The organism is Glaciecola sp. 33A (genome assembly GCF_002836745.1).
Classification (GTDB): domain Bacteria; phylum Pseudomonadota; class Gammaproteobacteria; order Enterobacterales; family Alteromonadaceae; genus Glaciecola.
On sequence record NZ_PJAR01000035.1, the window covers coordinates 173,015 to 219,022 of the forward strand.

Consider the following 46,008-nt stretch of genomic DNA (forward strand, 5'->3'; position numbering starts at 1 on the left):
GGTGAACCGTAATAAATCGGTATCGCCGGTTTCTAAAGATGCGAATGTGTTCGGCTCAAATTCTTTATCCGCTTGGCGCTGCACACCGTGAATAAGCCAATCTAATTGGGCGACTTCGCTCAAAAACGGATATGTGTCAAGCGCTTCTTGGCCTTCAATAAAAGTTGGCAATGCAATGCCATATTCAGCCCAGTCGAAACTCGCCTTTGCGTCTTGTCTTAAAAACTTGCGCGATAAGGTTCTAAAGCTATCCTCGCCTATCAAGCCCTCAACTGTTGGAAACGTAATTGAAAGTGCTCGAATTCCGTTTTCAATAAAGTTATTGGTGTAGACATTGAGACCGCTCTGGATATTAACTTGGATGCTCGTATCTAATCGAATTCGCTCAGCGCTTTCAATCGGTTCCTTTTGCGAAGACGGTGGCTGCATATTAAAAATCTTAGCTATCAATTGACGCTGATAATCCTGATTAGCAATAGCCTGATTATTCTCCTCATCACCACTTGACTGGATAGCTGCTTTATCACTTTTATTCATGAATGCGATGCCAAAGAAGAATCATCTGCAGTCGCGGCAACTGCTTCAGCTATCGACCGCGCTTTGTTAGCTTCATTAACCAACACAGGCCATGCAGGAATTTTGGTATCCCATTCTATTAAGGTGGGTGTGCCCGGAAATTGCTGCAACGCATATTGATATAATTGCCAACATTGTTTGGATACTGGTGCGCCATGATCATCAATAATGAAATTAGTTTGGTTTATATCCTCATCTGAAGCGGGCATTTGCTCGGTGTACCCGGCCAAATGTATTTCACCAACCATATGCGCAGGTAACGCCTGCAAACGTTGCTGAATAATTGCCAAAGGATTAGGCGTTTTTCGATTCAGTTCGTTAATAATAAGGTTATTTAAATCAAGTAATATGCCGCATCCTGCGCTTTCGCACATGCTGACCAAAAATTCAAACTCGGTCATGTCATCTTTAGTATGCGCCACCAATTCACTTGGCGTGATGTAGGCTGACAAGTTTTCAATTAACAGTGGGCGTTGAATGCTGTCTTGAACTTGCTGAATATGCGTAACAATAGTGCGCAATGATTGCGTATTGTAAGGAATGGGAAGTAAGTCACCACTGTGCAATATGTCGCCGTTAACTTGCGCGCGATTAAAGCAAAGGTGCTCAGAGACTAATAGCGGTTGAGTCCTTTTTACCAACTTAGTAAATTGCTGCAAGATATCGACTGGCACCGATAATGTAGAACCTAGCCCTAAAGACGTGCCGTGTAAACTCAGTGAATAAGCTTGTGCAATATCGTAAAGTAGAGATTGAGTGACACCACCTGCAGCAAAGAAATTTTCTGCGTGCACTTCCACAAAATCTATATTGTGCTTTTTGCCATTCTCATTTATCGAGTTCAGTGCCTCGTCCGCTAAGGGCTGCTCAGATAAAGCGGCAGCGTAATGAGAATGGCGAAGCCCAACGCCAATAAGGCTGTTGGGCTTTGTATTTGACTTGTTATTCATTCATAACTGCCATTTGTAACACCGAGTATCTGTGTAACATAAGCTGATGCCCCGTTAAATAGCTAGTCATGAGTAAAATACATAGGCGAAAAGGGTCGTATTTATGTACTAACCGTTTTTCTTGGCTTTCATTGCTGTCATCATTTCTTTGGCCTTGCTTCTATCAAAACCGCCGAGTTCAGTGCAACTACCGCCGGGTACTAAACGCCATTCACCAATATCATTATCGGCGGTTGATTGACCAGCACAACTGTGTGTTCCGGCTAAGTTTGCACAGTCATTTTGACCCGCCGCTGAGATACCGTAGCATTTCTCTTTTTTTGCTTTATCTGACGCTTCTGCAGCATCAATAACGCCTGCTGTCATAATAGTGGCTAGTGCTGCTGCAATTGCTAAATTAGTTTTCATGGGTGGATCCTTATTTTATTAAATTAATGTTCAAATTAGTTGTCGTAATAGCGTCCAAACTTGCCTGCGTTAACAGGATGATTTTATAAACCGTGAAACAGTCCATACAATTTCATTCGTTTATAACATTGACTTCATTATGTTGCTTACCGCAGCCATAATATTGAATTAATACCTTATAAAAATTTATAGCTCTGTGATCGGTTTGTCAACAATTTGCGTCCATATTGTATTTGCTTCTGCAATAAGTGCTTGTTTATTTGGTACCCAGCGATCTTGTACTTTTTTATTCAAATTTAAATACAGCTTATCGTCTACCACTGCCCATGCTTCTGGGTCGATATCAAACTTATATTCTTTAGACACACCAAACGCGCAGTAACCACCATATTGTGGTGCGTATTTGTTCGGGTCACCTTTGAATAACGATTGATGAGGCGCAGAACTAAAATAATAAGTCGCGCCCAAATGTTCAGCCGTAAATTGAGAACTGCCTAGAACAGGTTTTGCGTCGGTAAAATAAGCAACGGGATCATAGCCCTTTATGGCAAGGCGACTTTCGTCGACATTAACCGCGTTAATTGACGACTCGGCCTGACTCGGAATTAAACCACAAGACGACACAATGAATGCAATGACTAATGCCGCTGCAATTAATAATTTTGAATCTGACGGTTTGTAAAACATAGCTTGTTCCTCATGTATATTTTTATCTCAGTCATAAGACCTACGCAAGTTTGAAATTCTTTCAAGTATGCTGCAAAAAAATACAATAAAGGACACGTTTGTGAATAAAATGCCTTATTTAGTGCTGCCCTTAGGTCACTGCTTGTTTACGATTAAATTCAGGCAGCTTGTATTGTTCACTGTCAATAATCGCTTTTAACTTTTCTACACTATCAAATAATTGCTCAAAGCTTAAAAAGCTTGGCGAGAAACCAAAGCGCAGAATATCGGGTGCTCTAAAATCAGCGATAACACCATGAGATATTAGTGCCTGACACAAGGCATAAGCCTGAGGATGCCTATAGGCGAGTTGCGATCCTCTGTTATCAGACGTAATAGGTGAAGCCATAACGAGATCTGATAAGGTTTGTGACTGTTCAACTAAGCATTGATAAAAATGCGTCATTGCGACCGATTTTTCTCGAATTTGTGACATAGTGACTTGCTCAAAAAGATCAAGAGCAGCACTCAGTACTGCCATAGCAATAACACTGGGCGTGCCACTTAAAAACTTTTTAATACCGACATCGGGCGCATAATGAGGATCGAATGTGAACGGATCCGCATGTCCCATCCATCCTGTTAAAGGCTGTTTTAAATTCGGAATATGCCGTTTGGCGGCATAAATAAATGCAGGAGCACCAGGCCCTCCGTTCAGGTATTTGTAACCACATCCAAGCGCAAAATCAACCTTACAATTATCCAGTTCGACAGGCACCACACCGACACTATGAGCTAAATCCCAAATCACCAATACACCTTGTGCATGGGCTAATTGTGTTAGCTTTTGCATGTCGTGAATTTTACCCGAACGAAAATTAACATGCGTCAGCATGAGCACTGATATTTCGTGTCCCCTTGCTTGCAACATCATCTCTAGTTCATCAGCATTACAAGTAAGCAACGCGCATCGTTGGCTGCCCAGCATTTGTTGAAGCCCTTCAACCATATACAAATCGGTAGGGAAATTGTCTTGTTGTGAAAGCACAATAGTGCGTTCCGGAGTAGACAGTTGAAATGCGCTAGCTAAGAGCTTAAATAAATTAACCGAAATTGAATCACAGCAGATAACTTGGCCTTTTCCGGCGCCAATTAAGGGGGCTATTTTGTCCCCTACTGTGGTGGGTAAATCAATCCATGCATGCTTATTCCAACTGGTAATTAAGTCTTGACCCCATTGTTTTTCAACCACATCAATCGCCGCTTTTTTCGCATTAATTGGCAAAGGCCCAAGTGAATTGCCATCTAAATAGATAGTCTTAGCGGGTATTTCAAAGTGTGCTATTAGGTGAGCAATGGGGTCATGCTTATCTAGTTCCAGCGCATGCGATCGCAATAGCTCATTAGAATTTGAGAATAAGGCGTTTGAAGACACCGCAGTTGAAGACACAGCATCTGGGAATAAATAGTTTGGTGTGTGAACATCCGCTGCCTGTTGATCCATTGCTGCTTGCCTGCGTTGCGATTGAGCTGTAGATGAAGACATTTTATTTACCACTTTTATTCACCATTTGTATTCACCACTTGTATTTGTTGACTTGCTTTTGTATCGAATGCTTTTTTATTTGTCGCGTTAACGTTTCATTGTATAAGCCGTCCTTTAAACGCATCGCTGCCAAGATGGATCCAATCAAAGTGGCCAAGCGCCGTCCAGTTCCTTATTTTCGCGTTATGGTGTGACATTATAAGTAACGTTATTAGCTTACTGTAAAATTTACCTTCACAGTGTACTATCTAATTGCCGACTGACCAATTGCCTAGTTTTAGACGCATTGATACGGCTAGTTAATAAAAACTGTTTAATAAGAGCGGTTTAATAAAAGCTGTTTAATAAAAGCTAGTTAATAAAAGCTAGTTAATAAAAGCTAGTTAAATCAGAGCGACTAAAGCACTAAAAAGCAACACGGTGTAATGCGTTCAGCATGGTCAAAGCAAGGACATAACCAGCTCATGAATGAGGAACTTATATTGGAAGAGCAACTCAAACGACTTAATCTGCTAAAGGAAGAGTTGACGGTATTGCGTGATCAATTTACGTTAAAAACAATGCTACTTTCGCGCAAAATCGATGCTTTGGAAAAAGAGTTTGTCGCCTCAAAGGCTCATATTGCCTCTGAAAGCAGAATAAGTGCAACGGCTGACGCAGTAAATTACAATCAGGTAAATACTGCAAAGGTAGAAACCGTCGCTCAGGTTCCTCGCAAGCAAGCACGCAAACTCGGTGTCATTGAGGTATTATTTACACAAATAATGTCGTTTGTTTTTGAATGGTTCAGCCCACTCACTAAAATCTATGAGAGCTATAAAGCAAGGGGCATGCTCGGTATATTTTTTCTCACCATTGCCGGCGCTGGACTTGTTTTAGCTGGTTTCGGTTACCTTATGCAATTGCTTATTGATGAAATAGGCGCTGGTAGTAAATCGTTACTCATGAGCATAACTGCTATTGCTGTTATCGGTGGCGGCATTGCGTTAAAAGTTAAAACAACGTTCAGCGAATTTGCCAGTGCCATTGTTGCTTTAGGGCTGTTACTTTGCTTTAGCACTATTTACTTTGTCGGCAGCGTGTACCAACTTATTCCTGGCTTACCTATATTGCTGTTGTATGCGCTAACCGCAGTGGCTTGTCATTATTTAGCGTTGTGGCTGGACACCAAAGTTATCGCCGTATTTGGCATCATAGGCATTACGATAATGCCATTATTGACAAGCTCAACCATTATCGAGCCTACTTATTATGTGTTTGCATTATTGTTGGTTAGCGCCAGCAGCCTATATCTTGCCTACAAATTCATTGGCCATTGGCTGGCCGACTTAACCTTTGCATTCACTTTCCTAGCATTAGGATGGATTGATGCAGCCAATGCAATTTTCATGTCTGCGTGGATGATTAACGCGTTTTATTTAGTATTTTCTGCGTATTTATGTATGAGTCTGTTTCAGCATAAGCCATTGACCAAACGCTACCTTATATTGCAGGCCGCAGTGATAGGCGGTACCTTACTATTATTGCTTCAAGGCAGTGACTACGCTGAATTTGGTTCGGGCTACACAAAGGGCGATATCAATATTCAGTTAGTTATAAATGCGATTATTGGCGTTTTGCTTGCGCTGCTATTTTACCGAGTCAAACACCAACATATTGCTGTTATGGTGCTAATAGCAGCAACGTGGATTATGCTCAGTATTGTCGCTTTGCTTGATGCTACTTATTGGGGGATCGCATGGGCGGTCGAAGCCTTACTCTTACTGTTTATGAGCCGTCACTACAATCTGCCTAGTCTGGTTCATCAAGGCCAAGGCTTAGCGGCAGTGGCTCTTGTTTACTGCCTAACGGCGGTTATGCCTTACTTTCCAATACCCGCGCTACAAAGTCAAGATGGCTGGGTTATCGTGATCATGGTGCTTATACTCATCTCTGTATGGCAGCGCCTTATTAAACCAAGTAGGCTTTTAAACACACTCAACATTGCAGGTACAGACGAGTTTATTAAGCAAAAAAATCCACACCACCACAGCCAAAGTCAAGCTCAGTATGGTCAATATGTGTATGCGCAAGTTTATCCCTTACTGGTTATTGCGGAATCGGTTTGGCTAAGCGTTATTGCCCTCTCCTGTGCCTACATCTGGCTGGGCGAATGGGCCGGTTTAAGTGCAATACTGGTGCAAGTCGTGCTGCTATTTAGAGCCAAACTAGTGCATTCAGCACAAGCAAGTAAAACCAGTTTAGAAGTGCTCGCTGTTATCTTCATTTTATTCCCATTAGCCTATGCTGCTGCGGGTAGCGTTGAGGTTAATTCAATGCATTTTTCTATGCTGCCTGGCTACGCCAAAGCGTCTTTAGTTATTGCCTTGGTGCAATTGTGGTTATGGTCGGCATTTTACAGAAAGTTCAATCCACAGAGCACGCTGAGAGAAATAGCTGAGCGTGTCAGAATTTTATTTTATTTGATACTTCCGGTTTGCTGGCTGCCCGCATCCTATCGACGTTTTGATGAAGATATTCTGATGCTTGTGTGGCTATCGCCGACCATCGCAATACTATTGGCATATTTCACCAAAGCAAAGCCTTTACTCCTGCAAGGCAAAGCGTTGTTTATTGGACTTACGATTATCACCTTATTGTTATTGGCAGACACTCAGTTAGGCATTTCAGCCATCGGCTTAAGCGGTTATTTATTGGTTGTTGCCCTTGCCTATTTACTCGCTAAAAGAGCCACAGCCGACCTCGACATAGCAGCCAAAAACGAGATTGATTTTGGCTTCGTCAATAATTGGGCAATCAACACCGTGGGCATCATGTTAGCCATTATTGTTGAGTTTCGCTTCAATAGCTTTCTACTGCCGCTGTTGGTCATCAGTGTCTATTCTATTGCGGTTATTGCTGCGCGCCGACGCTTTGCATTATGCCGTGAAAATAAATCTTTTCACTTACTTTACTTGGCCCTTATGTCGATTACTGCATGGCTCGCGCTCATTGTCGAATTTGTTTTTAATAAGGCCAACTCCATATTATTTACGAGCGTCCCGGCACTCATTCTACTCAGCATTTTTGTTTTGAAGAGACGTAATAATCAGATGCTAGACCTAGGTATGCATAGCTATCTGTTGATAACGTATGTGTTAAGTTGTTTGGCTCTTGATGATTACGGTATCTCACTCGCTATCGCTCCACTGTTAGCGGTACATGGCGCGACTATTTTATTTTTGAAACGTAGAACAAAAGTGACTGTACGCTATAGCTTTAGCCTTATTTTGCTGGGTATAGCCAAACTGGCATTAATCGACACAGCCAGTGTCATATTGTGGCAAAAAGTCATGCTATTCATCGGCATTGGTGTATTTATTTTATTCGCCAGTTTCTGGTATCAGAAGCTAGTGTCAAAAGATGCGGAGTTAGTTGCATTATCAGGAAACTAGGCCACCAAACTGACGTAAGTGGTGAATGCGTCGGCTGCACTTAATAACGCGGCTAGCGCATAAAGACCGAGTTTTTTACGCTACATACTTAATAGTGTCACAGTCATCACGGTTACGGGGCGCTTTGATCGCAAACTTGGTAGCTTTAACTGCAAAAACGCATGTCAGTTTTCTTTACATTTTATAAATTAGCGACACTTAAAGATAATTTTATAAATATTATTTTTTTACAGTCCATTGTTTATTATAGTTAAATATATAAATTTTAATATATGGTGTATTTTATGCACATTAAATTTAGGTTCTTTTTTGCAGTAATATGAGGGACAACTAATGAAAAAAGTTAATATTAGAAATTTATTTGGCGCTTTAATGTTCACAATGTTATTCGTTAGTAACGCGAATGCCTTACCGATTGTTTGTGATGATGTAGCTCGCAACTATATGCAAATTGATGATTCTTTGGTGAATAGCTGTTTAGGCTCTGGTACTGGTAATATAAGTGGTAATTCAGCGAATGATGCATGGCTTATCACAGCAAGTGGAACTGGGTATACCTTAGTAAGTAAAGATGATGGGGGCACTTACCCTTTCATTATTTCGACCACCGGTGTTAGTTCAGGAACATGGACCATAGATGCCTCCTACTGGAATAGCTATAACGCTGCGGCTTTAGGATTTAAATTTGGCACCGGCAATACTGCAGATGAGTGGTTTATTTTTGATTTGAGGGTTGGTGAAACTACCGGCGGTTGGGACTTCTTCGCCACCCTTGCACCTGGTGCTGGTGGTTTGTCGCACATCAACCTTTACGCTACTACTCCTACTACAGACTTGGCTGAGCCATTAATTGTCACCTTATTTGGCTTGACCTTGCTAGGATTAGTATTCGCACGCCGCAGCATGCGTAGCTAATAGTTGGGCATCACGTATATGGTAAAGTATATCGACTGTTTGCGCCGCTACCCTGCAGAATCCAGCCAACAACGTTTGCTGAACAGGAGACGTAAAATCAGTTCGAGTAATAGCCAGATCGTCAGGATTCTTTACACACCGGAAATTCATTCTGCACAGTCGGGAAGCTAAGTACTAGACAATCAACGTGGTTCTATATTGCTTTTGCCATGCATAAAGTCCAATAACGGCCATAATTAAAAAGCATCCATACAAGATTGCCGTTGGATATAGTCCTTTTTGAAAATATACGGCGATGGCAACAACATCAACCACAATCCAAAATAGCCAATTGACGATATAACGACGTGTCATTAATACAAAGGCGACCAAACTGGCACAAGTGGTGAATGCGTCGGCGTAAGCGAAACTAGCATCAGTATATTTATGCATTAGGGTTCCTAAGGCGGCTGCACTTAATAATGCGGCTAGCGCATACAGACCTAATTTTTTGTGCTCCATACTTAATACTGTCACGGTCGTTGCCGTTGCTAGGTTTTTTGACCAATGCCACCAGCCATATATCTGCAGTGCCATATAAACAACATGCAAACCGGCATCAGAATACAGTTTTGCTTGGTAAAATACCCACACATAAAGCGTTACTTGCACAAAACCAAAGGCAAAATTCCAGATGTTGCCTTTGACCAACAAAAAGATACAAATAAACCCACAAATTGCAGCGCTAATTTCCACCGAATTTGAACCCAAAAAACCATTTATAAAATCAGATAGTGTCACTACAGGATCACTCAATTATGACATGTTGAAAGAAGCTAGCAGCCGAAGACGCAAAGTAACACTAAAGCGGTTTTGCGTCGCTGAGTAAATAATAACAAGCACCATCTCAACTTTGATGGCTTAATTCAATAGCTGATGTAAAACAAAAAACGGATTGCCCTGACGCCTATTTCGATAGCATAATATAAACGAATTTAACTATTAAGTTGCGAGTGAACTCGGCATAATGTGCGCAACGGACGCAGTAGTGCACGCAGGAATACTTATTATTAGTTCAAGCAAACACGTTATCGAGCAGAAAAAGAGGCTTATTGCCCTCGGCATTATTTTGCTAGTGGGCTTTCACGCCCCTAGCTATGCGCAAAAAGAAAAAGTCATGAGCGTTTTCCACTCCCTCGAGGAAACAGCGTCTGTAAAAGCGTCAGCTGGCAAAAAATCAATATTGCCGGTGCTTCCTAGAGTAGAAATCGGTCCTTGTGCATTCATGCAAAAATTTGATAAATACCATGCTGACTGCGGCACGTTGTTTGTCAAGGAAGATCCTACAGAGTCCCACACAGCAAAAAATCACGCGCGCGTTGTTTCTATTCCCATTATGATTTTTCAGCCAGCAGGTGAAGTCACCGGGGATCCCGTTGTCATTACTGGTGGCGGCGGCCCGGGTAGTTCAATATATATCATGGATGAATTTGATGACGACCCTTCTTTATATTACTCAGGCATCGAATTAAGCACACTACAAAATGGCCTTCCTTTGATCCTGATGGAAATGCGAGGCTCCGGTTTATCTATGGCAAACTTGGACTGCCCAGCCATAACCCAGTTAGAAATTGAACTATTAAGCACATATCCATACAAATTTGACAGCAAAAAGTTCGCTGAAACGAGCGTTAGCTGTGCGAATCGAAAACGCGCGTTGGGTGTCGATGCTAATTTTTATAATACCGATTACGCAATCAATGATATTGATGCTCTGCGACAGTTACTTGGCTTTCAAAAATGGCACTTACTCGGCATTTCCCACGGAACACGCATATCGTTGCGTTACGCTCAGCAGTATCCTGTGCACACCGCCTCGCTAATACTCGACAGTATTTACCCCTTTGAAGTTGATTCATATGCGGATATGCCTGAGCACAGTGCAAGAATTTTTACGCAGCCGTTTGCCTTATGTGATGCTGACCCAAGATGTCGGCTTGAAAACGGACAAGCATCAGTGACATTGTTTGCGTCTTTCATGTCAGAAATTAAGCTAAACCCACCCACATTAAACGTTGAGTATGATGATAAAAACTGGACCGTTGGCCAAAAGACACTAAAGGTATCTCCTGAGTTAGTGGCTTATGCCCTATTCAATAATAGCTACGACAGCGACGCTATTCTAGCCTTTCCACAGATTGTAAAAGATGCGCTGAATAAAGATTATGCCAAACTAAGTCGCTTGATTAGCGAGGTTATCGACTTGCAAAATTACACTTGGTTTTCAGAAGGCGCTTATTCAAGTTACGCTTGTTATGAAGAAATTCCTTTCTCAAACATAGAACTGGCCATCGAAAATGCAAACAAGTATAAATCGCCCTACTGGGACGACCTACCCGCTATTAATCTTGACCTGCAGTTATGCAAAATTTGGGGTATAAAGCCCGCAATTAATAACATCAAAAACGTTGACCACAATCAGTTAACGTTGCCTGTATTGATACTTGCTGGAGACCTCGACCCATTTACGCCGACCATATGGGCCGTCGATTTTCATGCCAAACTGCCCATGAAGAACAAAACTCAACACTTGCGAGTTTGGCCTTTGAAAGCCCATAATATAGTGTATGACGATAAATGTGTTGAGGCCGTGATAACATCGTTTTTAAACGATCCTGAGCAAACTATTGATAATGATTGCGCATTGCAAAACGTGAGTGAGATAAACACTGACGGTTCATAGTTTATTTAATTGAGATACAAGCGCTTCTCCAATAACTCACAATCTAGTATTAGTTTATAACGGGACATTAAATGGCATATGATTTTGGCTCACAAACCTTAGGAATTAATAATCCATTCAAAAAAGAAGGTTTATTAAAAGCCGTTGCCGGTGTACTTGTGGCATTACTCGGTGTATTCACATTAATTCAAGTTGCTAGCGAGTTAAAGGCTGATAAAGTCGTCGGATGGGCTTATGTGATCATTGGCTTATATCTACTGGTAAGCGGTATCAGGCACACCAGCGTTGGTTTTATACAGCTTTTTCGCTACTTTGTAGGACGTTCAGTACCCACTTCATTAGCTGAAAATAAATCACCTTCCGAGCAAGAATCTGCTAAGTACGAACGCAATGCATTACAGTACGACGCAAAAACACTTTACTCCATGATGATGGGTCGCAAAAACACAACTTTTACCGAGCCCGTTGGTTTCCTTGGCAGATTTGTGCATAGTATTTTTCCAAAACTCACCTTTTTACCGCACCCGCTAAGAATGATGGCACAAGAAATTGCAGGTATGGTAATAAATTATTTGACCGGCATCGTGTCATTTTTAATTGTCTTTTTTATTGTCACCGCCGGCTTAGCCGGCGAAACTGCGACGCTTTTTGCAATGCCAATAGTAGGCACGTTGTTGTTACTCTATTTAGTTATATCTTGGTCGTCGGCTGCTAGAGCCATTCAAAGAACCAGCCAAACTGTATTAAAAAGCAGCGGTGGAGGTTCCTTTGGCGTCATCATTGCCGCCTCTATTTTAGTACCCATTATTGCAGGCGTGTACCTAGATGAATTGTTAATTGTGTCAGGTAACACTCAGCAAATTTTTACTGAAGCCTCAGGTATTTTTGCCGCGTGGGCTAACTTAGGCTTGTTAACTATCGCCACCTTAGTTGTTCTTGCTGCAGTTTTGCCTTTGTTGTTTGCTCGTATGGCAAATGCTTCACCGCAAACAGAAGTCAGCGAATATCGTGAGAACATGCAAGAGTCAGTGCATCCGAACGAAGTTTTTATCAATATTGAAAACATTGTTTTGGCTAACCGTCGATATAAGGAAATGCCGAACCGAATTTATCGCGAATTTGATCCCAAATTAATAGAGCAATCGGATGGCAAGGGCAGCTTTAATGGCCAACTATTAATTGAAACTCAACCCGCTCTGGCGGAAGAAGAAAATAATTCAAAGCAAGATAACAAAAAAACAATATTATCAACAATAGGTCAAATCGCTTTTGTGATTGGCGCTATCGCGTTTTATTATCTTGGTCAGAATATTATTTCAGCAATAGGCGCATTTGACAGTTGGAAATTGGCGACAACAAATGACAATTTGACGTTCTTTTTGCAAGCGTTAAGTTCAGTTTTGTTTACCCTATTCGCTTGGTTAACATTTAAAAGTGCAGCCAAAATACTCGACGCTGCTTCGCATTTATTTTGGGGCGAGATGCACTTCACCTCATTATTAATGCACTTAAACACGGAAGGAACTTATACTGAGTCTAGATTATCAACAGGCATGTCTATACATGACAGTACGCGCTCTGAAAACACGGTAGTGCGGTCCAGTATTACCCCTTGGATAATTACAACGCGCATCAAAACCTCAATATTCGCCACCAGTGGTATGAAGAACCTAGAGCAACCACGCTACATTATGTCGATGGCAAAAAATGATCAAGAACTCGACAGTATTGTTGGCGAAATTAAGAGTTTCTTGAAGGAAAGAGAGGCCATTGCTGCTATCACAAATGAGCGAGATTTATCCAATGCTAGTCAGATCCATCAAATAAATCAGCAGTCCAGAGCATTCGAGCCAAATACAAATGTAGACGCTAAATTAAGTCTCAACGAAGATGAGCGGGCAGCCGGATATTTGCGCAATGAAGCAGCGCAAGAATCAGTAGAAAAAGACACAAATAAATAAATATTTGTTTCTATACGCTAGCAATTAACCCACTTATTCAATATATTTATAGTGTAAAACAGTCACTTTATAAGGGTATAGATGAACAATCAGTTTTCCAAAATCAAGCTTTCTTTGATCGTTGCTATGGGGGTCGTGCTTGCTTCTGGATGCACCTCTTCTACCAAGCAAACGCTTAATGCAAACCAAAGTAACCAAGCATCCATTAGCCCGACTATTGAGACAGCGCCAGCAATGGGCTTAAAACGCAAAATCGCTATTGCTCGATTTACCGATGAAACAAAAAACAGCAAGAGTATCTTTGTAAATAAAAGCGTCGATAATATTGGTAAGCAGGCAGCAGATATACTGAGTGCTCGGCTAACCAATTCAGGGCAATTCATCATGCTTGAAAGGGACGACCTGGATAAAGTTAAAAATGAACAAGCGCTTGAAGGTATCTCGTCAGCAGTCGTTGGCGCGGATTATCTTATTGTTGGTTCAATTAGTGAATTTGGTCGTAAAACGACCAGTGAAACAGGCATATTTAGTCGCAATAAAATTCAACAAGCGATGGCAACCGTTAACGTGAGACTAGTTGACACGACGACCGGGCAAATCGTTTTTTCTGAAGAAGGCAGTGGCGAAGCGCGTGCTGAAGCAAATACAACCTTCGGTGTTGGTGAGCGAGCAGCGTTTGATTCCACATTAAACGACAAAGCTATTTCTGCCGCAATTTCAAAAGTGGTCAGCGACTTGATGGAAAACTTGCTAGACATGCCTTGGAAAGCCTATTTGATTGCTAAGCAAGACGACCAATACATAATGACTGGAGGTGCTTCACAAGGCATCTCTGTAGGTGATGAATTTACTATTTTGCAAAAAGATAAACAAATCAAAAACCCACAAACTGGTTTCATGATTGAATTGGCCGGTAAGCCGATTGCAACGGCTACTGTCGTGCTGTTAAGTGGTGCTGCCAAAAATGAAATATCTATTGTTTCGCTGGACACACAGTTATCACTACAAACAGATTTAGCTCAATTAGTCGTGATGGAAAAGGAATAAAAAATGAGTAAATCAAATTCGTTAAAAGGGACTATTTTTGTATTATTTAGTTTTTTAATGCTTGGGTGTACGTCATCGTATGAGTCAGTGACTCAAGTCGATGACACCAAGGCATTTGTATTACTAACGGGTAACTTCGAAAATGCGTCACTGCAAATCAACACAAATTCGCCGATCACGTTGGCAGACAACATTGAGACTTTTATGCTAGATGGTAAAAAAGTAGCGAAGTTTGAAGTAGCCGCTGGCACAAATACTGTAAAGGTGTTTAAAAACGGGACATTAGCAGTATACCGTAAACTGTATGTGACCAACGGAAATTCATTTGAGGTAAATGTTCAGTGAAAATTAAAGGACTAATCATCATTGGCGCTGTGTTTCTATTGTCGGCATGCAACAGCACACAAGGTGGTTTGTATTGGGGTAATTACTCTGACACTTTGCACAACTACAAACAAGAACCCGGTAATACAACGCGTCAACGGCACGTTAAATCACTCAATGACATTATCAAGACCAGCGACAAAAGAGGGACTCGAGTTCCTCCTGGTGTATTGATCGAATTAGCCGTCATGGAAATTGAAAGCGGCAGTTCTGAAAATGCAGATGCATTGTTAAATAGAGAGATGTCACTTTACCCTGAATCAAGGACGCTTGTGCTTGAATTGAAAAAAAGAAATGGGGCTTAAGGGGTGAAAAATATACTAAACAGAGTAAAAAGAATTTCTTGGCTAGCGGTGATTGCTATTGGTCTAAGTGGCTGCGCTACGTCAATTATTTCTAAAGAAGATGCATTTCCAAAAATGTACCAAGCAAAACCTGTTGCTATATTAGTGGTACCCGCGATTAACAATACAACGGCGGCTGAAGCGCCTGAGTATTACTCGACAACGATTGCCGAGCCGTTAACTCGCATGGGCTATTACGTGTTGCCTATCGAGGTGACCAATAGATTGCTGCAAGAGCAAGGCATTGTAGATGGTGCACAACTAGCCAACGTTGATACTGGCTTGTTTAAAACAATGTATGGGGCTGATGCCGTTTTGTTTGTAAACATTAATAAGTGGGACACATCTTATTTCGTGCTCGGAGGTGACGTTACAGTCGGAATTGCCTATGAATTAGTTTCAACGACTAACCAAGACGTCCTTTGGCAATATGCTGATACCATTGTTGTTAATACCGGCGGAGGTAATTCAGGCGGTGGCTTAATAGGTGCTCTTATTTCTACAGCAATCAATACCGCCTTCACTGACTATTTACCCTTAGCAAAACAAATTAACTACAAGGCGCTTTCTACCCTGCCTTTTGGAAGATATCATTCAAAAACAGGGACCGACCAAAAAGTGCGGGCCTTTAACAAAGATAAATAAAATGTGCTTACCGCCAGCGAAGTAAGCGACTTAAAAATAACGCGAAAACTGGCTAGTTTTCATTGAAGCCCATTTTCAAAAGAATGGGCTTTTTCAATTAAGTCTTCCATCAATAGTGCAAATAATCTTATGTTGAAGGTTCAATTGGATCAATCGGAACCAGCCGAATAACGCTGCTTTAACTTCATCACTTGCTCGCGCAAATCATCTGCTTTTACCTTATCTGCTGCAACCGGCTCACCTAAGGACACTGAAACTAATGACCACCTAAGGCGCGGCAGTCGCCATTTAGTCTTGCGACTAAACATACTTCCCCACAAACCACCTAAATGAAGAGGTATAACAGGCACAGGCGTTCGCTCAATGATCTTTTCTATACCACGACGAAAGGTATCAATAGACCCGTCATCGGTGAGTTTACCTTCAGGAAAAATACCCACTAGTTCACCTTGCTCAAGCGCCTGTGCAATATCTTCAAACGCCTTTTTGAATGCTTTTGGATTGGCTTTTTCACCGTCAATAGGAATAGCTTTGGCCATTTTAAATAACCAATGTAAGGCAAGAGAATGGTAAATAGGTGCAAACACCACAAAACGAATAGGCCTTGGTGAAGCAGCTAAAATAAACATCCAATCAACAAAGCTCACGTGATTGCCAATGATCACTGCAGGACCCTCTTCTGGAATATTTTGATCACCATTGGTACGTACTCTATACATACAAATTGCGAGTATATAGATCACAAAACGAAGAAAGAACTCCGGTACCTTGGTGTAAATATAAATTGAGATAAGTAGATTTAAACCAGCAAGTAATAATAGTAATTGAGGAATACTCCATTCAAAAATAGACAGGGTAAGAATGCTTAAAATAGCACTTCCTACCATGAACAATGCATTCAATACATTATTGGCAGCAATCACTCTTGAGCGTCTATCTTCTGTTGTACGCTGCTGAATGAGGGCATACAAGGGCACCGTATAAAAACCAGCAGCGATACCAATTGCCCCCATCCAGACTAAGTGCCAAAGCATATCGCCGGTGTCTAGCACTTGGCTCAATGTCAGCAGTACCTCAGTTGGCTTATTATAAGCCGTAATGGCGGGTTCTTGACTTAATAAATACAAAAATATCGTGATCAGAATGGCTCCAAACGGCACGATACCTAATTCAATTCTTGAACGCGACAGCTTTTCACAAAGGAGAGAACCAATCGCGATGCTTAACGAAAATACAACCAAGGCACTAGTAACCACGAGTTCGTCACCGCCCATCACATGTTTTACGTAATTTGGTAGCGAGGTCAGAATAATAGCCCCAATTAGCCAAAACCAACTGATCCCAATAACCGACTTGCCAACTGACTCAGTTTGCGCGTTCAGGGCCTGGAATACGTTTTTTGTGGAAGAGATAATGTTGAACGTAAATCGTAGATCAGGATCATTAGGTGCGCTGATGGGAATAAATCGACTGCAAATATAACCAATGGCGGCTAAACATAAAATGGCGATACTAATATAAACAGGGCCCGCTTCTTGGGTAATATAATAAGTACCAAATATAGTGCCTAACAAAATAGCCACAAAAGTACCTGATTCAACCAGACCATTAGCCTTTGTGAGCTCATTTCGTGCCACATGTTGCGGTAAAATGGAATACTTGAGAGGACCAAAAAAGGTGCTTTGCAGGCCCATAAAAAAGATCGTAACAAGCATTAACCAAAGGAGTTGAGTCATGATAGAAAAAGCACCAATGAGCATAATTGGCATTTCGCAGAACTTAACTATGCGGATCAGTTTGGATTTTTCCGTCTTTTCCGCCAGTTGACCGGCCATACCTGAAAATAGAAAGAATGGCAGTATAAACAGGCCCGCTGCCAAGTTAGAATAGAGTGCACCGTCGGCTACCGTTGTTGCTTGAAATATGAGTAGCAATAACACCGATTGCTTGTAAACATTATCATTCAGTGCCGAGAAAAACTGGGTCACAAACAAGGGTAGGAAACGCTTGCTGCTTAGCAATCCTCCCTCAAATTGATTAGTTAAAGGCGCTTTATCCTGCGGTATATTCTCTTGCATAGAATTCCGTTCTAAATGAGTATCAAATGCTAGTTAGCAGCACACATTACACACTTACTGGCTAAAATACGATCTAACTTTTTACCAATGCATTGACTGCCTTTAATGCATTGACTGAAAATCCATCTGCATAAAAATAAAGTACTTTGCCATCTGCATCCAAGAGCATAACGCGTGCATTGTTGGGCCGTTGATTCCCCGTATAACGTTGTACTTTGTCACCATCAGCATAAACGGTCACGACGCCTTTCCAAAGTTCTTTGGGAATACCTTTACGCATACCTCCATCAATGAATGTTTTAAACATTCTGGGAAACATACCTTTAATCGTTGGTATTTCATAAACCGCCACTCGCGTTTCAGTCATGTCTAAACCAATTAACCAACGGTCAATATCAAACTGAGAATCCTGCACATAACCAAATAATAAGAGTGTTTGCTGACCTGCAAAATCCTTAGGTATGACCACTATATCACCGGCTAAACTCTCGCCGGAAGCGTCAATCATGGTGTCACCGAGTGTCACTTGACTTGGATAATCGTAACTAGCGCAGCCCCCCAAAAATAAAGAGATAACGAACAAACTGAGTAAACGCTTTATCGATAACATGACTTTTCCTAATGTTAGTGCTTAGTTAATGGTGAATTAGTGGTGAATTAGTGGTGAATTAGTGATGAATTAGCAGTAATAGGTCACCTACAATGGGGATGACTATAGTAGTACGTGCTACCAAATAAAAGTTTATTTGTATAAGTACGTCAATTTAAACAGATTTTGACTGCCTTATTAACGCTGATTTTTATTTTACGGTGGCGGTATTTGCGAAGGTATCAGATTGCATGCAGGGCATCGGGTGTTTAAGCAGAGTGTTTAAGCAAGTGTTTAAGCAAAGTGTCAAATACCCATTCGACGTATTCTGGATATTAATCAAAAGTTCTCTGATATACTGACCGATAAGGTTCAGTACATACTCTATTCAACATCAAAAAACCAATGTGCACGATTACATTCAGTAGTGATTTACAATAATACAGAGCTGACTTAAACAGATACAGAGCCGCGCAAACACCAAGCGATAATATAAAATATATTAATTTGGATAAAAAAATTGCAAAAAATTATTGGCTATACCCTCGCTACTTTATTGATGGCCTTAAGTACTTGTGCCCTAGCGTCTAACACATCAGGAGTGCACGGCCCAGGAGTTAAGGGAGATGATCGAAGCATGCAACTTCGGCTGGCATTGTCGCCAAGTGACGAAGATGGCCAAGTTGATAATTGGGCTTACCGACTGCATTACCAACATTCCTTCAATGACCGAGTTAGAGGAAGAGTTGTAGTCCAATATAGAGACCGAGACACATTTGAATACGAATATGTTCGCGCTGAAATGCTGTATAACTTTAAGAAAAAAGAGACCGACGGTACGTGGTCCAGTGGTATTCGTTTCGATGTTCGCCAGCGCCGCAGCGACAACCCTGAGGAGTTCGCGATGCACTGGACAAATCAATGGGACTTCAAAAATGGGATAAGAGTTCGAGGCATTGTGGTTGGCTCATGGGAATTCGGCGGTGATAACGCAGGCAGTGGTACTGAAATTCAAACACGCTCAAGTGTCAGCAAAAAATTAGATAACGGACTCACCGTAGGCGTGGAAATGTTTAACGACCTAGGTCGTGTCGGTAGTTTTGGTTCTTTTAATAGTCAAGGTCATCAAATTGGGCCAATGGTAGGTGGTACCATCGGTGGCATCAAGTACGAAGTAAGGTATCTTGCTGGCGTATCCAACGGTAGCAGAGATCACAACTTTGGCTTTCGCATCAACAAATCGTTTTAAGCATCCTCATTTGGCTTTTTGTGAAGACAACCCTTTAGTCACATGCTCACGAAACGCCATTGCTGCATTTGAAACATGTTTTCCTTTAGGTAAAACCCAATACCAACTATTAGGTATTGGAAAGCCGTGTACTGGTAACTCTATCAAATTACCAGGGGCCATATGATTTAGCGCATGCTGACTAATAATGGCGATACCCAAGCCCGCCATAACCGACTCTTTTATGGCTTCGTTGCTAGCGATCGTGATCGGATTTTGCATTTTTATCCTATTTTCTTTGAAAAATGCTTCAATTGCATACCTTGTGCCAGACCCATTTTCACGCATTAACAAACGCTCGCCATACAACTCCTCCCATAAAATGTGTTCTTTATCTTTTAACGGATGACCTTGCTTGGCTATGACGACCAGTGGATTCTTAGTTAAGAAATCAGTCGTAATATCAAGTTCTCTTGGCGGGTTACTAAATACGTACAAGTCATCCAAGTTCTGTTTCAAACGTTGAATGATTTCTGCGCGGTTACCTATTTGAAATTCGGGCTCAATATTAGGATATGCTTGGCAAAATTCGCCAAGTAAAGTCGGAATGAGATATTTAGCGGTGGTCACAACACTAATCTTTAATCGCCCCACAGACAGTCCAGATCTCGCGGCCAAGCGCATTTCTAGGTTATCCATAACATCAAACATAGCGCGTGTCGCGTCAAGAACCTCCTGCCCCGTATCGGTTAAATAGAGTTTTTTGGAGACCAATTCGAACAGTTGACAGTCTAAAGCTTGGGCTAACTTTGCAATTTGTGTGGATACTGTCGGCTGAGCAAGATGCAGCGCTTTAGCTGCCAAAGTAACGCTAGTGTATTGAGCCACTGTCATAAAAATTTCAAGCTGTCGAAACGTAGTTTGCCTTGTGTGTAGGCGACGTGTCCAAGTCATATATCTATAATCATCTATACATAAATACAATGTAATCGATTATTACAGATGTAATATATCATTACAATCCTACTTTACTTAACAAGGCATTTAATTTTTAGCTTTCGCTGCTTTTCTTTTAAGTACTTTTCTTTTAAGTGCTTTTCTTTTAAGTACCTTAGCTCACAGCGCGGGTTAATGAATACATGCTATTACATTGCTACCTAAACCAAAGACGGAGTTTTTATGACACACCCTATTGTTCCTATCACAGTTGCTTATGGCGATGGTATTGGTCCCGAGATTATGCAAGCGACTCTGAAAGTGTTAGAGGCAGCAGGTGCACAAATCGCACCTGAAACCATAGAAATTGGTGAAAAAGTATATTTGAGCGGACAAACTAACGGCATTCAAGCTAGTTCTTGGGGATCATTGAGAAGAACTAAAGTGTTTCTAAAAGCGCCCATTACCACACCTCAAGGTGGCGGTTATAAAAGCCTAAACGTCAGTATGCGCAAAGCGCTAGGTTTATACGCTAACATCCGTCCCTGTATTTCATATGCTCCCTTTGTAAAAACCAAACACCCGATCATGGATCTGGTCATCGTGAGGGAAAACGAAGAAGATCTGTATGCCGGTATTGAACATAGGCAAACTGAGGACGTTTATCAGTGCCTTAAGTTAATTACGCGGCCTGGTTGTGAGCGAATTGTCCGTTATGCTTTTGAATATGCAAAGCAACAAAATCGTAAGCGAGTAACTTGCTTTGTTAAAGACAATATTATGAAGTTAACCGATGGCTTGTTTCACCAAATATTTAAAGATATCGCTGCCGAATACCCTGAGATCCAGCATGACAGTATGATAGTCGACATTGGCGCTGCCAGAGTGGCCGATACGCCGGAAGATTTCGACGTACTGGTTATGCCAAATTTGTATGGTGACATAATTTCAGATGTCGCCGCACAAATTGCCGGGTCTGTCGGCATGGCTGGTTCTGCCAATATTGGTGATCAATGTGCCATGTTCGAGGCTATTCATGGTTCAGCGCCCGATATTTCAGGTAAGAATATTGCCAACCCATCTGCCTTACTGCATGGCGCAATTCAGATGCTCTCCCATATTGGACAAAATGATATAGCTGAAAAAATTCATTGTGCTTGGTTAGTCACACTTGAACAAGGTTTGCACACCGCCGACATTTATAAACAAGGTCAAAGCAACACTTTATTAGGTACCGTTGAGTTTGCCGATGCCGTGATTGCCAACTTAGGCCAGTCACCTAAACAACTCAAAGCGCCATCATATGAAGGAAGCAAACCGCTTAAACTTCCCGTCGTTAGCTATAAAAAGCCGTGTAAAAAAGAATTGGTTGGTATTGATATCTTCCTGCAATGGCAAGATGGGATCCCTAAGAAACTTGGCGACACGCTAGTTAACTATGGCACTGCGCAACTTAATTTGAAATTAATCACCAATCGCGGTGTAAAAGTATGGCCCGAGGGTTTCCCAGAAACGTATTGCGTGGACCACTGGCGTTGCCGTTTTATGTCCCCCACCATGCAATTGAGCTTTGATGAAGTACTTAACGTGCAATCGCGCCTGCATGAAGCTGGGTTTGACGTGGTAAAAACTGAGAATCTGTATAACTTTAATAACGAACCTGGTTATGCAGCGGTGCATGGTTGAGTTATTAGAACACACTAGGTATATTAAAAAGGCTCTCAACTCATTGTATCGACAAGAATTGAGAGCCTTAGCATGTGCTACTCTATTTACAGCAATGAGCGGATAACGTACTGCAGGATCCCTCCATGACGGAAATATTCGAACTCATTTGGCGTATCAATACGAATATCTGTATCAAAACTGAATTCACTGCCGTCTTCTCTTAGTACCTTAACCTTGACTTGCTTTTGCTTGGCTTTAACCGCTTCAATAGAAAACTGCTCGCTGCCGTCTAACTTATAAGTATGCGCGCCTTCCCCTGATAAAAACTGTAGGGGTAAAATACCCATACCAATAAGGTTAGAACGATGAATACGTTCGTAAGTTTCTGCAATTGCGGCCTTTACACCCAGCAATAGCGGACCTTTTGCAGCCCAATCTCGAGAACTCCCGGTTCCGTATTCTTTACCCGCAATAACAATAGTAGGCACTTTATCAGCGATATATTGTTGCGCTGCGTCGAATATGGTCATTTGTTCACCACTGGGTTGTTTACGGGTGAAACCGCCTTCGGTGCCGGGCGCGAGTTCATTGCGTAACCTGACATTAGCAAACGTGCCACGCATCATTACTTCGTGATTACCGCGACGCGAACCATACGAGTTAAAATCTTTTGGCTCAACGTGATTGGCACGCAAATATTCAGCTGCCGGTGTATCGTTGCCAATAGCACCCGCTGGCGAAATATGGTCAGTGGTGACACTATCAGCCAACTTTAATAAACAGCGCGCTTTTTCAATCGCTTTTACCGGTTCAGGCTTAGCCTGCATATTGGTAAAAAAACTGGGTTTTTTTACATAGCTGCTATCAGGCCAATCATAAATATTTGCATCAACCGTTTCGAGGTTTTGCCAAACCTCACCACCGTCATAAATACTGCCGTACTTATCGGTAAACATAGACTCATTGACAACGTCTGTGACGATGCTCTGAATACTTTCTTGGCTTGGCCATAAATCCCTAAGATAGACCGGCTTGCCATCATGACTAGTGCCCAGAGGTTCTTTGGTAATATCGATATTCATATTACCCGCAATAGCATAAGCCACCACCAATGGCGGCGACGCTAAATAGTTCGCTTTTACCTCAGCGTGTATTCTGCCCTCAAAGTTACGGTTACCCGATAACACTGCCGTTACCGTTAATTGGCCTGCTTTTATGGCCTCGGAAATAGGTTCTGGTAGTGGCCCAGAGTTACCTATACAAGTAGTGCAGCCATAGCCCACTAGGTTAAAACCCATTGTGTCGAGTTCTTTAGACAAACCGGCTTTATTTAAATATTCGGTTACTACCTGCGAGCCCGGTGCGAAACTAGTTTTCACCCAAGGCTTAACCTTTAGGCCCAGTTCGTTGGCTTTCTTAGCCACTAATGCAGCGGCCACTAACACAGATGGATTAGACGTATTAGTGCAACTGGTGATAGCAGCGATAACCACAGCGCCTTCATCTAGTTCAAAATCCTGGCCATTCAAATGACAAGAAACGCTATTTTTTGCTGTTTCCATTAAGGGACCACCTTCACTCTCAAAGCGACCTTGTTGGATATCATCGGGGGCAATAGCGAGTTCCTTTTGCTCCGCTATCCATGCTTTAAATGCGGATGATGCATGGTCTAAATCAATTCTATCTTGTGGTCTTTTAGGTCCTGCAATAGCCGGCACTACTTCACTCAAATTAAGCGTTAAAGTAGCATGGTATTGGGCATCTTCCTGCGCTTCACTGCCCCACATTCCTTGCGCTTTGGAGTAAGCTTCTATTATGTCAATTTGCTGTTGACTGCGTCCGGTCAATGCGAGGTATTTACTGGTTTGTTCATCAATCGGAAATAAACCACACGTTGCGCCATATTCGGGCGACATATTGGCTATTGTCGCGCGATCCGCGACAGTTAAATGTTTTACCCCAGCACCAAAAAATTCAACAAACTTGCCAACCACACCAAACGCTCGCAACTGTTGGGTAACGGCCAATACTAAATCAGTGGCTGTTGTGCCCGCGGGTAATTTACCGGTCAACTGCATACCGATGACCTCTGGTATTAACATGGTTACCGGTTGACCAAGCATTGCGGCTTCAGCTTCAATGCCACCAACGCCCCAGCCTAGTACACCTAAACCGTTAATCATGGTGGTGTGAGAGTCAGTGCCAACGAGCGTATCAGGATACAAAACCACCGCGTCTTGCTGTTCTTCAACAAAAGTGACCCGCGCCAAGAATTCTAAATTCACTTGGTGCACAATACCTTTTCCTGGCGGTACCACTTTAAAATTGCTGAAAGCGCTTTGGCCCCACTTCAAAAATTGATAACGTTCTTTATTGCGCTTAACTTCAATTTCAGTGTTATTTTTAAATGAATCTTTACTACCAAACTCATCCACCATAATAGAATGATCGATCACTAAGTCTACCGGTTTAAGTGGATTTATCTTGTTAGGGTCACCGCCTAAATCTAGCATCGCATCTCGCATGGCAGCTAAATCTACTATTGCGGGTACACCGGTAAAATCCTGTAATATCACTCGCGAAGGTACAAAAGCAATTTCAGTCTGCGTTGAAGATTTTGTGTCCCACTTTGCTAAGGTTTGAATATCTTCTGGCTGGACATATTGTTCATTGCTATGACGGAGTAAATTTTCTAACAAAATTTTAGCCGTCAGAGGTAGTCGTTTGATGTTGGTACCAGCACTGGATAAATCAAAGTATTGATAGTTTTTATCTTTTACAGAAAGTACGGATATATATTTATTTGATGACTTCACTTGGGTTCCTTGTTTTGTTTGAAATTTTCAATCTAACGTTTAACAGCTAAACTAAGTTTTGAGGATCCAGTAACTTACTCAGTTCTTGAGGGTCTATATCGGTCATTTCTTTTGCTACATCTATAATGGGTTTTTTAGTAGCATAGGCTCGCTTTGCTATTTCAGTCGCTTTTTCATAACCGATAAGACTGTTTAAAGCCGTTACTAAAATCGGATTATATGCCAATACACTTTGCAAATTTTCTTGGTTTACCTCAAATGTTAAAATCACCTTAGTAACTAATAGTTTTGCGCTATTGGCTAAAATATTGATGCTCTGTAGTAGATTATAGGCTATTACCGGCAAATAGGTATTAAGTTGAAAATTACCCCCTTGCCCGGCAATCGTGATTGTCATGTCATTACCAATAACTTGCGCGCAAGCCATACAGACAGCTTCTGGAATAACAGGATTGACCTTGCCCGGCATTATGCTGCTGCCTGCCTGTAATTCAGGTAAGGTAATTTCGCCCAGTCCGGCCAACGGCCCACTGTTTTGCCAGCGTATGTCATTACTGATTTTCATCAGCGAGGTTGCTAGTGTTTTGAGATGACCACTTACTTCTACTGCCGTGTCTTGGCAACTGATAGCTTCGAAAAAGTTATCGTTTGGAGAAAATGTAATGCCCGTAATTTCACTCAATTCAGCACATGCTGAAGCACTAAATGCAGGGCTAGAATTTAAGCCTGTACCAATAGCTGAACCACCGAGTGCGAGCTTACTAAGACGACTATAACTCGACTCTAGCCTCTCAATATTATTGACGATTTGCTTTTGCCAAGCGCCTAATTCTTGTCCCATAGTCATAGGAAGTGCATCCATTAAATGGGTGCGCCCGGTTTTTATGGTCGTTTGAAGCGAGTTGCTACGAGTCATTAACGCATCGCTGAGCAGGCGAAGGCTGGGGATGAGATTGTTTTTCAAGCCTAAATAAACGCTGACATGAATAGCACTAGGAATAGTGTCGTTGGAACTTTGGCTCATATTAACGTGATCATTAGGGTGTACTGTTTCGCCATATTCAGATCGACAAAGCTCGCTAAGTACCTCGTTCATGTTCATATTTGTGCTAGTGCCAGACCCCGTTTGAAAAACGTCTAACACAAACTGCTCATCATGCAGCCCATTGATTACTTGAGTTGCAGCCATCTTTATCGCTTTTGCTCGTTTACTATCGAGCTTTCCTGTCTCTTGGTTTGCACCTGCACAGGCTTTTTTGATCATTGCCAAGCTGTGAATAAAATCTGTTGGCATGGTTATTCCGCTAATAGGAAAATTATCTAGCGCTTTTTTTGTTTCTTTTCCGTAAAGCATCATCGGTCCTAGGGGCTTAACAATACTATTAATATAAACACACAAACCCGTTTTAGTACAAACGAACTTGATTTCAAAACAAAGAACAGCACAAGGGCTTCTGCTCCTAAACGACGACGATGCCGCGAATGAACTGTTTTATTTGGGCATTGCAGTGTTGAGTGCGAGGACAAATTCAGTGGAGATTTACTAATAAGTATTGTTTGCTGAAACATGAAGCACGTTTTGTGGAAAACACTATTTTTTTGCTTTCATCGTCATTGCTCAGGTTTTTAAAGCCAGGGCGGTTAACCCGATAATAATTAAACCGAGGACCGCGGGTAACCACAGATTAAAAAGAATAGATTCGATGCGTTACCAAATGCGCCAGATTCTGGAGGTCAAGAGTCATATAAATAGTTTGAGCCTAACGGCAGGCCAGTATCGTAGCTTGGATATATGCCATGCTGAACCTCGATGACAAAGTTAAACCTTAACCTTACCATGTTAATTGTTTATTTTAACAGCTTATCAATGCCTCATCGGCTTTAATATAGGACGTATAGATAATGTGTAGCACCTTGTTTCGTCTATAAAATAAAATTAATGTATACGCTGTTTCGATACGATACATAGATAAAGCATAACTACTGGCAATCGTTTTTTTGCTTAAATACTCAACGACAATAATTAATGACAGAACGTAAAGGTAAGCGAATGAATTATCCGTGGCACAAAGAGGCAAACAACATATTTACTGGCGTACTTCTTATTCAGTGGATTGCGACAATTGTAATTGGTTTGTTCACCGACACGCTGGTTATCGGAGCAACGCTGGGCACACTTATTGTCGCTTTACCATTAGTTATGACAAGAGTAAGTCCTTATAGTGCAGCCACGAGGCATGTCGTTGCAATTGGTACTCAATTAATCACTGCATTGCATATTCAGCAACTCATGGGCTTGACTGAGATGCACTTTGCCGTGTTTGCCCTACTTGCTTTTCTAAGTATTTATAGAGACTGGAAGGTTATTATCACCGGAGTCGCCGTTGTTGCAGTGCATCACTTCTTGTTTTTTGCGTTACAAAGTTCTATTTCTGGAATTTATCTTTTTGAAGATGGTCGTCTCTCTTATGGAATACTGTCAATACATGCATTCTTCGCTGTCGCGGAGGGAATTGTGCTTGCCATTTCTGCGCGTAGTGGCGAGTTGGAGTCTAAATCAGGGTTCGAGTTAAGCAAAGCTATTGATGGAATTGTCGGCACGGATAAAATCAGCATCGGCAAAAGTGTTACAGGTGATGCTAAATCTATTCAAGACTTTAATCGGTTAATCGCATCAATCCGCTCATTAGTTATAAACCTTAAAGCCAGTGGCGATAACTCGAAGAACCTATCTGACAGCTTATCTGAAAGCTCAGATGGTTCGATGATGAGGGCGAAAGAAAATCAAAGTGAAGTCGAGCAAATTAGAATGGCGTTAGAGCAAGTTAGCTTGGCAAATGCGGAAGTGTCCAGAAGCGTGGTTGATATTGATAATCTTAGTCAAGAAGCGAGTAAAGGAACCAACAATGCAAAAAGTATTATTGACAGAAATTCAGACGATGCGAAAAATTTAAAAGCTGATATTGATACTGCCGCCTCTTCAATCGAGAGTTTATCGGCGATGTGTAATAAGATTGATACCGCTATGGCGGCGATTAAAAGTATTTCTGATCAAACAAATTTACTCGCACTGAATGCTGCTATAGAGTCTGCAAGAGCCGGTGAGCATGGTCGAGGCTTTGCTGTAGTCGCTGATGAAGTGAGAACCTTATCTGTGAAAACAGGCCAAAATGCAGAAGAGATAGGCAAAATAACCAGTAAGCTAATTGAAGGCTCTATTGAGGCTGTCGCGATTATGTCAGCTTGCGCAAAACGCGTTGAAGATAACGTCGCTGGCTCAAATGAGGCGAGCAAGAGTATTGGTGAAATAAACTCCCTTATCGATAGATTAAGTCAAAACACCAGTTCGGTTGCAGCATCATCGGAAGAGCAATCTATGATGTCTGTTACCATTTCCGGATCAGCTAAAAAGTTATCTGATTTGACTAATCTTCAAGTAAAAGATATTGAAGCTAATCTTTCAGAGCTGATGGATTTAAAGAGTGAAATTGCTGGGCTGCACAACGAGCTTGCTAAGTTCGAAGCGTAGACTGGTGACGTTAAGTAAAAAAAACGCCCTCTTAGCCGTTATTATTCCTTTATGGTTGATAATTGCTACTGTTGGGCTTTTGTTTACTAGCAAAAGCACTGAAAAACCTTTTGACCCCAACGGCGCGCTTTATTTAGCGTCGAATAAACCTGATTTCGACAGTCAAGTTAATCGCCTATTATATGGGGTGTTACATACGTCATTAAATAACGTGGTAGTGCACATCACCAGCAGCAATAACTGCCTTTGTCAGCTTACTGCCACCAGACATATCAAGTCGGTGAAAGACGCTGCTGAGTATATCGGTAAAAGAAATGAGACGGTTTACATTGAAAACATTCAAGGCTTGTCCAACATTCTAACAAGCACACCAGCCGTCGCTGTGTTTGATGACCTCGGCAATCTGAGTTATTTAGGTCCCTATTCAACAGGTATTGGATGCCTCTCCGGCAATGGCACTGTTGAGCCTTATCTTGACGTCAAAAGCACCTTGGGAGCAATCGTTCCTTTGGAGTCAACCGGTTGTTACTGTAATGTTTAATTTATAGATAAGATGTTTAATTTATAGATAAGATGTTTAGCTGATAATCGATGTAGTCGTTGAGACTCTCATCTACCGGCGTTACAGACAACCCTAGCCTGGTTTTTATCAGTATGGTTGACAATAATCAGATTCTTCCCCCAGCTTTATTATAAACTTAAGCCTATAGTAATCGGATATTTTGGCATATACGGTCGCTTATTTATGCAGTTATGATTAAATACACGCGGTCTAACCAATTAAGTATGATGAAGATCAGACCCTCAAGGTAAGAGTTTACTGCCTTGGTCAACACGTTAATTAGAAGGAATAAAAATGGAATATCGTCGTTTAGGTAAAGCCGGACTCAAAGTGTCTGCATTATCACTTGGATCTTGGGTTACGTTTGGCAAGCAAGTTGATATGAATGACGCCAAACATTTACTAAAAACTGCATACGATGGTGGTATCAACTTTTTTGATAACGCCGAGGGCTATGAAGCGGGCGAATCCGAGAGAATAATGGGTGATGCGATAGCGGGCTTAGGCTTAGCACGCGACACTTTTGCTGTGTCTTCAAAAGTATTTTGGGGTGGCGACAAGCAAATGCAGTTAGGCCTGAGTGCCAAGCATGTTCGCGATGCTTGTGATGGGGCACTAAAACGCTTACGCGTTGATTACCTGGACATGTATTTTTGCCATCGACCAGATGTCGACACCCCAATTGAAGAAACCGTGCGCGCCATGCATAACCTAGTGCAGCAGGGTAAAGTGATATACTGGGGGACTTCTGAATGGTCATCACAACAGATCACTCAAGCACATGCTATTGCAAGACAAGAGCACTTAACTGCGCCCACAATGGAACAACCTCAATATAACTTATTACATCGTGACAAAGTGGATGGCGAGTTCAATACCTTATATGAAGAGTTTGGAATGGGTACCACTATTTGGTCACCACTGGCCAGCGGATTACTAACGGGGAAATACAACGATGGCATTCCGGATGACAGTCGTCTCGCACTGCCAGGGTACGAATGGTTGCGCGATTTGTGGACTAGCGAAGATGGCAAAAAGAAGCTCGAGAAAATCCGCCAATTAAGCATATTGTCAAAAGAGCTAGACATCAGTATGACGCATTTATCAATTGCTTGGTGCTTGAAGAATCCGAATGTAAGCACGGTTATTCTGGGTGCGTCGCGTTTATCGCAGCTAACAGACAACTTAAGCGCAATGAATGCCGTTGCTAAGCTAACACCAGAGGTAATTGCGCGCATCGAAACAATAGTTGCGAACAAGCCTGCGGCTGCGGAGCGTTTTGGCCAATAGGTCAAACGATCGCAATTAGTGCATCGAACTGCCAGTATGGATGACAAGTGAATCGACAAGCTAATGCAATTAAACCAGAGTAATGAAAAAATTGAGCTTATATACAACTAATCATCATATTGTGACGTAGTAATATTAGGAGTAATATAAGTAATGAACATTCAGCTGTGGTTCAGGCCATAGCGTCTAAGGTATTAAGTTACAACACCACAAATGCGTAGAATATGCGCCCGGGAGTTCAATCATGAAACATATCGCCATCGCTGCTTTTTCCGTCAGTTTACTGTTTTTTTCAGCCACCAGTCTGGCTCAGGCCGAAGTTGAAATAACTTGGCAAGATCCAGAAAAATTTGATGATGTCAGGTCAGCATCTGAATCTCGAGTAAAATTTAGGGAACGTACCTTTAAAGAACTCGACGAATATATCAATGAACTCGTTGAAGATTTACCCAAGGGTCAAAAGTTAGTCATGAATGTCACCAATTTAGACTTAGCCGGTGACGTTTTACCTGCATCCTTTGCGGGCTTAGGTCAGAGCATGTCTGACGTGCGCGTTGTTAAACCTATATACATCCCGCGCATGAGTTTTAGTTATCAGTTATTAAGCAGCGACGGTACCGTGCTGCAAGAGAAAGAGGTGAAATTAAAAGACATGTCATTTTCAAACAGCCATAACCGTTTTTTTTCCAGTGACGCATTACGTTATGAAAAAAACATGATAGCTGATTGGTTTGAGGGTGAGTTTGCAAAGTCAGATACTGAAAAATAACCATCTCGAGTTATTTTCCGTGCGGTATTGCAAACTCCATAGAAGATAGACGTCAAAAAGCCGGAATAATCCGGCTTTTTTTTCTTCGTGGTCAGCTAATTTCCTTGCTAATCATAGTCCGTGAACGTTAGTGTCTATCGTTTCACTAACAGTTGAGCCCTTTATAAGGGCAGGGTATCCCGAATTAACGGGTTTATTTGCCATCTACTGGCGACCGTCTTGTATGTTAGCTCGTTCCTCTAGGTGTAAAACTAACTTTAATGTCATCGCTCACATTTGGACGATACAAAGCATAAACGACGATGACATTTAGCTACTCTTAGTAAGCAATTTTTTTGCTTAAAGCAACCTGAGTCATACCTAAAGCATAGTCCAAGATTCGAAATTTAAAAGGTAAAATTGCTTCTTTTTTGCAACAAATAAGACTAACGAAAGAGGTTTTTATTACTTAATTCAATTCTGCTATGTGTATAAATTGTGGTAAAAGCTCGTTGTTGCATTCTATTCAGCTGGTTGAAGATACGCATCTAAATCAACCAATTTCAGCTATAAACTGTTAATATTCCTTTTAAGCTCTACTACGTTGTTAAATTTAAATATGAAAAATAAAGTATCACCTGAAGTTGAAGCGCAAGCAATGAAAATGGCCAAAGGCACGCAAAAAGCGGGGCAAACCAAAGAGCAAACGAAGTTGATTGCCCAAGGTATTAGAAAAGGCATTGCTGAATATAAAAAACAGCAGGGTAAGAAGTCACGTGAAATGGATAAACAGCGTAAACAAAAAACAAAGCAGCAAGAGAACGAAAGCACCGAAACAGTGGATCAGACATCGACTACTGATTCGACCAAAATTCTGCCATGGATATTGCTGGCGTTAAGCTGGTTGGGTTTTGCTGGCTATCTACTTGTATTTGGTATTTAGTGATTGAGGATACTGTCAACTTATTGAATGGGCCTTTATTGCGCAACAATTTAGCTAATTGGTCGTTTAACACGTTGTCATCTTCGACTATTAGAGTATGGGCCTGTAATTAAGATGTCAGTTCAATAATCTTAAACCAAGTAAAATCGGCAAGTGCAGAGTACAATAAATACAGCGTTACTTTTTACAGATAGAATTTTTACATGGCAAAACGAGTTTTAATCATAGGGTCAATAGGCCTAATTCTTGGGTTTTTAGGCTATCAGTTGTTTGCTACTCAAAATTTTGACATTGAACTGGAACAGCCCTCAACAACCTGCCTAGAGCCAAAAGGAATGGCCTTTGTTGAAGGTGGTACTTTTACAATGGGTGCCGGTGCAGTATACGCAGAAGAGATGCCCGCCATACAAAACGTAGTAAAAGATTTTTATATGGATCGTCATGAAGTAACCAATTTGCAGTTTGCCGACTTTATTCAAGCGACGGGCTATGTAACGATGGCTCAAAGAGTCCCCAACGCTGACGACTACCCTGATATTCCTGCTGAGTTATTAACGCCCGGCTCTGCGGTATTTGTTAAACTTTCTCAAGCAGTTGAGGCGTCTACTTTCTTTAATTGGTGGCACTTTACTGAAGGAGCCAATTGGAAAAATCCGTTAGGTCCTAATAGCAATATCCTAGATAAAGACCATTTCCCAGTCATACATATCGCCTATGACGATGCACAGGCATATGCCAAGTGGAAAGGACATCGATTACCAACAGAGGCTGAGTATGAGTATGCAAGTAGAGGGGGCTTAGATGGTGCTAAGTATGCAAGCGGAAGTACATTACTCCATAATGGAAAATATATAGCCAACACCTGGCAAGGTTTATTCCCTTTTAACGACACCGCAGAGGATGGCTATGTAGGTTTAGCACCAGTGGGTTGCTATCCTGCAAACCATTTTGGCATTCACGACTTGATTGGAAATGTATGGGAATGGACTCAAAGTGTCTATTATCCGCGTCATTTTGATCCCAGTCATCTTCCCGCAAACCTTCCAGCAAAGGGGTATGATGAAAAGCAACCGGGTATTGCCGTTGGCGTAATAAAGGGAGGTTCCTATTTATGTGCAGAGGATTTTTGCATGCGCTACCGTCCGGCAGCGAGACATGCACAAGATACTGGGCTGGGAACCAGCCATATTGGATTTAGAACGGTAAAAGATCCTTAATTTCCTAGAGTGACATTTTCTTAAAACTAGGAAAAATCTTAGCTAAGCTGACCTTTTACCGTAATTTCTTATACCGCTCCTAGGTCGACGTTAAAAAGCCTAATTTGGCATGTCCAGAGCGTCGAGACTATTAGGTCTGCTAACTAAGCGTTTAAGCGATCAACTCGCAATTGTTTAGCCGCTTCCACCAAATTACGTAATGCCGGTATTACCTCCTTCCACTCACGTGTTTTTAAGCCACAATCTGGATTTATCCAAAGTTGCTGCGCCGGTACTTTCTCTGATGCCGTTAGTATAAGTGCTTTTATGGCCTCGGTCGTGGGAATGTTTTGGCTGTGAATATCATAAACTCCCGGACCAATATCGTTATTGTAGTTAAACTGAGTAAACGCATCGAGTAATTTCATATTTGATCGTGACGTTTCAATGGTGATGACGTCGGCGTCCATGCGTTGAATATCAGGTAAGATGTCGTTAAACTGTGAATAACACATATGCGTGTGTATTTGCGTCGTGCTTGCCACTGAGCTAGAGCAAAGCTTAAACGAATCCACGGCCCAATTAAGGTATGTTTGCCATTCAGATTTTTTGAGGGGTAAGCCTTCTCTCAATGCAGCTTCATCAATTTGAATAATCTTAGTACCAATTAATTCTAGCTCAATGACTTCGTCTCGCACCGCGAGTGCAATTTGTTTAGTAGTGAGTGACCGAGCTTGATCATCTCTCACAAATGACCAGTTAAGAATAGTCACAGGGCCGGTAAGCATCCCTTTTACTGGCTTTTGGGTAAGCGATTGTGCATATTGTGTCCACTGAATAGTCATGCTGCTAGCTCTGCTGATATCACCATAAATAACCGGCGGCTTAACACAACGTGAGCCATAGCTTTGCACCCATCCAAATTGAGTGGTCAGCACGCCATTCAAAAATGCGGCAAAATATTCAACCATGTCATTGCGTTCAGATTCACCATGCACTAACACGTCTAGCCCTAAAGACTCTTGTTGCTGTATGCAGTTGGCTATCTGCGCTTTTAAGGCATTTTCATAAGCAGCGTCGGTAATATCACCATTAATAAATTCACGGCGAGTTTTACGTATTTCTGCAGTTTGTGGAAAGGAACCGATGGTGGTTGTAGGAAAACACGGTAAATTTAACAGTGCTTGTTGAGCGTTTATGCGCACCTTATAAGGATCGGATCGTGTTAACCAACTTTGTTGTATCTGCGAAAGTGCTTCTTGAACGCTTAAGTTGGTAGCTAAGGTCGACGCTTTGCGAGCAGCTATTATGTTTTGATTGTTTTGTAAGGCCTCGAGAACACTGTTCGATGGCGTATTTGTTAGTGCTTTTTTGAGTATTTCAAGTTCTTCCAGTTTTTGCTCCGCAAATGCTAACCAAGGCCGGATTTCAGGCAATATATTTTGCTCTATAGTGACGTCAACCGGGCAATGTAATAGAGAGCAAGCGGGCGCTAACCAAAGGTTGTTACCCTTAATGTCAGCGATAGGCTTAAGCAATGCCAAAGCGCGATTTAAATCGGTGCGCCATATATTGCGACCATCTACTATGCCTACCGATAAAACCTGGTTAGCATTTAGTTTAGCAGCCAATATCTCGACTTCATGCGGTGCGCGTATAGCATCAATATGAACACCGGCTACCGGCAGCGCGCAGGCTAATTTAAGATTTTTTGCTAGGTCGCCAAAGTAAGTAGTCAGCAGTAATTTAACGCCGCTGTCATTTAAGTACTCAAAGGCGTACTTATACGCGAATTGCCACTCATCGCTAAGCTCAGTGACCAGCGCAGGCTCATCTATTTGTACCCACTCCACGCCCTGTTTTGCTAGCATTTGCAATAGTAATTTGTATTCTTTTAGGAGAGGCTCTAATAGCTCCAGTTTATTGCTATTGTCGATGGCTTTGCCTAAATACAGATAGGTTAATGGTCCGATAATAACCGGTTTTACTTCAAACCCTTTGGACCTAACAGTGCGTATTTCTGATATCAATGACTCGCAGTTGAGCGTAAATGTAGTGCTACTTGAGAATTCAGGTACGATGTAATGATAGTTAGTGTCAAACCATTTAGTCATTTCGCCGGCATGAGTGGCACAGCAGTCGTTTTGTTTAGCGCGACCACGAGCTATACGAAAATAAGCATCAACGTCATTTTCTAGGGTATTGTCTACTTTTGCGCGGTCCGGCACATTACCAAATAAGAAACTAGTATCTAGTACATGGTCATATAGCGAAAAGTCACCTACTTGCGCGTAATCTAGAAGATTAAATGCGCTGTAATGTTGTTCTCTCACTTGTGTAATTTGTTTAGTAAATTCTTGCTGCTCGATATCAGTGTTCCAATAAGCCTCAAGTGTGCGTTTTAATTCTCTATGTTTGCCAATTCTAGGGAATCCAAGATTATGTAATTTAGCCATCTATACGTCCAAATAATTAAGTTGGACTGAGTTTACTCGCTGGTAAAAATAAAAAATAATGGTTTATTTTCATCAAACTATGAAATATATTCATACATTAATAAGCATATTCACACCTAAAATAGGAAATATAATGCTTGAACGTCAGCACTTACAAATATTAAAAGCGATTTCCTCAAAGGGAACAGTAACAGGAGCAGCAGCTGATTTATTTCTGACTCAATCAGCCTTAAGTCATGCTATTAAAAAATTAGAAAAACAATTTGATGTCAAGGTATGGGATAAGGAGGGACGGCGGGTAAGGTTAACCCAAGCGGGTGAATTACTATTAGGCTTTGCTAATAGGGTAATGCCCCAATTTGAGCATACTGAATTACAACTGCAACAAATAGCCAAAGGAGACCGGGGTATTTTGCGCATTGGTATGGAATGCCATCCTTGTTATCAATGGTTGTTAAAGGTAGTTCAACCGTTTATGTTAAATTTTCCTGATATCGATATAGATGTAAAGCAACAGTTTCAATTTGGCGCATTAGGCGCGTTGTTAGAATACGATATTGATATGATAATAACGCCCGATCCGCTGCAGCATAATGCGATTTCGTATCAAGCCGTATTTGACTATGAGCATGTACTAGCCGTGTGCGGTACGTCAGTTCTATCGCATAAAAAATACGTAGTGCCAAGCGATATCGCTAACCAAGTATTAATTACCTACCCAGTAGAACAAACTAGATTGGACATCTTTAGTCGATTTTTAACGCCCGCTGGCGCAAGCGTTAAACGCCATAAAATAATCGAAACAACTGAAATAATGTTGCAAATGGTAGCGGCCAATAGAGGAGTTGCAGCCCTGCCGAGATGGCTAGTAGAAGTGTTCCAAAAAGACTTGGATATTAGAGGAGTGTCGCTAGGTAAAACTAAAATGATGAAGTCAATTTATCTTGGGACGCGCAATGCGGACAAAATGCCTGCCTATATCCAGTCGTTTAAACAGTTGGCTAAAGAAACTAGTTTTTAAATAAGGCAAAACCCACGACGTTTATGACTAAACGCCACGCGTTTTTCATGCTTGCTTGATTGGGTTATTTGTATAAACGTGTGCTATCTTTACACCGCTTTATCGACTGTCTACAAGACAGTTTTTCGCTGCCATAAATGTTTAGCTAACAAATATTATGACGCTCATGTCTATTACCCACTGATATTGGGGCGATTATTAAAACAAGGTGCAAGTTCCAGTGACATTGAGACAGCTAGAGCATTGCATAGGACTGCAACAACCCATGCTTTTGTTGCTTGGAGACAAAGATCTAAATGTCAATATTTGCTGTGAAGCCTCACGGTTTTAAATCACTCATCCTCCGTTAACAACGGCCCTAGTTTTCGATTTCAGGAGACCAACCCCAAAGGCCGCCATAGCGATGGCAACAACGGCATTTAAGTAATTAAAAAAGGCATAAGGTAGGTAGTCAAGGACGTCGACGCCTAGCGTAGCGGTATAGAATGCCCCGGCAGTTGTCCATGGAATAAGGCCTGTTGTCATGGTTGACCCCTCCTCGACTGAGCGCGAGAGAATAGCACGGTCTAATTGCTGTTGTTCATATTTAGGCTTAAACAGTTGGCAACTTAGAATAATCGAAATGTAGGCTTCTCCCATAGCAACATTACCTAAAAAACCGGTCAATATGGTGGTGGCAATAAGCGTGGCTGTGCGTTTCACTTTAGCGATAATGCCAGCTAACAGTGCAGTAAGAAAGCCTGCCCCGTGCAAGATGCCACCTAACGCGATAGCCATTAGCGCAAGCAGCAAGGTCCAGCTCATGCTGCTAATACCGCCACGTCCCAATAAGGCATCTAAGTTTGGAATACCCGTGGATCCAGGTTTGTTCTCCCATAACGCATTTAGCACAGACACCGGATTAGCGCCTTGATAAATAATCGCTATCAACATGGCAAGCACAATACTGCATGACATTGTCACTTCTGCTGGCACTTTTCGAATACTCAAGGTTGCTAGCAAAATGAGCGGTAATAAGGTGACCAGCGGCATAAGGCTGTAATTGCTAGCAAGTGCACTTTGAATAGGTGTTACGGCATCTAATGCTAGATTTTGATCTGCATAACCTAATCCGATAAATAAAAATATCAAAAAAGTAAGGATAAAAGCCGGGACCGTAGTGAACAGCATCGAATAAATATGTCGATAAAGATCAGTGCCAGCACTCATGGCCGCCAAATTAGTGGTATCTGAAATAGGCGACATTTTATCGCCGAAAGTAGCACCGCACACGATCATGCCTGCGACTAGCGGCAAAGGAATATTCATGGCGGAACCGATACCAATAAAGACAACGCCTAGAGTACCAACTGTGCCCCAAGATGTGCCGGTAGCAACAGACATCAAAGCGCAAAGCAGCAACCCCACGGCTAAAAACAAACTCGGACTAAGTAAACTGAGACCATAGTACATCAGGGTGGCGATGGTCCCACTGTGCATGAAGCTTGATATCACCATTCCAATCAAGATAAAGATATAGATTGCAGACATTGCCCTAGAGAGCGCACTCGTCATCAGATCACGAATTTGTAAATAATCATAGCCAAGACTGTAAGCATGAAGCCCGGCCCATAAAAGACATAAAAACATGAGTGCATGCAGACTAATACCAAAAGCAAAAAGCCCGCCGGCGATGGTCATGACAATAACGCTAAAACAAACAAAAGACTGAAAAAAACGTGGGGAACGCGGCAACACAGTTGTAATTTCTGACATGGGGACACAGTGCATAAAACAAGTGCCTTAATATAGCATAGCTATGCAGTTCATAAAGCCAAATTTATAAAGCTGACGCTTATTTGATCTAAAAGAAGATCTATCTTGAATAAAGTGGCTAGCTTGAGTGTGTTACTGACACTTTTAATTACAATCCACACCAAAGAAAAGAACGTGATCGTAAGATAAAATTAACGGGATTAATTTATATGCGAGTTCTTTATGCTACTAGGTGATATTAGGTCTTATTAGGTCTTAGAGGCAATAACATGAACCATCGGTCTTCTCAGTCATCGCGCGTTGACTCTGCGCTTAAAACATCATTTATCGCTGATTCTCTTGCCATGCCGGTGCATTGGTACTATCAGCCCCTCGAAATAGAACGGGATTTTATTGGCGGCATTCAGCGATTTGAAGCCGCGCCTGAATTCCATCCATCTTCAATTATGTCTTTGCATTCAAAACGCAAAGGTGGCCGGCAATCAAAAGAAACCTCAACTTCCGGCTATTCACCAAAAGATAATGTATCTCAAGATCATTCAGCTCAAGTGGTAGGCGACATTATTTTACAGGACAAGGCGCAATTCTGGGATACGCCCAACGTACATTACCATCAAGGAATGCAGGCCGGCGAAAATACCCTAAACGCACACTGCACTCGGCTTTTAATGCGAACACTGAGTCATACGCCTGCACATTACGATCGACAGGAGTTTGTTAGCGCTTACATTGATTTTATGACGGCGCAACCACCAAAGCACCCGGATACCTATGCGGAATCATATCATCGCGGATTTTTTGCCAACTTAGCACTCGGTCGTAAACCAGAGAAGTGCGCGATGAAAACACATGATACAGCTTCTATTGGCGGTTTGGTGACAATTGCGCCATTGGTATTTTCAGAACGACTTAAGGGGACCAGTGAATCCGATATCCAAGTTGCATGTCGCCAGCATCTTGCATTAACGCATCCAGATGAATCCTTAATGCAGGTATGTGATCGCTACGTTCAACTGCTCTGTGGCTTGATGCAGGGACCCGATGAGGCCGGCGTTAGAGCACTCTTGATAGAAGCAAGCAAGAGCAATCCAGGACTCAATTTAGACGGTCTACTCAAACGCAACTTACCAGACCACCAAGTAGTCGGAGATTTGTTTTCACGGGCATGTTATATTTCAGATTCTTGGCCTGTTGTTCTTTACCTAGCTTATAAATATCAAGATGATCCTTGGCAGGCACTTCGGGTGAACACCAATCTAGGCGGCGATAATGTGCACAGAGGCATGGTGCTGGGAACGCTCTTGGGATTGCAGACTGATTCTGTGGCAACCAGCTGGTTTGAACAGCTGACTGACCACAACATAATTACTCAAGAGATTGACGCACTCATTAACGCGGCAAGCGCTCCCACACAGTAAGCTCAGACAACGTATGCTGAAACTTATGTTGGGTTTCATGAATAACGAACGGCACCTTGCGCGGCTCACCCACTAATTTGAAGTGGCTTGAAAGTTCATCTTTCAGGCCATCCAACGTCGTGTAGTTTTCACCGTCTTTCTTAAAGCCCCCTATCCACTCTTCCTTCGGCGTATGCTCCTCTAGCCAAGTGTACGGCGATGCAATAATTAGTAATCCGCCATCATTGATGCGTTGCGTGATGTCCTTAAGAAAGCCCTTAGGCTGATATAGTCGGTCAATTAAATTGGCCGCTAAGACTAAATCATAACCCGTAAATTGCGGTTTAAGGTTACAAGCATCCCCTTGGTAAAAGGAAACTCGGTCTGCGTACGCAGCCAGACCCAACTGTTCTAATGTACGAGTATGGTAACTGACCAAATCGCCCTCTTCTGTTCGCGCGTAACGAACCGCTCCTTGCTGCGCCATTTTAGCGCCTAAACGCGTAAAGTTAGCTGAGAAATCGATACCGTCTACATGCTCAAACTGTCGCGCTAACTCAAAGCTTGCTCGACCACAAGCACAGCCTAAGTCCAACGCCCTACTCATGGGTTTTCCTTTTCTTGCCTCAAGCGCAATATCGGCGAGTGCTTTCGGGAAGTTCTCTACTCCATACCACTGTTCACCGAAGTGAAACTCTGCATACTCTGACAGCAATCGATTGCTCTCGTAATAGGCATTCGGGTCGACCGGTTCGGCATCAGAGGCAATATAACGGAACCCTGCGTGCTGGGGGAAATGTTGCCTAAACGCATATCGCGCTGAACGTCTAGTTTCATTGCCGCTAGATGCCCAAGAACCCCCTTTGATCAAGTTATGCTTGCCATCAAAGGTAGGCGTGGTGAAATCATCGTAAAGAGGATGCACTTTGAAGTTATCAAAGGGGTATATTGGCGTTTCAGTCCATTGCCAAACATTGCCCACAACATCAAACCATTCCCCGTGCTGATAATGAGTAACGGGACAGCAAGAAGCGTAATGATCGATGTGCAAATTAGCATTGGCCGCATCGTTATTAATTTCTTCTACGCCCGCTTGTGCGCACAATCTATGCCACTCATCTTCCGTAGGCATACGAATGAGTTGTCCGCTTTGCTCCGCTTTCCACTCACAAAATGCCTTAGCTTCATGATAGTTAACTTCAGCAGGCCAGTCCCAAGCCATGTCTATTTCTTCGGTCATCAGACGTAGACGCCAACCGTTGTGCCAACGCCAAAAATTGGGGTATTTGGCCTCAGTAAACTGTCTCCATGAAAGACCATCGTCACTCCAGAATCGATTGTGTTCGTAGCCACCGGCTTCAACAAACTCTAAGAACTCTTGGTTACTGACTAAATATTGACTTGCTTTGAATTCGACTACCTCAGCCTCATGTTGACCGTATTCGTTGTCCCAACCAAAGTAGGCATCATCAAATTTTTTGCCTAAGCAAACCGAGCCTGCAGGTACGGTAATTAGCTTATTTTTTGGCGCCTCACCGCTGTCTTTACAAGCCGGCCATTGAGGCTGCTGTTGGACATTGGCAAGCGTGTGCTGACGGATCAGAACGGAGGAGGTTTCAAGATGAATGCGCTCGTGCTCAATACCCATGACCACTGGCCACCAGGGACTTTCCCAATTAATCGGCAAAGTAAGCTCTAAGGTATCAATCAAGCGTAACACTCTAGCACGCACTTTGGCACGATAGTCTCTTACCTCTGCAACGCTTGGCCAGTCGTAATTCTCTTCGCCTAAGTCGTCCCAACTCATTTCGTCAACGCCCACTGCAAAGACTGACTCCATGTAAGGGTCAATGCGTTCAGATATTAGTTTTGCCAACAAAAACTTGTTGATAAAGAACGTGGCAGTATGCCCGAAATAGAAAATAAGTGGATGGCGCAAGGGGGTGGACTTTTGGTAAAAAGCGGCCTCATCAACCAAGCAATCAAAAAGCTGGGTATAGGTATCAAAAGTGTTGGTGAAATAAAGGGCTATCTCTTCGCGCTTTTCGTCTTCAGCGCCACTGCATAGCTCTGGTGTTCTGCGTAACGCGAGTGAACTAGAAAACGTTGTGGTTCGTTTTGATAGTTTTTGAGCGTTTTTTATAGGTAATATCATCGTCGAACACGATCCTTTAGTTTTTGTTCTTCACTACTACGGTCATTCACTGCTTGACGGTTCAACATTTTTTATTTTATGTTAATAATGTTTTGCATAAAATCATGTGAAAATATGAAAACACGATTATCAACTCTTAGCTGAACAGTATTGTCTATATCGCGTCAAGCAACTTGAGCGTAGCACCCTTACGATTATTATCAGACCATCCACTGGACTTCGCCGAGAGTCGGTAACACGGTGCAAGAACTCGAAGTTCATTCGCTAAGTACATCCGTTAGTGACACTAATCAGTCGAATAACTTAAATGTCTTTAAATAGAGACTCTGGGTCTTCAGCTATCTTTATCAGTCATATACTTTACGCTTGACTAGCTTACTATATTTTGCAAGGTATTTGACTGTTACTTTTTCACCGCAACCAAGTTCTTTTTCTTTGCTTACCTCAGCATTAGAATTTGACTTCGTTTTTGTTGATATATCATCGACATAGATGTTTTAGCTCGGTATATGTGGCAAGTACATATAACTCATACCGTTTATTTTCAAAACCCCACGAAAGTGCTAATAAAAACCGTCAGGGCTGCCCCACAATAACCTGCATGCGAGGTGTTTTAACTCCTTCAATGAGGAAGGCTGCTGTGCGCAAGCTAGTTGCGGATGACGCTTTGTCATTATAAATAGTTAAATTTAGAATATCACCTTCTTGCAAAGCCAAAAGCTCAGTGAGTCTATCCTCGGCAGTTAATTCGGTAACACGTTCACTGTTAACACGAGTTATTATTTCACCAACGCTAATGCCTAACATTGCCCCCACACTATGCTCTTGAACTGCCGTTACTAGAAAACCTTTTTGTGCTAATTCATCGCTGATTGAGGTATCAAGCATCAAACCTAAGGTCGCCACATTGTTTGCCGGGATATCCACTGAAAATTGAATATGGTTTGTGTTCCCGTGCTTTTTTTGCTCTACCCTGGAAATAGCCCTTACAACCTTGATTACTTGGTTTTTAATAGCCGTAAAAGAAGTATCCACGTTTTCTGTTGTTTGGTTAGCGTAACTTTTCACTATCCCTAAAGAAATTAGACTAATCACGATAGCTAGCTTTAATATACACATTGTTTTTTGTATAACTCTTTGTTGTAAATAAATAAAATAATTCATGCGTCGCACCAATACTTAGATGGGTTTAAAATTTTCATTCGATACTCCCTTACATGCTGCTTCTTTCGTTTCCCAAACCACTGCTTCCCAATGTTCATTGCCTCTGGCATATCTGTTATCTAGTAGACGTGCAGCAACGTTGTAGCGAACATTAGGTTTGATCAAAATAGTCAGCGTATTTGCTCTTGCTGGGCGTGTTGGAATGTTATCGAATGCAGATTTAGGGACGAAAGACTGCACGTCAATAGTGTATGTTCCTGGAGCGAGTCTTATATTTTTATAGCTTCTGTTTACATTCTTTCCATTAATTTTTGATGCCCTGGCCTGAAAAAGTCGCTTGTGCTCGAGCGGTTGATGCTCGGTTGAAAGGATCCCGCAACTTTGTCCTTCAATACTTGCGTCTATTCCAGTCTCAATATTGGTACTGGGATTATTAGAAGATTCATCATAAACCTGAATATCGATACTTGGCACTACAAATTGTTCAGTAATCATTTGCACGTAAATTACTTTTTCCGGCGAGAATAAACCAACATTGGTGACCCCATTAAGGTCCAATTGTTTTTTGATATGCATTGGTGACATTTTAGCGACTGTTTTGCCATTAATAGAATGTATTATATCGTTGGCCTCTATGCCGGCTTTTTCTGCCGCGCTGTCGATACTAACGGCAAGTACCTTAAGTCCAAATTCGTGCATAACTGAATCAAGTACTAAGCCGGCATTCGAACGAATTTGTTTCGGGACTTGCACTGATTGACTCAATCCAATATCCGAACCATTGATTTGGGCATTAATTGCTATACTAACCAACATTGGTTTTACGGCTTTGGCGAACTCTTCTAATAAGGCTTTAGATTCTGGTGTAAGCTCTGTGGTGTCGCTGGCGTATGCCGTATTCAGAAATAAACCCATGACAAAAATTAATGTACGAGAGACGAATGTATACGTTTTGAGTTTCATAATTATACCCTTTTGTGTTGAGTTTTTTGGGTGGTTAAACGTTCATTAATTACTTTCAATAAGCTTAAACGTTGTTTCCAAAGTTTGGTCTTTTCTTCTACTGTACCCTCGGTAAAATAAGCGCTTTGCAGTTCATCATCAATCGCATGTAATTCAGTGTAAAACTCATAACGGGTTAAATTTTCAGATGATATGGCAAGTGTGTATTGCGGCAATACTTGTCTGAATGATTTAATTTCAATTTCTAGTTTTTGATTGGAAGCAATTAACGCTTGCAGTTTCTCAAGAGCGACAGCTTCATTGACAATTTGATAATCAGGGCTATGTTCGTTATTGAAAATTTCTTGTTTAGCAACATTGAACGCGACTACACAAAAGATAATTGAAGCAGCAAGTGCCAGTGGAAGTTTAAACCACGACTGTTTTATTTGAACTATTTTAGTTCGGTGCTGAGCTCTATTTTCGGTAAATGATTGCATTAAATAAGGGGATATTTTTTTTATATTTGACGGTGCTTCAATATCCGAAATTGATTTTAGTTGTTTTATTATTCCCTGATTTTTGAGAAACAGCGAAGTACATTGTGTACATTGTGCCATATGCAATTGCGCTGTTTTGTCAGGAGATATAAGTTGTGCTTCGGTTAAGTGCTGGTTCATGGCTTTTTCCATTTTCTTATTTCTTTATTCTGTTCAACGCCATTGTTGAGGCCTTGTACCTTTATTTGCTCTCTAAGTTTTTTAAATGCCCGGTTTAAAGTAACTTTCGAAAAACTAATAGATTTACCGAACATATTTGCAATTTCTTCATGTTTATAACCATCAACTTGATGCAGCATAAGCACCGCTTTTTGCTCAATCGACAACTTTTTAACTAACGTTTCCAGCTCCCACTCTGTTTCTCCCTGAGTGCCACTGTGATAAGCGATTTGTTCTGAATCTATTTCCTTTTCTAAGCTTTGTTCAGCACTTTCAACAAACTGTGTAATATTCATTAACTTACTATGACGTAAACAAGAAATTGTTTCGTTTGCAACAATTCGTTTTAGCCATGCGCCAAAACTACTTGGATTTTCGAGCCCACCAATTTTGTGGATCACTTTTATAAAGCTATTTTGTACTATGTCCTCAGCCAGTTTACGATCGCTACTTATACGAAAAGCTAAGCTATAACACGCATTTACATACGTAGTGTAAAGACGTTCAAACGCTTCGTGATCGCCATCTTTTGCTGCGTTCACAACTGCATTTGGTACATATTGGGCGAATCCTACTTTTTCCATTTAGAGACTTTTTATTTCCTTTGAAAGATAAGACGCCTGTGGCGGGAAAAGGGTTACATTTATTTAGTCAAAAGGCTGAGATATAAGCACTTTACGGCTGGTTTAGCGCCCAACTAAGTAATGGCATAGAGTTTGGCACAGATCCACACTACATCCCTACCCAATGTAACCAAATCTTATTCCCTTTACCTAAACCATTGATGTTTGACCCGTCGCGCAAACTCACCATTACCCTGTCCCCCTTAACCGAACAAGTGGGTAAAGAACAGCTTTGGTATTGGTCTGTACAAGATGGTGAAAATACGCTTGGTGTCAATGAACAAGAACTGCAAAGTCAGCACACTTAGAATGTGCCACAAGGTAAATTAACGTCGAGGCGAGAACGCTAAATAGAGACCTTTAAGCAAGGGACAGTCGCAGCAGGCTAGCACTTAGCGCTGATAGCGCAGTCTCGGCAAGCAATATGATTAACGTATACCTTTTGCTCAAGACCATGTTCTGTCACGTTGCGGCGATGGACCAATTCCTCACCCGCAGGCAGATATAGATATCCTTGTTTTATCGTATTTGAATAACGATTTATTGAATACGCCTTTTTTTGCTACGCCCGAGGTATCGGTCTGTGGCACTTTTT

General features: G+C 41.8%; 37 protein-coding genes and 1 pseudogene (1 of these 38 running past the window's edge). 19 read left to right on the plus strand and 19 right to left on the minus strand.

Annotated elements, in window-relative coordinates; all coding sequences use genetic code 11:
• The 5 genes from CXF81_RS07035 to kynU all read right to left on the minus strand — a co-directional run.
• Positions 1-537 carry the 5' portion of a DNA-binding domain-containing protein gene (locus CXF81_RS07035; protein ID WP_101180654.1) on the minus strand. 363 nt of this gene lie to the left of the window's left edge, so only the first 537 of its 900 coding nucleotides appear in the window; it begins with the start codon at positions 535-537; the stop codon falls past the left edge of the window.
• Positions 534-1,526: a DUF692 domain-containing protein gene (locus CXF81_RS07040; protein ID WP_101180655.1), complete on the minus strand. Its 993-nt coding sequence runs from the start codon at positions 1,524-1,526 to the stop codon at positions 534-536. Before CXF81_RS07040 ends, CXF81_RS07035 begins: the two co-directional genes overlap by 4 nt.
• 108 nt (positions 1,527-1,634) lie before the next feature.
• Positions 1,635-1,934, minus strand: a complete 300-nt coding sequence (locus tag CXF81_RS07045; protein WP_101180656.1) for a DUF2282 domain-containing protein — start codon at positions 1,932-1,934, stop codon at positions 1,635-1,637.
• A 186-nt stretch (positions 1,935-2,120) separates the two neighbouring features.
• Positions 2,121-2,621: a YHS domain-containing (seleno)protein gene (locus tag CXF81_RS07050; RefSeq protein WP_198556338.1), complete on the minus strand. Its 501-nt coding sequence runs from the start codon at positions 2,619-2,621 to the stop codon at positions 2,121-2,123.
• 130 nt (positions 2,622-2,751) lie between these two features.
• Positions 2,752-4,146, minus strand: a complete 1,395-nt coding sequence (gene kynU / locus CXF81_RS07055) for a kynureninase (protein ID WP_232771814.1) — start codon at positions 4,144-4,146, stop codon at positions 2,752-2,754.
• 464 nt (positions 4,147-4,610) lie between these two features.
• On the opposite strand from kynU, the gene CXF81_RS07060 reads away from it, so the two are divergent.
• Both CXF81_RS07060 and CXF81_RS07065 read left to right on the plus strand, forming a co-directional pair.
• Positions 4,611-7,580, plus strand: a complete 2,970-nt coding sequence (locus tag CXF81_RS07060) for a DUF2339 domain-containing protein (RefSeq protein ID WP_157825518.1) — start codon at positions 4,611-4,613, stop codon at positions 7,578-7,580.
• Between the two features lie 333 nt (positions 7,581-7,913).
• On the plus strand, positions 7,914-8,495 hold the full coding sequence (locus CXF81_RS07065) for a hypothetical protein (RefSeq protein WP_101180658.1): 582 nt from the start codon (positions 7,914-7,916) through the stop codon (positions 8,493-8,495).
• A gap of 174 nt (positions 8,496-8,669) precedes the next feature.
• Here the strand turns inward: CXF81_RS07065 and pnuC are convergent, their stop codons facing one another.
• A complete protein-coding gene (gene pnuC / locus CXF81_RS07070) occupies positions 8,670-9,275 on the minus strand; it encodes a nicotinamide riboside transporter PnuC (RefSeq protein ID WP_101180659.1) in 606 nt (201 codons plus the stop codon).
• A 247-nt stretch (positions 9,276-9,522) separates the two neighbouring features.
• Between pnuC and CXF81_RS07075 the strand changes: the two genes are divergently transcribed.
• The 6 genes from CXF81_RS07075 (at position 9,523) to CXF81_RS07100 (ending at position 15,598) form a co-directional block, all read left to right on the plus strand.
• Positions 9,523-11,217 (plus strand): alpha/beta fold hydrolase, encoded by a 1,695-nt coding sequence (locus CXF81_RS07075; protein WP_232771815.1) that lies wholly within the window; start codon positions 9,523-9,525, stop codon positions 11,215-11,217.
• 71 nt (positions 11,218-11,288) lie between these two features.
• A complete protein-coding gene (locus CXF81_RS07080) occupies positions 11,289-13,178 on the plus strand; it encodes a hypothetical protein (RefSeq protein ID WP_101180661.1) in 1,890 nt (629 codons plus the stop codon).
• An 81-nt stretch (positions 13,179-13,259) separates the two neighbouring features.
• A complete protein-coding gene (locus CXF81_RS07085; protein ID WP_101180662.1) occupies positions 13,260-14,225 on the plus strand; it encodes a CsgG/HfaB family protein in 966 nt (321 codons plus the stop codon).
• Positions 14,226-14,228: 3 nt separating this feature from the next.
• A complete protein-coding gene (locus CXF81_RS07090; protein ID WP_101180663.1) occupies positions 14,229-14,570 on the plus strand; it encodes a hypothetical protein in 342 nt (113 codons plus the stop codon).
• Positions 14,567-14,914, plus strand: a complete 348-nt coding sequence (locus tag CXF81_RS07095; protein WP_101180664.1) for a DUF4810 domain-containing protein — start codon at positions 14,567-14,569, stop codon at positions 14,912-14,914. Before CXF81_RS07090 ends, CXF81_RS07095 begins: the two co-directional genes overlap by 4 nt.
• 3 nt (positions 14,915-14,917) lie before the next feature.
• On the plus strand, positions 14,918-15,598 hold the full coding sequence (locus tag CXF81_RS07100) for a GNA1162 family protein (RefSeq protein WP_232771816.1): 681 nt from the start codon (positions 14,918-14,920) through the stop codon (positions 15,596-15,598).
• 149 nt (positions 15,599-15,747) lie between these two features.
• Here CXF81_RS07100 and CXF81_RS07105 read toward each other — a convergent pair whose 3' ends face one another.
• Positions 15,748-17,676: an MFS transporter gene (locus CXF81_RS07105; protein WP_101180665.1), complete on the minus strand. Its 1,929-nt coding sequence runs from the start codon at positions 17,674-17,676 to the stop codon at positions 15,748-15,750.
• A gap of 73 nt (positions 17,677-17,749) precedes the next feature.
• Complete coding sequence (locus CXF81_RS07110) at positions 17,750-18,286, minus strand: hypothetical protein (protein ID WP_101180666.1); 537 nt, start codon at positions 18,284-18,286, stop codon at positions 17,750-17,752.
• 499 nt (positions 18,287-18,785) lie between these two features.
• On the opposite strand from CXF81_RS07110, the gene CXF81_RS07115 reads away from it, so the two are divergent.
• A complete protein-coding gene (locus CXF81_RS07115) occupies positions 18,786-19,514 on the plus strand; it encodes a hypothetical protein (protein ID WP_232771817.1) in 729 nt (242 codons plus the stop codon).
• A gap of 6 nt (positions 19,515-19,520) precedes the next feature.
• Here the strand turns inward: CXF81_RS07115 and CXF81_RS07120 are convergent, their stop codons facing one another.
• On the minus strand, positions 19,521-20,387 hold the full coding sequence (locus tag CXF81_RS07120) for a LysR family transcriptional regulator (protein WP_232771818.1): 867 nt from the start codon (positions 20,385-20,387) through the stop codon (positions 19,521-19,523).
• A 285-nt stretch (positions 20,388-20,672) separates the two neighbouring features.
• Here CXF81_RS07120 and CXF81_RS07125 point away from each other — a divergent pair, with 285 nt between their 5' ends.
• Positions 20,673-22,115, plus strand: a complete 1,443-nt coding sequence (locus tag CXF81_RS07125; protein WP_101180668.1) for an NADP-dependent isocitrate dehydrogenase — start codon at positions 20,673-20,675, stop codon at positions 22,113-22,115.
• 86 nt (positions 22,116-22,201) lie between these two features.
• Here CXF81_RS07125 and acnA read toward each other — a convergent pair whose 3' ends face one another.
• Positions 22,202-24,913, minus strand: a complete 2,712-nt coding sequence (acnA, locus tag CXF81_RS07130) for an aconitate hydratase AcnA (RefSeq protein ID WP_101180669.1) — start codon at positions 24,911-24,913, stop codon at positions 22,202-22,204.
• A gap of 46 nt (positions 24,914-24,959) precedes the next feature.
• On the minus strand, positions 24,960-26,267 hold the full coding sequence (locus tag CXF81_RS07135; protein ID WP_101180670.1) for a lyase family protein: 1,308 nt from the start codon (positions 26,265-26,267) through the stop codon (positions 24,960-24,962).
• 672 nt (positions 26,268-26,939) lie between these two features.
• On the opposite strand from CXF81_RS07135, the gene CXF81_RS07140 reads away from it, so the two are divergent.
• The 6 genes from CXF81_RS07140 to CXF81_RS07165 all read left to right on the plus strand — a co-directional run bounded on the left by CXF81_RS07140 (position 26,940) and on the right by CXF81_RS07165 (position 33,202).
• Positions 26,940-28,442 carry a methyl-accepting chemotaxis protein gene (locus tag CXF81_RS07140; protein WP_101180671.1) on the plus strand — a complete coding sequence of 501 codons (1,503 nt, stop codon included), beginning with the start codon at positions 26,940-26,942 and terminating at the stop codon, positions 28,440-28,442.
• Between the two features lie 4 nt (positions 28,443-28,446).
• Positions 28,447-28,983, plus strand: a complete 537-nt coding sequence (locus CXF81_RS07145; RefSeq protein WP_101180672.1) for a DUF6436 domain-containing protein — start codon at positions 28,447-28,449, stop codon at positions 28,981-28,983.
• A 315-nt stretch (positions 28,984-29,298) separates the two neighbouring features.
• Entirely contained in the window at positions 29,299-30,294 is a 996-nt protein-coding gene (locus CXF81_RS07150) for an aldo/keto reductase (protein WP_101180673.1), read from the plus strand.
• A gap of 244 nt (positions 30,295-30,538) precedes the next feature.
• Positions 30,539-31,063 (plus strand): DUF3016 domain-containing protein, encoded by a 525-nt coding sequence (locus tag CXF81_RS07155; RefSeq protein WP_101180674.1) that lies wholly within the window; start codon positions 30,539-30,541, stop codon positions 31,061-31,063.
• 598 nt (positions 31,064-31,661) lie between these two features.
• Positions 31,662-31,985 carry a DUF2956 domain-containing protein gene (locus tag CXF81_RS07160; RefSeq protein ID WP_101180693.1) on the plus strand — a complete coding sequence of 108 codons (324 nt, stop codon included), beginning with the start codon at positions 31,662-31,664 and terminating at the stop codon, positions 31,983-31,985.
• A 203-nt stretch (positions 31,986-32,188) separates the two neighbouring features.
• The gene (locus CXF81_RS07165) at positions 32,189-33,202 is read left to right on the plus strand and encodes a formylglycine-generating enzyme family protein (RefSeq protein WP_101180675.1); all 1,014 of its coding nucleotides are present in this window, start codon (positions 32,189-32,191) and stop codon (positions 33,200-33,202) included.
• Positions 33,203-33,345: 143 nt separating this feature from the next.
• Here CXF81_RS07165 and metE read toward each other — a convergent pair whose 3' ends face one another.
• On the minus strand, positions 33,346-35,637 hold the full coding sequence (gene metE, locus CXF81_RS07170; RefSeq protein ID WP_101180676.1) for a 5-methyltetrahydropteroyltriglutamate--homocysteine S-methyltransferase: 2,292 nt from the start codon (positions 35,635-35,637) through the stop codon (positions 33,346-33,348).
• A 133-nt stretch (positions 35,638-35,770) separates the two neighbouring features.
• On the opposite strand from metE, the gene CXF81_RS07175 reads away from it, so the two are divergent.
• Positions 35,771-36,658, plus strand: a complete 888-nt coding sequence (locus CXF81_RS07175) for a LysR family transcriptional regulator (protein WP_101180677.1) — start codon at positions 35,771-35,773, stop codon at positions 36,656-36,658.
• 336 nt (positions 36,659-36,994) lie between these two features.
• On the opposite strand, the gene nhaC is transcribed toward CXF81_RS07175, so the two are convergent.
• Positions 36,995-38,413, minus strand: a complete 1,419-nt coding sequence (gene nhaC, locus CXF81_RS07180; RefSeq protein WP_198556339.1) for a Na+/H+ antiporter NhaC — start codon at positions 38,411-38,413, stop codon at positions 36,995-36,997.
• A gap of 269 nt (positions 38,414-38,682) precedes the next feature.
• Here nhaC and CXF81_RS07185 point away from each other — a divergent pair, with 269 nt between their 5' ends.
• Positions 38,683-39,831 (plus strand): ADP-ribosylglycohydrolase family protein, encoded by a 1,149-nt coding sequence (locus CXF81_RS07185; protein WP_101180678.1) that lies wholly within the window; start codon positions 38,683-38,685, stop codon positions 39,829-39,831.
• Here the strand turns inward: CXF81_RS07185 and ovoA are convergent.
• From ovoA to CXF81_RS07210, 5 genes are all read right to left on the minus strand, one after another.
• Positions 39,803-41,965 (minus strand): 5-histidylcysteine sulfoxide synthase, encoded by a 2,163-nt coding sequence (ovoA, locus tag CXF81_RS07190; RefSeq protein WP_101180679.1) that lies wholly within the window; start codon positions 41,963-41,965, stop codon positions 39,803-39,805. The genes CXF81_RS07185 and ovoA overlap by 29 nt on opposite strands.
• A 576-nt stretch (positions 41,966-42,541) precedes the next feature.
• The gene (locus CXF81_RS07195; protein ID WP_101180680.1) at positions 42,542-43,129 is read right to left on the minus strand and encodes a hypothetical protein; all 588 of its coding nucleotides are present in this window, start codon (positions 43,127-43,129) and stop codon (positions 42,542-42,544) included.
• Positions 43,130-43,144: 15 nt separating this feature from the next.
• The gene (locus CXF81_RS07200; RefSeq protein WP_101180681.1) at positions 43,145-44,092 is read right to left on the minus strand and encodes a PDZ domain-containing protein; all 948 of its coding nucleotides are present in this window, start codon (positions 44,090-44,092) and stop codon (positions 43,145-43,147) included.
• A gap of 2 nt (positions 44,093-44,094) precedes the next feature.
• Entirely contained in the window at positions 44,095-44,751 is a 657-nt protein-coding gene (locus CXF81_RS07205) for a hypothetical protein (RefSeq protein ID WP_157825519.1), read from the minus strand.
• Positions 44,748-45,374, minus strand: coding sequence for an RNA polymerase sigma factor (locus CXF81_RS07210; protein WP_101180683.1), 627 nt, complete (start codon positions 45,372-45,374; stop codon positions 44,748-44,750). The genes CXF81_RS07205 and CXF81_RS07210 overlap by 4 nt, the downstream gene beginning before the upstream one ends.
• A gap of 200 nt (positions 45,375-45,574) precedes the next feature.
• On the opposite strand from CXF81_RS07210, the gene CXF81_RS19835 reads away from it, so the two are divergent.
• On the plus strand, positions 45,575-45,721 hold the full coding sequence (locus tag CXF81_RS19835; protein WP_157825520.1) for a hypothetical protein: 147 nt from the start codon (positions 45,575-45,577) through the stop codon (positions 45,719-45,721).
• Positions 45,722-45,801: 80 nt separating this feature from the next.
• Here CXF81_RS19835 and CXF81_RS20275 read toward each other — a convergent pair.
• A pseudogene (locus CXF81_RS20275) lies at positions 45,802-46,008 on the minus strand (IS5/IS1182 family transposase); the annotation flags it as partial.

What these genes read in the sequence shown, in the direction of transcription:
- CXF81_RS19835 (WP_157825520.1), top strand. Translation starts at nt 45,575, where the DNA reads ATGTTTGACCCGTCGCGCAAACTCACCATTACCCTGTCCCCCTTAACC.
- CXF81_RS07125 (WP_101180668.1), top strand. Translation starts at nt 20,673, where the DNA reads ATGACACACCCTATTGTTCCTATCACAGTTGCTTATGGCGATGGTATT.
- CXF81_RS07160 (WP_101180693.1), top strand. Translation starts at nt 31,662, where the DNA reads ATGAAAAATAAAGTATCACCTGAAGTTGAAGCGCAAGCAATGAAAATG.
- CXF81_RS07110 (WP_101180666.1), bottom strand. Translation starts at nt 18,286, where the DNA reads ATGTTATCGATAAAGCGTTTACTCAGTTTGTTCGTTATCTCTTTATTT.
- CXF81_RS07105 (WP_101180665.1), bottom strand. Translation starts at nt 17,676, where the DNA reads ATGCAAGAGAATATACCGCAGGATAAAGCGCCTTTAACTAATCAATTT.
- CXF81_RS07050 (WP_198556338.1), bottom strand. Translation starts at nt 2,621, where the DNA reads ATGTTTTACAAACCGTCAGATTCAAAATTATTAATTGCAGCGGCATTA.
- kynU (WP_232771814.1), bottom strand. Translation starts at nt 4,146, where the DNA reads ATGTCTTCATCTACAGCTCAATCGCAACGCAGGCAAGCAGCAATGGAT.
- nhaC (WP_198556339.1), bottom strand. Translation starts at nt 38,413, where the DNA reads ATGTCAGAAATTACAACTGTGTTGCCGCGTTCCCCACGTTTTTTTCAG.
- CXF81_RS07175 (WP_101180677.1), top strand. Translation starts at nt 35,771, where the DNA reads ATGCTTGAACGTCAGCACTTACAAATATTAAAAGCGATTTCCTCAAAG.
- CXF81_RS07200 (WP_101180681.1), bottom strand. Translation starts at nt 44,092, where the DNA reads ATGAAACTCAAAACGTATACATTCGTCTCTCGTACATTAATTTTTGTC.
- ovoA (WP_101180679.1), bottom strand. Translation starts at nt 41,965, where the DNA reads ATGATATTACCTATAAAAAACGCTCAAAAACTATCAAAACGAACCACA.
- CXF81_RS07210 (WP_101180683.1), bottom strand. Translation starts at nt 45,374, where the DNA reads ATGGAAAAAGTAGGATTCGCCCAATATGTACCAAATGCAGTTGTGAAC.
- metE (WP_101180676.1), bottom strand. Translation starts at nt 35,637, where the DNA reads ATGGCTAAATTACATAATCTTGGATTCCCTAGAATTGGCAAACATAGA.
- CXF81_RS07120 (WP_232771818.1), bottom strand. Translation starts at nt 20,387, where the DNA reads ATGACAGTGGCTCAATACACTAGCGTTACTTTGGCAGCTAAAGCGCTG.
- CXF81_RS07140 (WP_101180671.1), top strand. Translation starts at nt 26,940, where the DNA reads ATGACAGAACGTAAAGGTAAGCGAATGAATTATCCGTGGCACAAAGAG.
- CXF81_RS07065 (WP_101180658.1), top strand. Translation starts at nt 7,914, where the DNA reads ATGAAAAAAGTTAATATTAGAAATTTATTTGGCGCTTTAATGTTCACA.
- CXF81_RS07080 (WP_101180661.1), top strand. Translation starts at nt 11,289, where the DNA reads ATGGCATATGATTTTGGCTCACAAACCTTAGGAATTAATAATCCATTC.
- CXF81_RS07185 (WP_101180678.1), top strand. Translation starts at nt 38,683, where the DNA reads ATGAACCATCGGTCTTCTCAGTCATCGCGCGTTGACTCTGCGCTTAAA.
- CXF81_RS07205 (WP_157825519.1), bottom strand. Translation starts at nt 44,751, where the DNA reads ATGAACCAGCACTTAACCGAAGCACAACTTATATCTCCTGACAAAACA.
- CXF81_RS07150 (WP_101180673.1), top strand. Translation starts at nt 29,299, where the DNA reads ATGGAATATCGTCGTTTAGGTAAAGCCGGACTCAAAGTGTCTGCATTA.
- CXF81_RS07155 (WP_101180674.1), top strand. Translation starts at nt 30,539, where the DNA reads ATGAAACATATCGCCATCGCTGCTTTTTCCGTCAGTTTACTGTTTTTT.
- CXF81_RS07040 (WP_101180655.1), bottom strand. Translation starts at nt 1,526, where the DNA reads ATGAATAACAAGTCAAATACAAAGCCCAACAGCCTTATTGGCGTTGGG.
- CXF81_RS07085 (WP_101180662.1), top strand. Translation starts at nt 13,260, where the DNA reads ATGAACAATCAGTTTTCCAAAATCAAGCTTTCTTTGATCGTTGCTATG.
- CXF81_RS07045 (WP_101180656.1), bottom strand. Translation starts at nt 1,934, where the DNA reads ATGAAAACTAATTTAGCAATTGCAGCAGCACTAGCCACTATTATGACA.
- CXF81_RS07195 (WP_101180680.1), bottom strand. Translation starts at nt 43,129, where the DNA reads ATGAATTATTTTATTTATTTACAACAAAGAGTTATACAAAAAACAATG.
- CXF81_RS07165 (WP_101180675.1), top strand. Translation starts at nt 32,189, where the DNA reads ATGGCAAAACGAGTTTTAATCATAGGGTCAATAGGCCTAATTCTTGGG.
- CXF81_RS07090 (WP_101180663.1), top strand. Translation starts at nt 14,229, where the DNA reads ATGAGTAAATCAAATTCGTTAAAAGGGACTATTTTTGTATTATTTAGT.
- CXF81_RS07135 (WP_101180670.1), bottom strand. Translation starts at nt 26,267, where the DNA reads ATGCTTTACGGAAAAGAAACAAAAAAAGCGCTAGATAATTTTCCTATT.
- CXF81_RS07060 (WP_157825518.1), top strand. Translation starts at nt 4,611, where the DNA reads ATGAATGAGGAACTTATATTGGAAGAGCAACTCAAACGACTTAATCTG.